This is a genomic window from Anaerolinea thermolimosa (genome assembly GCF_001050195.2).
Classification (GTDB): domain Bacteria; phylum Chloroflexota; class Anaerolineae; order Anaerolineales; family Anaerolineaceae; genus Anaerolinea; species Anaerolinea thermolimosa.
Genome location: NZ_DF967970.1, coordinates 57672 through 114996, shown reverse-complemented (window position 1 = coordinate 114996; position 57325 = coordinate 57672). Strand labels below are relative to the sequence as shown.

55 protein-coding genes and 1 tRNA gene (2 of these 56 only partly in view) are annotated in these 57325 nt (G+C 55.7%); 21 read left to right on the top strand and 35 right to left on the bottom strand.

Translation table 11 applies throughout. From position 1 onward, the window contains the following. From ATHL_RS19800 to ATHL_RS18625, 8 genes are all read left to right on the top strand, one after another. Window positions 1-134 carry the 3' portion of an RHS repeat-associated core domain-containing protein gene (locus ATHL_RS19800; protein WP_084001742.1) on the top strand. The gene continues 100 nt to the left of window position 1, outside the view, so only the last 134 of its 234 coding nucleotides appear in the window; the start codon falls outside the window, past its left edge; it ends in the stop codon at window positions 132-134. Further along, window positions 101-688 (top strand): hypothetical protein, encoded by a 588-nt coding sequence (locus tag ATHL_RS18660; protein ID WP_062196642.1) that lies wholly within the window; start codon window positions 101-103, stop codon window positions 686-688. The genes ATHL_RS19800 and ATHL_RS18660 overlap by 34 nt, the downstream gene beginning before the upstream one ends. Further along, complete coding sequence (locus ATHL_RS18655; protein WP_062196641.1) at window positions 685-987, top strand: hypothetical protein; 303 nt, start codon at window positions 685-687, stop codon at window positions 985-987. Before ATHL_RS18660 ends, ATHL_RS18655 begins: the two co-directional genes overlap by 4 nt. 74 nt (window positions 988-1061) lie before the next feature. After that, window positions 1062-1718, top strand: a complete 657-nt coding sequence (locus ATHL_RS18650; protein WP_062196639.1) for a GIY-YIG nuclease family protein — start codon at window positions 1062-1064, stop codon at window positions 1716-1718. Window positions 1719-1732: 14 nt separating this feature from the next. Further along, window positions 1733-2227 carry an Imm26 family immunity protein gene (locus ATHL_RS18645; protein ID WP_062196637.1) on the top strand — a complete coding sequence of 165 codons (495 nt, stop codon included), beginning with the start codon at window positions 1733-1735 and terminating at the stop codon, window positions 2225-2227. A gap of 721 nt (window positions 2228-2948) precedes the next feature. Further along, window positions 2949-3782 (top strand): trypsin-like peptidase domain-containing protein, encoded by an 834-nt coding sequence (locus tag ATHL_RS18635; RefSeq protein ID WP_062196633.1) that lies wholly within the window; start codon window positions 2949-2951, stop codon window positions 3780-3782. Window positions 3783-3937: 155 nt separating this feature from the next. Then, window positions 3938-4750, top strand: coding sequence for a CPBP family intramembrane glutamic endopeptidase (locus ATHL_RS18630; RefSeq protein WP_062196631.1), 813 nt, complete (start codon window positions 3938-3940; stop codon window positions 4748-4750). A gap of 157 nt (window positions 4751-4907) precedes the next feature. Next, a complete protein-coding gene (locus ATHL_RS18625; protein WP_062196630.1) occupies window positions 4908-5345 on the top strand; it encodes a VOC family protein in 438 nt (145 codons plus the stop codon). A gap of 267 nt (window positions 5346-5612) precedes the next feature. Here the strand turns inward: ATHL_RS18625 and ATHL_RS18620 are convergent, their stop codons facing one another. The 3 genes from ATHL_RS18620 to ATHL_RS18610 form a co-directional block, all read right to left on the bottom strand. After that, on the bottom strand, window positions 5613-5834 hold the full coding sequence (locus tag ATHL_RS18620) for a hypothetical protein (protein WP_162787815.1): 222 nt from the start codon (window positions 5832-5834) through the stop codon (window positions 5613-5615). A 268-nt stretch (window positions 5835-6102) separates the two neighbouring features. Further along, window positions 6103-6175: transfer RNA gene (locus ATHL_RS18615), tRNA-Asn, on the bottom strand. Between the two features lie 112 nt (window positions 6176-6287). Then, window positions 6288-6893, bottom strand: coding sequence for a bifunctional nuclease family protein (locus ATHL_RS18610; RefSeq protein WP_062196627.1), 606 nt, complete (start codon window positions 6891-6893; stop codon window positions 6288-6290). Between the two features lie 290 nt (window positions 6894-7183). Here ATHL_RS18610 and ATHL_RS18605 point away from each other — a divergent pair, with 290 nt between their 5' ends. Continuing rightward, complete coding sequence (locus tag ATHL_RS18605; protein ID WP_162787814.1) at window positions 7184-7858, top strand: response regulator transcription factor; 675 nt, start codon at window positions 7184-7186, stop codon at window positions 7856-7858. Between the two features lie 134 nt (window positions 7859-7992). Here the strand turns inward: ATHL_RS18605 and ATHL_RS18600 are convergent, their stop codons facing one another. Together ATHL_RS18600 and ATHL_RS18595 are read right to left on the bottom strand one after the other, a co-directional pair. Beyond that, window positions 7993-8223, bottom strand: coding sequence for a DUF2905 family protein (locus ATHL_RS18600; RefSeq protein ID WP_062196623.1), 231 nt, complete (start codon window positions 8221-8223; stop codon window positions 7993-7995). 12 nt (window positions 8224-8235) lie between these two features. Continuing rightward, a complete protein-coding gene (locus ATHL_RS18595) occupies window positions 8236-8550 on the bottom strand; it encodes a hypothetical protein (protein ID WP_162787813.1) in 315 nt (104 codons plus the stop codon). Window positions 8551-8916: 366 nt separating this feature from the next. On the opposite strand from ATHL_RS18595, the gene ATHL_RS18590 reads away from it, so the two are divergent. After that, complete coding sequence (locus ATHL_RS18590; RefSeq protein WP_062196619.1) at window positions 8917-9414, top strand: beta-class carbonic anhydrase; 498 nt, start codon at window positions 8917-8919, stop codon at window positions 9412-9414. Window positions 9415-9538: 124 nt separating this feature from the next. On the opposite strand, the gene ATHL_RS18585 is transcribed toward ATHL_RS18590, so the two are convergent. Then, on the bottom strand, window positions 9539-13249 hold the full coding sequence (locus ATHL_RS18585) for a 5'-nucleotidase C-terminal domain-containing protein (protein ID WP_062196617.1): 3711 nt from the start codon (window positions 13247-13249) through the stop codon (window positions 9539-9541). A 649-nt stretch (window positions 13250-13898) separates the two neighbouring features. Here ATHL_RS18585 and cysK point away from each other — a divergent pair. Both cysK and cysE read left to right on the top strand, forming a co-directional pair. After that, complete coding sequence (cysK, locus tag ATHL_RS18580; protein WP_062196615.1) at window positions 13899-14840, top strand: cysteine synthase A; 942 nt, start codon at window positions 13899-13901, stop codon at window positions 14838-14840. A 40-nt stretch (window positions 14841-14880) separates the two neighbouring features. Further along, a complete protein-coding gene (gene cysE / locus ATHL_RS19795; RefSeq protein WP_062196613.1) occupies window positions 14881-15729 on the top strand; it encodes a serine O-acetyltransferase in 849 nt (282 codons plus the stop codon). A 73-nt stretch (window positions 15730-15802) separates the two neighbouring features. Here the strand turns inward: cysE and lpdA are convergent, their stop codons facing one another. The 5 genes from lpdA to ATHL_RS18550 all read right to left on the bottom strand — a co-directional run bounded on the left by lpdA (window position 15803) and on the right by ATHL_RS18550 (window position 21227). Next, window positions 15803-17200, bottom strand: coding sequence for a dihydrolipoyl dehydrogenase (lpdA, locus tag ATHL_RS18570; protein WP_062196612.1), 1398 nt, complete (start codon window positions 17198-17200; stop codon window positions 15803-15805). A 47-nt stretch (window positions 17201-17247) separates the two neighbouring features. Continuing rightward, the gene (locus tag ATHL_RS18565) at window positions 17248-18477 is read right to left on the bottom strand and encodes a dihydrolipoamide acetyltransferase family protein (protein WP_062196610.1); all 1230 of its coding nucleotides are present in this window, start codon (window positions 18475-18477) and stop codon (window positions 17248-17250) included. Window positions 18478-18509: 32 nt separating this feature from the next. After that, complete coding sequence (locus ATHL_RS18560; protein WP_062196608.1) at window positions 18510-19493, bottom strand: alpha-ketoacid dehydrogenase subunit beta; 984 nt, start codon at window positions 19491-19493, stop codon at window positions 18510-18512. Continuing rightward, complete coding sequence (locus tag ATHL_RS18555) at window positions 19486-20469, bottom strand: thiamine pyrophosphate-dependent dehydrogenase E1 component subunit alpha (RefSeq protein WP_062196607.1); 984 nt, start codon at window positions 20467-20469, stop codon at window positions 19486-19488. Before ATHL_RS18555 ends, ATHL_RS18560 begins: the two co-directional genes overlap by 8 nt. Before the next feature lie 89 nt (window positions 20470-20558). Further along, a complete protein-coding gene (locus ATHL_RS18550) occupies window positions 20559-21227 on the bottom strand; it encodes an MgtC/SapB family protein (RefSeq protein WP_062196605.1) in 669 nt (222 codons plus the stop codon). Window positions 21228-21396: 169 nt separating this feature from the next. On the opposite strand from ATHL_RS18550, the gene ATHL_RS18545 reads away from it, so the two are divergent. Then, window positions 21397-21792, top strand: coding sequence for a hypothetical protein (locus ATHL_RS18545; RefSeq protein ID WP_062196603.1), 396 nt, complete (start codon window positions 21397-21399; stop codon window positions 21790-21792). Here the strand turns inward: ATHL_RS18545 and ATHL_RS18540 are convergent. The 3 genes from ATHL_RS18540 to ATHL_RS18530 are packed head-to-tail and all read right to left on the bottom strand — an operon-like array spanning window position 21773 to window position 25263. Beyond that, a complete protein-coding gene (locus tag ATHL_RS18540; RefSeq protein ID WP_062196601.1) occupies window positions 21773-23464 on the bottom strand; it encodes an ATP-binding protein in 1692 nt (563 codons plus the stop codon). The two genes, ATHL_RS18545 and ATHL_RS18540, sit on opposite strands and share 20 nt — an antisense overlap. Window positions 23465-23473: 9 nt before the next feature. Continuing rightward, window positions 23474-24085, bottom strand: a complete 612-nt coding sequence (locus tag ATHL_RS18535) for a hypothetical protein (protein WP_062196599.1) — start codon at window positions 24083-24085, stop codon at window positions 23474-23476. Further along, window positions 24082-25263 carry a DNA double-strand break repair nuclease NurA gene (locus ATHL_RS18530; RefSeq protein ID WP_062196598.1) on the bottom strand — a complete coding sequence of 394 codons (1182 nt, stop codon included), beginning with the start codon at window positions 25261-25263 and terminating at the stop codon, window positions 24082-24084. Before ATHL_RS18530 ends, ATHL_RS18535 begins: the two co-directional genes overlap by 4 nt. A gap of 140 nt (window positions 25264-25403) precedes the next feature. Here ATHL_RS18530 and ATHL_RS18525 point away from each other — a divergent pair, with 140 nt between their 5' ends. Beyond that, window positions 25404-26135, top strand: coding sequence for an SIMPL domain-containing protein (locus ATHL_RS18525; protein WP_062196593.1), 732 nt, complete (start codon window positions 25404-25406; stop codon window positions 26133-26135). A gap of 55 nt (window positions 26136-26190) precedes the next feature. On the opposite strand, the gene surE is transcribed toward ATHL_RS18525, so the two are convergent. Both surE and ATHL_RS18515 read right to left on the bottom strand, forming a co-directional pair. Continuing rightward, complete coding sequence (gene surE, locus ATHL_RS18520) at window positions 26191-27018, bottom strand: 5'/3'-nucleotidase SurE (RefSeq protein WP_084001733.1); 828 nt, start codon at window positions 27016-27018, stop codon at window positions 26191-26193. Next, window positions 27011-27838 (bottom strand): thermonuclease family protein, encoded by an 828-nt coding sequence (locus ATHL_RS18515; RefSeq protein ID WP_062196589.1) that lies wholly within the window; start codon window positions 27836-27838, stop codon window positions 27011-27013. The genes surE and ATHL_RS18515 overlap by 8 nt, the downstream gene beginning before the upstream one ends. A gap of 93 nt (window positions 27839-27931) precedes the next feature. On the opposite strand from ATHL_RS18515, the gene ATHL_RS18510 reads away from it, so the two are divergent. Beyond that, entirely contained in the window at window positions 27932-28588 is a 657-nt protein-coding gene (locus tag ATHL_RS18510) for a CBS and ACT domain-containing protein (RefSeq protein WP_062196587.1), read from the top strand. A gap of 73 nt (window positions 28589-28661) precedes the next feature. Here the strand turns inward: ATHL_RS18510 and ATHL_RS18505 are convergent, their stop codons facing one another. The 19 genes from ATHL_RS18505 to ATHL_RS18415 form a co-directional block, all read right to left on the bottom strand. Continuing rightward, window positions 28662-30254: a S1C family serine protease gene (locus ATHL_RS18505; protein ID WP_062196585.1), complete on the bottom strand. Its 1593-nt coding sequence runs from the start codon at window positions 30252-30254 to the stop codon at window positions 28662-28664. A 219-nt stretch (window positions 30255-30473) separates the two neighbouring features. Then, a complete protein-coding gene (locus ATHL_RS18500; protein WP_062196583.1) occupies window positions 30474-32093 on the bottom strand; it encodes a tyrosine-protein kinase domain-containing protein in 1620 nt (539 codons plus the stop codon). 5 nt (window positions 32094-32098) lie between these two features. Continuing rightward, window positions 32099-33232 (bottom strand): GAF domain-containing protein, encoded by a 1134-nt coding sequence (locus ATHL_RS18495; protein ID WP_062196582.1) that lies wholly within the window; start codon window positions 33230-33232, stop codon window positions 32099-32101. Window positions 33233-33251: 19 nt separating this feature from the next. Next, window positions 33252-34229, bottom strand: a complete 978-nt coding sequence (locus ATHL_RS18490; protein ID WP_062196580.1) for a GHMP family kinase ATP-binding protein — start codon at window positions 34227-34229, stop codon at window positions 33252-33254. 19 nt (window positions 34230-34248) lie between these two features. Further along, on the bottom strand, window positions 34249-35760 hold the full coding sequence (locus ATHL_RS18485; protein ID WP_084001731.1) for a sugar transferase: 1512 nt from the start codon (window positions 35758-35760) through the stop codon (window positions 34249-34251). Further along, window positions 35747-36973 carry a glycosyltransferase gene (locus ATHL_RS18480; RefSeq protein ID WP_062196578.1) on the bottom strand — a complete coding sequence of 409 codons (1227 nt, stop codon included), beginning with the start codon at window positions 36971-36973 and terminating at the stop codon, window positions 35747-35749. Before ATHL_RS18480 ends, ATHL_RS18485 begins: the two co-directional genes overlap by 14 nt. 29 nt (window positions 36974-37002) lie before the next feature. Continuing rightward, window positions 37003-38556, bottom strand: coding sequence for a sialidase family protein (locus tag ATHL_RS18475; RefSeq protein WP_062196576.1), 1554 nt, complete (start codon window positions 38554-38556; stop codon window positions 37003-37005). 7 nt (window positions 38557-38563) lie between these two features. After that, on the bottom strand, window positions 38564-40072 hold the full coding sequence (locus ATHL_RS18470; protein ID WP_062196574.1) for a glycosyltransferase family 39 protein: 1509 nt from the start codon (window positions 40070-40072) through the stop codon (window positions 38564-38566). Further along, window positions 40069-41772, bottom strand: a complete 1704-nt coding sequence (locus ATHL_RS18465; protein ID WP_162787812.1) for a hypothetical protein — start codon at window positions 41770-41772, stop codon at window positions 40069-40071. Before ATHL_RS18465 ends, ATHL_RS18470 begins: the two co-directional genes overlap by 4 nt. Window positions 41773-41784: 12 nt before the next feature. Next, the gene (locus ATHL_RS18460) at window positions 41785-43269 is read right to left on the bottom strand and encodes a hypothetical protein (protein ID WP_062196570.1); all 1485 of its coding nucleotides are present in this window, start codon (window positions 43267-43269) and stop codon (window positions 41785-41787) included. 33 nt (window positions 43270-43302) lie between these two features. Then, window positions 43303-44313, bottom strand: a complete 1011-nt coding sequence (locus tag ATHL_RS18455; RefSeq protein ID WP_062196568.1) for a glycosyltransferase family 4 protein — start codon at window positions 44311-44313, stop codon at window positions 43303-43305. 32 nt (window positions 44314-44345) lie between these two features. Further along, a complete protein-coding gene (locus ATHL_RS18450; RefSeq protein WP_062196567.1) occupies window positions 44346-45353 on the bottom strand; it encodes a glycosyltransferase family protein in 1008 nt (335 codons plus the stop codon). Continuing rightward, entirely contained in the window at window positions 45343-46467 is a 1125-nt protein-coding gene (locus tag ATHL_RS18445; RefSeq protein WP_062196565.1) for a DegT/DnrJ/EryC1/StrS family aminotransferase, read from the bottom strand. The genes ATHL_RS18450 and ATHL_RS18445 overlap by 11 nt, the downstream gene beginning before the upstream one ends. After that, complete coding sequence (locus tag ATHL_RS18440; protein WP_162787811.1) at window positions 46448-46906, bottom strand: sugar 3,4-ketoisomerase; 459 nt, start codon at window positions 46904-46906, stop codon at window positions 46448-46450. Before ATHL_RS18440 ends, ATHL_RS18445 begins: the two co-directional genes overlap by 20 nt. A 168-nt stretch (window positions 46907-47074) precedes the next feature. After that, window positions 47075-48874 (bottom strand): outer membrane protein assembly factor BamB family protein, encoded by a 1800-nt coding sequence (locus tag ATHL_RS18435; protein WP_062196562.1) that lies wholly within the window; start codon window positions 48872-48874, stop codon window positions 47075-47077. A 40-nt stretch (window positions 48875-48914) separates the two neighbouring features. Beyond that, window positions 48915-49841 (bottom strand): acyltransferase, encoded by a 927-nt coding sequence (locus ATHL_RS18430; RefSeq protein ID WP_236822422.1) that lies wholly within the window; start codon window positions 49839-49841, stop codon window positions 48915-48917. Between the two features lie 81 nt (window positions 49842-49922). Beyond that, window positions 49923-51128, bottom strand: a complete 1206-nt coding sequence (locus tag ATHL_RS18425) for an acyltransferase family protein (RefSeq protein ID WP_062196559.1) — start codon at window positions 51126-51128, stop codon at window positions 49923-49925. Then, window positions 51125-52621, bottom strand: coding sequence for a polysaccharide deacetylase family protein (locus tag ATHL_RS18420; RefSeq protein ID WP_062196557.1), 1497 nt, complete (start codon window positions 52619-52621; stop codon window positions 51125-51127). Before ATHL_RS18420 ends, ATHL_RS18425 begins: the two co-directional genes overlap by 4 nt. Before the next feature lie 14 nt (window positions 52622-52635). After that, the gene (locus ATHL_RS18415) at window positions 52636-54024 is read right to left on the bottom strand and encodes a PKD domain-containing protein (RefSeq protein ID WP_162787816.1); all 1389 of its coding nucleotides are present in this window, start codon (window positions 54022-54024) and stop codon (window positions 52636-52638) included. A gap of 2 nt (window positions 54025-54026) precedes the next feature. On the opposite strand from ATHL_RS18415, the gene ATHL_RS18410 reads away from it, so the two are divergent. The 6 genes from ATHL_RS18410 to ATHL_RS18385 form a co-directional block, all read left to right on the top strand. Next, window positions 54027-55286 (top strand): hypothetical protein, encoded by a 1260-nt coding sequence (locus tag ATHL_RS18410; protein ID WP_114679545.1) that lies wholly within the window; start codon window positions 54027-54029, stop codon window positions 55284-55286. A 321-nt stretch (window positions 55287-55607) separates the two neighbouring features. Next, window positions 55608-56042: an immunity 26/phosphotriesterase HocA family protein gene (locus ATHL_RS18405; protein ID WP_062196644.1), complete on the top strand. Its 435-nt coding sequence runs from the start codon at window positions 55608-55610 to the stop codon at window positions 56040-56042. A 109-nt stretch (window positions 56043-56151) separates the two neighbouring features. Continuing rightward, on the top strand, window positions 56152-56385 hold the full coding sequence (locus ATHL_RS19790; protein WP_084001742.1) for an RHS repeat-associated core domain-containing protein: 234 nt from the start codon (window positions 56152-56154) through the stop codon (window positions 56383-56385). Beyond that, window positions 56352-56939: a hypothetical protein gene (locus tag ATHL_RS18395; protein ID WP_062196642.1), complete on the top strand. Its 588-nt coding sequence runs from the start codon at window positions 56352-56354 to the stop codon at window positions 56937-56939. The genes ATHL_RS19790 and ATHL_RS18395 overlap by 34 nt, the downstream gene beginning before the upstream one ends. Continuing rightward, a complete protein-coding gene (locus tag ATHL_RS18390; RefSeq protein ID WP_062196641.1) occupies window positions 56936-57238 on the top strand; it encodes a hypothetical protein in 303 nt (100 codons plus the stop codon). The genes ATHL_RS18395 and ATHL_RS18390 overlap by 4 nt, the downstream gene beginning before the upstream one ends. Window positions 57239-57312: 74 nt before the next feature. Continuing rightward, a protein-coding gene (locus ATHL_RS18385; protein ID WP_062196639.1) for a GIY-YIG nuclease family protein crosses the window boundary here: on the top strand, window positions 57313-57325 show its start. 644 nt of this gene lie beyond the right edge of the window; 13 of the gene's 657 nt are visible here — the first part of the coding sequence; it begins with the start codon at window positions 57313-57315; its stop codon lies off the right edge, out of view.

The following is a 57325-nucleotide window of genomic DNA, read 5'->3' as shown; positions in this document are numbered from 1 at the left end:
CCGGCATCCTATCCCAGCCCGCCACCCTCAACCCTTACCCCTACGCCCTCAACAACCCCCTCCGCTTCACCGACCCCAGCGGGGAGTTTGTGGATGCCGTGTGGGATGGCATCACCCTGGGAATCGATATATAACCATTCTCAACAAGACCAGGCGCGGCTGTACCGTTGGCTGGCAAGATTGGGCTGCCCTGGGGCTGGATGCCCTCAGCCTGGCAGTGCCTTTCCTGCCCGCCGGGGGCATGGTCGTCCACTTTGCCGCCCACGCCGATGATGCCGGCGATGTGGCAAGACTGACAAGAGACATTAATTCCTTATATGACGGTGTTCGTTCTGCTTCCGCTTACCTTCAAAAAATGGGAGTTCCACATTCGCTAAGAAAGCAAATTATCGAGTCGTTTGAGATCCCCACCATTAGAGTTAGGGTATCTACTTTTGCTGAATATGGAATCAGGTACTATGACAACATCAATGCTTTTGAAAAAGGCCGCTTTCTCTTCGAGACATTTCCTGCCTCTCAACAAAGTTTGGCTATTAAGCGCGAATGGAATCAAATGACTCGCTTCAGACAATGGCAAATCCGCCCTGGCACAACAATCATTGAAGGTCGAGCCGCTCCTCAAGGACAGTTCTTACCAGGGGGTCAAATTCAAAAATTCGTGTTGAGCTTGGAGGATTTGATGCCATGAAAAAAGAGCAGGTGGTTACAACCATTCAACAAGCAGTTGATGCCCTTGATGATCATGTTGCATCCGTTTCAGTTCCTGAATCTGGGCCTATGTCAAGAAAGCAATTGGAATTCTTTCGCGAACAGTTATTGGATATGCTCAAATGCATTCAGGAAAATCGTCAGAGCCTGAGCACAAGGAGGATGATGGGAAAGATAATTATAGACTCTTGGCCATTAAATTCTATTCTTGGAGAGATGATCATCAAAGCAGAACAAAACTTTTGGGATTATAACCAGTTATCCAAGAGGAAATCTTAATGCCGAAAATCTTCCCCAACATAGCCGACATAGATTTGCTCCTAAGGTATCCAGATTAGTAATTTTTCCCATTTTTGCTGCACCTTAACAACACGAGCTTTCCTTGCCCCCTCCGCTTTACCGACCCCAGCGGGGAAAACCCCTTCCTGCTGTTAGACGGTTTCGGCGGTTTGCTGGGTGGGGTGGCCTATGGGTATGGCGTTCAGGTCATCCGCAACCTCAACCAGGGGTTGTGCTTCTGGGATGCTCTCTCGTTCAACATTGACGCCGGGCAGGTGGCGCTCTATGCTGTGGTAGGCACGCTGCTCGGAGCCGGCTTGGGGGCAGGAGCCGCTGGCGTTTACCCCCTGCTTGTCCATCTGGGTACAGCAACCACCCTCACCACCACCCTCTCCGCAGATGGAGACCCAACCAATGAAGTGCGAACTGGCGTTAATGTGGTATATAGATTAGTGGAAAATGGTACTACCCGTTATGTCGGAATAACCAATGATTTTATGCGTCGAGCTACTCAACATCTAAGTGAGAGAGGGTGGATTATTCGCCCAATCCAGGGACTTGAGTATCTAAGTCGATTTGATGCCAGGGCTGTAGAACAGGTGCTCATAGAACATTATGGACTTCAAAACTTGTATAACAAAATCAACAGCATTTCCTCTACAAACCCTATTTACAATGCCGCAATACAAAGAGGTAAAGATATTTTGAATACCGTTGGTTTTTTCAAATAATCCTTAGGAGTTCCATGGTTAAGGTCGGCTCGATTTTCGAGATTCCTCTTTCCGGGCAACGCTTTGCGTATGGGCAGTACCTCTGTCGAGATAAAATGGGCCCCATCATTCAAGTTTTCAAGATCATTTCACCACAAAGACCTGGTTTAGAAGAAATTCTCTCTTCTGGTTTAATGTTCCCGCCTATCATTACTGGTTTATCTGCGGCAATAAAATCTGGTTTATGGACTGTTATCGGCTTCAAGAAAATAACCTCTTTTGAGTACCCAGGTTTTATTTCAACCTTTGAGAATGAACAAACTGGGGAAGCCACCATCTGGTATTACTGGGATGGAAAGCAATCCATCCGCCTTGGTCCCGTCTTGCCCGATGAATACAAAACCAAAGAATACCTGATGGTTTGGAGCCCTTATGATGTGGTGCATCGCATTGAAACCGGGGAATATCCTTTCCCTTACAAAGACCTGATCCTTTACAACAGGTTTACTCCCCGAAGTGCCAGGTCATAACTTGCTCCTTGAACAGCTGAAAGAGATGCACGATATGGACGCCATCGTGGACAACGATCCGGAAATATACAAGCACGTTGCCACAAACTGGAGAGAGGGCATCAGGGCTGTCCGTTTCATGTACGGCGCTGGGTAAAGAATCCCTTGAAGGGTTTGCAGGCAGAACAGACTGAAGCATGACAAGGAATGTTTGAAACAACACAAAAAATATCTTTTAGACTAATAGATGCACGAAACGAATAATCGGCAGACTCAAGATGGAAGCCCAGTGGACCAAGGGACACAAAACTACCGCCGGGTTGCTCCGCGGAAGCACGATTGCCTGTCAGTTCTGGGCATGAGCCCTCCTATAATCCCCTCTTCTACCCCGTCTTCTCTCTTCATTCCTTTTTTTGAAAATTCGCCCGCCAATTTTGTTACAGTCTCCAGTCTCAATACGACTTGTACGGCAAATTTTGTTGTTCTATAATCAAAAATGACAATATTTGGGGAATGCAATTTGATTATTGGTGTCAACGTATTTTCCACGCTTGTCATCATAATCATACTGTTACCTTTCCAGTCAAGCAGTTGTGTTGCTTGCGCAAAGTGTTTGCGTATATCAAATTTTGCGAGAGAGCATGCTTTTTTCGGTCAGTTATACGGTAAGAATGCTGTGTATCAGGAATCCGTATAATTATTAGTTGGCCAGCCCGTAAAAAGATAGTCTATGTGAGGATCTATGCAAGTCAATACTATTGCAGAGCAGTTGTTATTTACGACAGTAAGAATCGAGACTACAAACCCTGATGGAACAGGCACGGGGACAGCCTTTATTTTCAATTACCAACAAGAAGAAAAGCAATATCTATTTTTAGTGACGAACAAACACGTTATTCGGGGCGCAATAGATGGACGTTTCTTTTTTACCCTGAGTGATGGACAATCGCCTCAAATTGGTCAACGATTCGATATTCAGATGAACAAATTTGAACAACAGTGGTTCGGACATCCCGACCCAGAAATTGACGTTGCAGTTATGCCACTTGTCCCTGTCTTACAACAAATTCAAAAAAAGGGCAAAACGGTTTTTTACAAGTCAATAACTCACAATCTCATCCCTACCCCCGAGCAAATGAATGATTTAGACGCAATCGAGGAAGTAGTATTTATTGGTTATCCAAACGGGATTTTTGACTCAAAAAATCTAATGCCAGTTGTAAGGAGAGGTACGACAGCAACTCACCTCCAGCTTGACTATGAAGGAAAACCGTTATTTCTAATAGACGCATCCGTATTCCCAGGCTTAAGTGGAAGCCCTGTGCTTATTGTCAATACTGGCGGTTATTCACATAAAGGTGTATTTGAAGTCGGAAATCGAGTTTTATTTTTAGGCATAATTTCTAGCGTTGCGATTAGAGAAGAGCAAGGACAGATTGCATTTATATCTTCCCCTGTTTTCCAAGTCCCAATTGTCAGAACCCAACAAATGATTGATTTGGGAATTGTATATAAAGCATCAACCATCCTAGAGACAGTTAAAATACTGGTAGATAAATGGAGTAAATCTCAATAGCCAAGAGCGGGCTAACACAGCGTGCAGCGGACAGGGCTTCGCCCTGCGGGTACGGGGCGTGTCGCTGGCAGTGGTCCTGGTTTGCAAAGGGCTCTTGCCCGCCCACCCGCAAGTAACATAAACCTTTAGCCCACTTTCAGAAACCAGGAGGAATCTTGGTTAGAATCGAATCGCCCTGGCGCAAAGTCATCGTCTTTATCCTTTTGACATTCGCAATTAGCTCAATCTTCTATACTGCCATGTACCTTACAGGATCAGCGCGTGATGTTGGAGCCTTATGGATGTGGAGTCCAGCTATCGGTGCAATCCTAACGCTATGGTTATCCCGTGGAAGTATTCGCAATTTGGGCTGGGGTTTGGGCGAAAAGAAATATCTCATTTGGGGGCTGATTATCCCTCTAGTCTATACTGGCATCATTTACAGTTTTGCCTGGGCAACGAGCTTGGCTGGATTTCGCGCGCCTACCTTGGCATATATTCTGTTCCTGCCTGTTGGATTGGTTGCGGCTTGCCTTGCAGCATTAGGTGAAGAAATCGGTTGGCGTGGATTCCTGGTTCCAGAATTGTCCAGGGTGACGACATTTACGAAAACTGCGTTATTGACCTGGGCTGTTTGGTCCGTTTGGCATTACCCAGCCATAATCTTTGCCGATTATCATAGCCAAGCACCACGTTGGTTTGATTTAACGAGCTTGACAATTTCTGTTCTTGGCTTGAGTTTTTTTACCGCATGGTTGCGACTCAAATCAGGTAGTCTTTGGCCTGCGGTATTATGGCACGGCGCCCATAATCTGTTTATGCAAGGAGTGTTCATACACATGTCTACTGATACACCCCTTTCCAAATTCATCATTGATGATTTCGGGATCGGGCTGATGCTGTCAGCGCTTATATTAGGGTTTATTTGCTGGAAAAAGCGTTTCGAGTTGCCGAAATCCTTTCGCCCGCATTTGAAAGAAGTGGGCTAACACAGCGTGCACCAGACTGGTGGGAGTCTACGCGTTTTCAGGCAGTTTCTGTGGCTTGAAGTTGGTTCCGGTAAGATGGCGTTACCTCGTCCCACCCACCAGCCGGTAACGCAAGCTGTTAGTCGGGCTACTGACTCAAGTTGTGCAAGAGGAGAGTATGTTTGATTACATTCACCACGTGGCATATGTCGTCAGTGATATGGATGACGCTTTGCGTATCTTCCGTGACATCTTTGAACTTGAATTGAGTGACCGCCGCATGATTGAAGGCGAAACCAGTGTCGAAATGGCTGCATTCCGTTGTGGACCTACCATCATCGAGATACTACGCCCAATCAACCATCCAGCACTTACACAATTTCTAGAGGAGCATGGACCAGGCTTGCACCATGTTGGTTTTGCCATGAAGGATCTTCCAAGACGAGTTGAAGAATTGAAAGAAAAAGGAGTTTTTGTCAACGGTCCTTTTGTGGCGGGAACTGGTTGGAGAATTGCCTATTTTGACTTCGAAAAGAGTGATCTTGACTTGCTCAAGAGTTGCTACCACGGCGACCATCTTGCAGAGGCAGAATCTCGAGAAGAAAGCAAAGCATAAGTGAGCGCCCGCCTAACTGGCGGTTGCAGCCGACATGCTCCGCTCGATTCGTTCGCTCCGCGTGCGGTTGAACCGCAGACCGTTAAGCAAGAAACTTGTGTAGTAAAGATTTGGTTGAAACCAGTACTTTCCCCTTAAAAGTAATCGCGGCTTTTAATCGGTAACGGAGAAGGCATCCACTGGCCAGACCTGGGTGAAGACGTGAGCATCGGGCATCTTCTATTGGGCGTTCCATCCGGCGAATGCGCGACCTCGCTTCAACGCTGGTTAGAACAACGCCAGGCGCGCTAGCCACCACCCCACCGCCCCCACCACAAACCCCACAGACCCCGGCATTCTCCGTTCACCGTGCACGATCCGCCAGACCAGATACACCGCCCCTGCCCCCAGCCACGCCAGCAGATACAGGCGCGGATCAAAAAGTGCCATGGCTACCAGCCCCTTCATGTCCCCGCCGGGGAGCACTCCCGCCAGTGCCAAGGACGTCACAACTTCAATCAAATGGCTTCTGAAGCAGGCTGAAATAAAAAGTCCTCTCGTCGAGGGCTTGAATACCATCCCCTCAATGGGGGCCGCAGAACCTTTTTGGGGAGGTTAAATAAAAAGGCTCCTCGTCGAGGACTCGAATAGCATCCCCTCAATGGGGACCGCAGAACCTTTTTGGGGAGGTTAAATAAAAAGGCTCCTCGTCGAGGACTCGAATACCATCCCCTCAATGGGGGCCGCAGAACCTTTTGGGGGAGGTTAAATAAAAAGGCTCCTCGTCGAGGACTCGAACCTCGAACCTAGCGGTTAACAGCCGCCCGCTCTGCCGATTGAGCTAACGAGGAATGCGTTCCTATTATAGCCGGCTCGGGAAGTTTGTCAAGGTTGCGTGGATGAAAAAGATGGCCAGTATATCTCATCTGGCTGGTTTCGGCCCGTCCAAACTACCCGGCGACCTCACTTTTCAGGTTTATCTTCGTCGTCTTCGTCCTCTTCGGTGTCATCAATATGATCCAGGTCGAGATTCGCCAGAAAATCCTCGAACACCGAAAGGCGTTCCTCAGAGGCGCTTTCCACTTCCGGTTCTACCGGTTGAGCTGGACGTGGTGTGGGCGCCAGTGGGCCGCTCGCAGGCCGCTGCGAACGAAGATCATCCTCCGGTGTTACCCCGGCTTCATCCAGCACTTCCCGCGCCACCAGAATGGGCACCCTTGCGCGCACGGCCAGCGCCAGCGCATCCGAAGGACGTGAGTCAATATTGATCACCTGTCCATTCACTTCCACAACCAGGTTGCCGTAGAACACTTCCTCACGCAGGGCCACCACTTCTACCCGAAGCAACCGCCCGTTGAGCGCCGTCAGCACATTTTTAAGCAGATCATGGGTTTGCGGGCGGGCCAGTTCCACTTCCTGCAGCGCAATGGTGATCGATTCCGCTTCAAATGGCCCAATCCAGATCGTCAGATAGCGTTCGGCATTGACCTCACGCAGCACGACAATGCGCTGCTGATTGGTCAGGCTGACGCGCACACTGTCGATGACCATCTCCACCATTCGCGACATAGCCAACCTCCCCTCGGATTGTACTCATTTTTTAAACACACTCTTACCAATCCGAGGTTCAACTATTCTAACACGCAGCAAGACGAGATGCAACCAATCAGAGCAGCTGTTTTTCAGGGATCTCTCGCCGATGAATTGCAATGTTAAATCTTGAAGCGCCTCAGGTTTTTTTAAGGTATAATTTCCCCACCTCCACATTCCCTGTTTCGAGCAGTCCTCAAGAGCCAACCAACGTGGGGGCGAGGGATGGCCGGATAGCCCTTCCCAGGGCAGCGAACTGCGGTGAGGTCATGAAAGCAAGAATTTTAGTCGTTGAAGGCAAGCGTGCAGACCGCCCGTCTTTTGTCGCCGGTCTGATGCGAAAAGGATATCAGGTCGAAAGCGTTCCCAATGGCAGTGCTGCTCTGGGGCGTCTTGATTCTTACCAGCCCCACCTGGTGGTCATCGATGCCGCCTCCATGCGCACCAGCGGGAAACGCATCTGCCAGTCCATGCGTGCTCACGCTCCCAACATTCCCATCGCTCTCATTCTTTCTCCCGAACAGGTCAGCCTTTACCAGAACGAATCTCTGGCTGAAGTGATGCTGGTTTTACCCTTCACACTCCAGAAACTCATCAACCGCATTCGATCGCTTCTCCCCACCGAGACCAAAGACATCATCCGCGTCGGCGTTATTCAACTCGACCCCGTACAGCGCTGGGTGCGTGTGGGCTCTCGCCAGACCAGCCTCACCCCCCGCCTCGTTACCCTCCTGCGCATCCTCATGGAACACCCCGGAGAGGTCATCGAGCGCGAAACCCTCTTTCGCCAGGCCTGGGATACGGCCTACACTGAAGACACCCGCACGCTTGACGTACATATCAGCTGGCTCCGCCGCGCCCTCGAGCACGATTACCGCCACCCCAGGCTGATTAAAACCATTCGCGGGGTGGGCTACCGGCTCGATCCCGAGGAAGAACGCTGATCCGCTGATTCTCCCCTCAACTCTAAAATTTCTTAATTTTAGCCTGCAGATTCCCGCAGTCTAAAAACAGACACGCCAGGGGTTTCCCCCCTGGCGGTATACTTCTTTGAAAGAGGAAAGAGGCGTCCCGTGAGCTATTTCATCCAGCGGGCGATCACGTTCAGGAGAATGGTAAGCAACACACTGAGCAAAAGGGAAGCCAGGAGAGGAATCACACAGGTAAAACCGCTTCCCTGAATGCGTATGGTCCCGGGGAAATCTCCCCCCTGTGGGAGAAACCGCCCCATCAACCAGAGCAACCCTCCCATCAGCGCAATCCCGGCCCCCAGAAACAACAACCACCGACCAAGAACTTCCAGGTTCATCTCGCGGCGTCTCTACTTCATCCAGTCCCCGATTTCCACCCAGGCATATTCAAGGTGCTCCGCCAGGGTGCGCCCCAGCTTTCCGGCCTTGCGCCGCACGTAGCGCTGTGCGTATTCCATCATGGCCAGCCCACCAATTTCATTCAGGCGTGTGCCAATCTGCCTCGCGCGGATATTCCGGCATTGCATATTAAACCCAGAGCCGGGCCGCTCCGAAAGATAGTCGTCACGCAGGCCAATGGAAACCAGTTCGTCGAGTAACTTCTCTACCTCGACTTTATGATGAGAAGAATATGGTTTATTCAGTAGATCTGCCAGCCAGCTCATCGTCAAATACCTCTGAAAAAATTGTATCATAATTGCTCTTTCTCTTGAAATGCAGGTCCTCTGTACTTCTCTCTCGCTTCCCTTGACGAAACAGATATTACTAGTAAAATTGTCCAAATTTTCCGCCAGAGAAAAGGAGGATCTGCCATGAACACCTGCATGTGTACACGGTAAGGGTCGCTTCATCACCTCCGCGTCCTCCCACCTTTTTAATGTCCCCAAACAGCTTTCACGAGGTTCACGAAGCGCCCCATACAAGGTATCCACCCGGGCAGTGCCCGGCGTATGCTTCACTAACCCGGTAGCTGTTTTTTGTTTTTTAGAATCCAGCGTCCGTTATTCTATAATTTCTTCAGGAGAACTCCCATGTCTGTTACGGATGATGTCTTAAAGAACAACCAGCAGTACGCCCGCTCATTTAATCTGGGGAACCTTCCCACTCCACCGGCACGCAAGCTCGCCATCGTAGCCTGCATGGACGCCCGCCTCACAATTGAGGCACTCCTCGGCCTGAAAACCGGCGATGCTCATATCATCCGCAACGCTGGCGGCGTCGTCACCGAAGATGCACTGCGTTCTCTGATCATCTCTCACCACCTGTTGGGAACGCAGGAATTCATGATCATCAACCACACCGAATGTGGAATGCTGACCTTTCAGGACGCAGATCTGAAGGAAAAACTCCGTCACGCAACCCACACCAGTGTCGTAGCCCCGGAAACCTTCCATGCCTTCAGCGACCTGGAAACCAATGTGCGGGAGCAGATCGAAAAAGTGAAATCACACCCCTGGATTCCTTCCAGTATCCCCGTGCGCGGGTTCATTTATGACGTAAAAACAGGCTCTCTCACTGAAGTGCGTTAATCTCATTCCCCCCCAACCAGAATCATTCGGCGGAGCCTCCATCACATGGCTCCGCCGAATCGTTCCTGTTCCCTGGCAGGGTCAGGTTTTATTCCACCCCTGCTCGAGACGAGACCCCCTCCCCTCAGGGATTTCTGACGATACGCCCTTCGACCACCGGGGCAACCGGCGAATTGGCCGCCACATAATCAATGGAAATCTCCAGCAACCCATCTCCCGGGTTGAGAACATTGGCGCCCTGCCCCAGAATGGTATACCCATCCCCACCGCCAAACATAAAGTCGTTCGTCACCAGACGGACGGTATCCGTTGGGCCGACCGGGGTGAGCGGGCCCGATGGTCCGGCAGGCGCCTTCCAGATGCCATCGACCACCGGGGTCAACCCTTCGCAATGGAAGGCCACCTTAAGCCCCGAAACCTGCGGGAAGCGCCCCGTGGCAATCGCCGAATTGCAAACCGGCGAGAACCCGTTCAGGAAAGCCGTCTTCAGCTGTTCGCCTGTGTAGGTGGCTATGATGGTGCGGTTTCCAAAGGGAAGCACCGCAAACATCTCGCCCCAGGTGATCTCACAGGGGGCTTCACCCGCACTGGGCGGAGAACACACCAGGTCGGCACGCAATCCACCCGAATTGGTCAACGCCGCATCCACTGCCGGGTATTTGACCCGCATCGCATCGGCAATCAAATTCCCCATGGCCGATTCGTTCAGCCGGGTGGGGTCACGCCGGATATCGAAAGCCTGCCTGCCGATCACTTTATTGCGCAAAACAGCTGTCTCCGCGTTGGCGGCATCCACAATGGCCTGCACATCAGAGCGGGGTGTCACCCCCAGCGTGGTCGCCACGCGTGTAGCGCCCCCTGCCCAGAGAACATCTTCGCCCTGAATCAGCATCTGGAGGACAGAATAGGTTGCCCCGGCATTGAGCCCTTCAGCAACCAGAATATCTCCCACCATCAGGTTCGAGATCCGATGCGTATGCCCCGCCAGAATCACATCCACCGTCGTATCCTGAAGCAGGCTGGCAATATCTACAACCGGCCCTTCCCATAGGACGGCCGGAATGCCATCCACCGCATTGGAACCAAGCGCGGTACCTTCATGAATCACCACAATTTGTACCTTCACGCCTTTCTTGCGCAGGCGCTCCGATTCGGCCCGAATGCGCTCTGCCGCTGGCAGGAAGGTGAGCCCCCTGGTAGCATCTTTCGACACCAGCTCGGGGGTGTTTTCCAGCGCCGCACCGATCACCCCAACTTTGACCCCGTCGACCGTAAACACCTGGCTGGTCTTCACCCAGGAAGGGGCTTTACCGGTGGCTGTCTCAATAATATTGACGCCCAGGAAGGGGAACACCGCCCGCGCTTGATGTTGAAGCAGACGCGCCACCCCGTAATCGAACTCATGGTTTCCGTAAGCGGTGGCATCCAATCCCCAGGCATTCTCCACATCAATGGCAGGCATATCATCCAGCAGCCCTGAATTGGGCGGAGAAGCTCCCACATTGTCGCCTGCGGCGAGTAAAAGTGTATCTCCGGGTAAAGCCGCCGCTTCTTCATCAAAGCGGGTAGCCAGATAAGCCGCCCCACCGACCGAAATATTGCGCCCATCGATGGCCAGCGTGGTTGGATCAAGCTGGCCGTGAAAATCGTTCAGGCCAATCACCGAAACCTTCCTGTAGCGGCTGGCCCCATCCAGAATTTCCGTCAACACCCGCCCCTGCGCATGTTGCGGCATGGGAATATCCATCAGGAAGGCAATCGTCGGCGCCAGATCAATCGTGCGCAATCCGGCAAAGGTTCCTTTGCCAATCGCCTTGCCTCCTGCCAGGAAAGTTGCCCGCATATTCACATTCGCGTCCGGCACCTGAACATCGGGCACGTACCCATGCTGGCCAAAGAATGCTGAAAGCGCCACCAGGCTCCCCGGAGTGGCAGCGTCAAACTGGTATGGCGGATAAGCAAAGGCCACCACATCGCCCGTCCGGGTAGGATGAGCCATGTCGGCAAAAGTCCCCGGCCCATTGTGAATAAAACGCGCCTCAGCCCGGGTATATACCCGGTCGATGACCTTCCAGCCTTCCGGTGCGCCATCGCCTGTCCAATCGTTGGGATCGCTCAGGCTGGCAAAGGCCGCCTTAATGGCGGCTACCGTAGCCGCTTCATCGGTTGCGGCTACCTGTTGCAACCCTCCACCTGCAGGATCACGCCCGGCCAGATTGAGGTAAATTTGCACCGTTCCCCCGGCCCAGCAGGCTTTGGCCTTGCCGATCGTCTCACCTGAGGCTGGCCGGCAGTTCGAGGTCTGCGGTTTCGATAACAGGCCCAGATCCACCAGCACCTTACTGGCATCCACCGCCAGGAATTGAGGCGCAAAGCCATGGTCCGATGAGACAAAAACCGTGGTCTGTTTGGGCATCAGAGAGCGCACCAGTTTCAGAGTGGCATCAGCCCCCTGATACGCACGCTTCAGGAAGCCCTCCCGCTCGTTCACCCGCCCGTCAGGCGTCCCATTGACCTGAACATCATCATAGGCAGGGTTGGGCTGGCCATCAGGCAGTGCAGGTGTGACCAGCGAAAGGAACTGATGTTGAAATTCATCGGTGGTTGGATACCCTACCAGCACCAGGTCTGGTGCGTAATTGGTGAGAATGTACTCAATCAATGGGTGATAGGCGGTTTCCCAGTACAGGCCCTGCTCCACATAGGTTTCTTCAGAGACAATGCCTGCCTCCAGAACAGCATAATCGGCGGCAGTAGAGGTAGGGAACTTCTGAGCCACGAACTCGGCAAAATCGCCGCTAAAGCCGGGGTCTCCGGGCCAGTCGGGCCAGGAGGCAATGGCGCGCGTCACCGAGGTATGGAAGAGCCTCACCCTGCTCAAATCGGCGCTTAATTCTTCCACCTTGACGAGCATGCCCGCCGTCAGACCATCCAGCGCACCGCCCACCACTTTTACCTTGATATCTCCCCATTCTCCACAGGTGAGGTCGGCCACCGCAACAGCCCCATCCTTGCCAGGGCTGAAAAGAACCCGATCATAATTCGTAACCCCATCATCGGTAGCATCGTAAATATAGGCGTTCAGGCCATATTTATCCACCCCGAAATCCAGCACACGCATGTGCATCTCCATGGCGGGGCTGTACGAAACCGGCACGTTCACCCAGCCATCGGCAGGCGCGGGCGCGGCCCCGGCAAAGGGGGCCTGCCCGGCAAAGCCAGAAGGATGATCAAATTGCAAGCCGAAGGACGCCACAAAGGCCGCATTGTCGGTATCTGAGATGTAATTGGTTGCCACCCCTCTCCCGGAGAGAAAAACGCGATAATCCAGCGTGGGGCCGCGGATGACCGCATTGCGCCCTCCTGCCCACTCAATCTGGGCCACACGCTTCCCGCCGCGTTCGGCCGCCTGGGCAATCGTTTCTGCCTGAAGCACGCCATCATCGAAGGCCGCCGTGCGACTGCTGAAAGAAGCCCCATTTTTATGAAAGGTATTGTTCGTCGAGCCGGTGACACTCGCCCACGCGCCGGTAGCAAGGCTGTACCACCCGGCCCCCGTGTTGGACGGCGCCTGCGTCAAAAGTCCGCCATCTGCCGCTGAGGCACCCTTCCTGAGCAACTCACCCATCACCGGTAATAGCTTTTGCCCGGCATACTTCGCAACCAGATCCTGACGCAGTCCATCGGCGGCAAAAAAGATCAGGGTATCTGTGGCAGGCTGATGAAGCCTGGCCACGGGCACAGCCGGCCCCGCCGCCACCGAGAGCATTGAGGCGACCACTGCCAGAATCAACACCAGCCTGACCGCGAAACGAGTTCGAGGATAGAACTTCATACAACACTCCTTCATTTTCTGATTCTCTCCGCAGGAGAGTGGATCAATACCCGGAATTGAACGATTGAGCACCTCCCTTCGTGATAGATTTCACACCCTTAAACAAAAAAACCGGCCCCTGTGGCCGGTTTCGCTACTGGCTCCCCGCAGACACCCCCTTCCGGGTGAAGCGACCGAGATCTCATCTGCGGATCACTGCCTCCACGAAATCAATATAACATAAATCAACATTAAAAACAATTAATATCCCGCTTGGCTCTATTAACGCTTTTTGAAACCACAGAAGAACACCCCCATTTTATTCTTCACCTCCGTCTGGCGATTCATCCCCCGCCTCGTGCTTTTAAAGCCAGATTTGACTCATAAAATGCCCTTGACAGGGACTTAAATCATCATATAATCGATCTCGATGAAACTGGTAAATTTTGGTGTATTGAGAAGCATTGCGTGCATGTGTCCGTGGCGGGGCCCGGTGACCCTGCCTCGTTAAGCCATCGCACGTAAAGCAAGCAGTTTACCAGCAGGACGAAGGCAGCGGAACACGGCCCCGCAACATCTTTTGCGAGCGGCCTCAAAGGCTCCGCTGTTTTGTTTTCCTGCTGGTTTTCTTTTTAATCGGTTCAACTATTTACAAAGGAGATTTTCAACCATGCGTATCGCCAACGATGCCACCGAATTAATCGGCAACACCCCCCTGGTGCGCCTGAACCGCATCGCCCGCGAAGCCGGAGCGCGCGCTACCGTTGTCGCCAAACTGGAATATTACAACCCGGCCCATTCCGTCAAAGACCGCATTGGCGTTTCGATGATTAACGCCGCCGAAAAAGCCGGGCTGATCGGCCCGGATACCATCATTGTAGAGCCAACCAGTGGTAACACCGGTATCGCCCTGGCCTTTGTCTGCGCGGCTCGCGGTTACAAATGCGTCCTGGTGATGCCCGAAACCATGAGCAAAGAACGCCGCATGTTGCTTCGTGCCTACGGTGCCGAACTGATCCTCACCCCCGGCAGCGGCGGCATGGCGGCGGCCATTGCCAAAGCCGAAGAGCTGGTCGCCAGCGACCCCAAACGCTACTTCATGCCCCAGCAATTCAAAAACCCTGCCAACCCCGAAATTCACCGGAAGACTACCGCCGAAGAAATCTGGCGCGATACCGATGGCCAGGTAGATATCGTGGTTGCCGGGATCGGCACCGGCGGAACGATCACCGGCGTCGGTGAGGTGCTGAAGAGCCGTAAACCCTCCGTCAGGATGGTGGCCGTTGAACCCGACGCCTCACCCGTGCTCTCAGGCGGGCAGAAAGGCCCCCACCCCATCCAGGGTATCGGCGCGGGCTTCATCCCCGATGTGCTTAACACCCAGATTTATGATGAGATCGTGCGTGTCAAAGCTGAAGACGCCTTCTCGACCGCTCGCAGGATGGCCACGATGGAGGGGCTGCTGGTGGGAATCTCCTCAGGTGCCGCCACCTGGGCGGCTCTCCAGGTTGCCTCTCGCCCCGAAAATGAAGGGAAGCTCATCATCGTGATCATTCCCTCCTTCGGCGAACGTTACCTCTCCACCCAGCTCTTCGCCGATCTGGCCGATTGACCGCGCCGGTTACGGAGAACGACAACCTCAGGGAAAGGGAATGAAGATGAAATTCTTTTCTCTCATGAAAGAAGATATCCGCTCGGTCTTCGAGCGCGACCCCGCCGCGCGCAGCACCCTGGAAATCCTGCTCAGTTATCCGGGCCTTCACGCCGTCTGGGGGCACCGCATTGCCCACGGGCTGTGGAATCATGGCTTTAAATTGCTGGCGCGCTGGCTCTCTCATCTCATGCGCTTTTTAACCGGCATCGAGATTCACCCCGGCGCAAAAATCGGACGGCGCTTCTTCATTGACCACGGCATGGGCGTGGTGATCGGCGAAACCGCAGAGATCGGCGACGACGTCACCCTTTATCATGGCGTGACTCTGGGAGGCACCAGCCTGCAAAAAGGGAAGCGCCACCCCACTCTGGAAGACAACGTGGTGGTCGGAGCAGGGGCGAAAATCCTGGGGGCCATCACCGTGGGGGCTGGCAGCCGCATCGGTGCTAATGCGGTGGTGGTCAAACCCGTCCCGCCCAATTCTGTGGTGGTTGGAGTTCCCGGTCAGGTGGTGGTGCGCAGTCAACCTCGCCCGGCCAGCCCTGACCTCAACCACAATGTCATGCCCGATGCCATCGGCAACACGGTAGCCGCCCTGGTCGAGCGTGTGGAACAGCTGGAAACCCTGCTGAATGACCTGGTGCGCACCCCCATGCCCGCCGGATCCAGTGACCGCCTGGCCAGGCTCGAATCTGACCTGCGCATCCACATCCTCCAGCACCCGCACCTGCCCGGCAACGGCGGGCAAAAGAAGCCCCCACCCGAAGCGCATACCGATTCAACCCACGGCCACCTGCCGCATCAGATTCGTGAGGGGGTGTGGAGCGGCGAGGACTTCTCTATTTGACGCCAAAAACTTAAGGGCTGCCCGGCCGGGCAGCCCTTATCTTCTCTGCACACACCACACCCGGGCGCACTGGCTAGATGTGAATGGCGTGTCCCTCGGCCATTTCGGCGGCTTCCATGATCACCTCGCTCAGCGTCGGGTGGGCATGGATGTTGCGGGCGATCTCCGCAGTGGTCAATTCCATGCGCTGTGCCAGGGTCAGTTCTGGAAGCAATTCGGTTACCTCCGGGCCAATCATGTGCGCGCCGAGGATCTCGCCGTATCGGGCATCGGCGATAATCTTGACAAACCCCGCGTAATCTCCCAGGCCCAGCGCCTTACCGTTGGGCTGGAACGGGAACCGCCCCACCTTGATTTCATACCCGGCCTCCCTGGCCTGGGCTTCGGTATACCCGAAGGAAGCAATCTGCGGCTGGCAGTAGGTAGCGCGCGGCACCATGCGGTAATCAATGGTGGTGGTTTCAACCCCGGCGATGTTTTCGGCACAGATCACCCCCATCGCCGAGGCCACATGCGCCAGCAAGGTTTTGCCGGTCACATCGCCAATCGCCCAGATGCCCGGCACGTTCGTCGCCATACGCTCGTCCACCTGAACGAACCCCCGGCCATCCACCTGAACACCCACCTCTTCCAGACCCAGGTCTTTCGAATTGGGTTTGAACCCGATGGCCATGAGCGCCTGCTCAGCTTCAAGCACCTGCTCGCCCCCCTCTCCAGAAACGCGCACGCGCACACCATTCTCGGTGGTTTCCACCGCCATCACCCGGTGCCCCGCCAGCACCTGAATTTTCCGATCGCGGAAGGCTTTGCTCAATTCGGCGCTGATCTCTTCATCTTCCAGCGGCACAATGCGTGGGAGCATTTCGACAATGGTCACCGCCGATCCATACGCGCTCCAGATGGTGGCAAACTCAACCCCGATCGCCCCACCGCCAATGATGATGGCCGAGCGGGGGCACTTCTCCTGCAGGATGGCCTCGCGGTAGGTGAGCACCTTCTCTCCATCTACCGCCACACCGGGGATCGCCGCCGCCGAAGCCCCCGTGGCAAGGATGATGTTTTTCGCTTCAATGGTCGAAACCTTCCCCTCTCCATCGGTCACCTGAACGGTATTTGCCGTCATCAGGCGCGCAGTGCCCATAACCACGTCTATTTTGTTCTTCTTCATCAAAAAACCCACCCCGCGTGTGAGGCGGTCCGAAACCTGCCGGCTGCGCTTCACCGCCTTTGCATAATCCAGGGTAAGGTTCTCAAAAGAAAAGCCAAAATCCTTGCCGCGTTCGCGCAGAAGGTGCGCCACTTCGGCGTTGCGCAGCAACGCCTTGGAAGGGATGCACCCTACATTCAGGCAAACCCCTCCCAGCCACTGTTTATCAATAATTGCGGTCTTCAGACCCAGTTGAGCCGACCGGATGGCTGCAACATACCCTCCTGGCCCGGCCCCGATGACAACAACATCGTATGTGCTCATGGTGTCCTTCCTTTGACAGGCAATATAACTTTAGAGCAGCCGGAAAATCACCAGCTCTCCAGCGCTTCCACCACCTTCGCCAGAAAACCATCCGCGGTAAATCCATCTACCACCCGATGGTCGAAGGTGAGCGAGAGGTAAACCATCGGACGGACTGCGATCATGTCCTCGATCACCACCACCCGCTTCTTGATTGCGCCAACCCCTAGGATACCACACTGCGGCTGATTAATCACCGGTGTTGCAAAAAGACTGCCACTGGTGCCATGGTTGGTAAGTGTAAACGTGCCGCCGTGTACTTCATCAGGCTGAAGCCGCCGCAGACGGGTACGCTCGGCCAGGTCGTTAATGGTGCGCGCCAGCCCCAGCAGTGACAGACCATCAGCATTCTTGATCACCGGCACGATCAACCCCTGATCGCCCAGCGAAACCGCCATCCCGATATTAATCTGAGAATGAACCAGAATGCCCTCCTCCGTCCACGAAGAATTGACCACAGGGTAGGCTTTAAGCGCGGTGACGATCGCCGAAACAAAGTAAGCCGTAAAGGTCAGGCGCACTCCATCGCGGGCAAAGAGCTCCCGGTGCGCCGCGCGATGCGCCGTGGCACGCGTCATATCGGCCTCCATCATCGTCGTCACATGCGGAGCGTTACGCATACTGGCGGCCAGGTTTTCAGCGATAGCCTTACGCAACGGGTCAAGACGGATCAGCCGCCCCCTGGCGGGTTGCGGAGAGCTTTCCGCCGCTGTAACCGGCAACTCCACCGGCCGGAAGAGATCCCCATCAGCGGGGGTTTCCCAGGGAGCGGTCGGAGTTGCCGGGGCGGCCCGGTTCCGCTCCTCGATGTAAGACAACACATCTTTCTTGGTAATGCGCCCGCCTTCCCCTGTCCCCCGAACTTCGCGCAAATCCACCTGATGTTCACGCGCCAGGCGCGCCACCACCGGAGAAATAAAACCCAGTTTCCGCTTTTCCTTCGAGGTTGTGCCCTCCCGCGCGGGAGACAGAGCGGGTTTTTCTTCTCCAATGGCTTCACCCGGCTGACCAATCCAGGCCAGCACTGTGCCCGCCCGCACAGTCTCCCCCTCTGGCACCAGAATGCGCAGCAGAGTCCCCGCCGCCGGGCTTGGAATTTCAGTATCCACCTTATCGGTATTCACCGCCAGTAACGGCTCAAAACGCTCCACCGCTGAGCCTTCAGCTTTGAGCCACTGCATCACTGTCCCCTCGACCACCGATTCACCAAGTTGAGGCATGATCACCTGAACAGGCATACGCAACTCCACAGTTAAAATCTTTCACACCATCAATAAGCGGCCAGAGAGCGAATCTCGCGTAAAATTCGCTCCGGATTAAGCATGAACCACTCCTGCATGGAAGGGCTGAAAGGCACTGCGGGAACATCCGGCCCGCACAGCCGTCGCACAGGGGCATCCAGATCGGTAAAAGCCTCGCTGGCGATAATCGCGGCAATTTCTGCCCCGTAGCCACCGGTAAGGGTGTCTTCGTGAACGATCAGGGCCTTGCCGGTCTTCCTGACCGAGGCCAGAATCGTCTCGCGATCCACCGGTAAAAGCGTGCGCAGGTCAACCACTTCCACCGAAATTCCCTCAGCGGCGGCCTGCACTGCGGCCTCCAGGGCATAATGGTGCATCATCCCGTAAGCAAACAGGCTCAGGTCGTGCCCTTCACGGCTGACCTGCGCCGGGCCGATGGGCACAGTGTAATCACCGGGGGGCACCTCACCCCGGATGAGCCGGTAACCTTTCTTCGGCTCGAAAAAAAGCACCGGGTTGGGGTCGCGCACCGCCGATTTAAGCAGCCCTTTAGCGTCATAAGGATTGGATGGAATGACCACTTTCAACCCCGGAACGTGGGTAAAAAAAGCCTCCACACTCTGCGAATGATACAACCCTCCCCCTACTCCGCCTCCGTAAGGCGCTCTGATCACCATGGGAACCGTCCATTCGCCGTTGGTACGGTAGCACATGCGCGCAACTTCACTGATCAGCTGGTTGAATGCCGGGTAGATAAAGTCGGCGAACTGGATTTCGCACACGGGGCGTAACCCGTAGAGGGCGGCCCCCACCCCTACACCGACAATAGAAGCCTCAGCCAGGGGAGAATCGAACACCCGCAACGCCCCATATTTTTCATACAGCCCCTGAGTGGCCCGGAACACCCCCCCGCGCTTGCCCACATCTTCTCCAATCACCAGCACGCGGTCGTCACGCGCCAGTTCCTCATCCAGCGCCTGCCGGATCGCTTCGATGAGGGTGATTTCAGGCATGACGCACCTCCTCAGCATACACCGGGAAGGCTCCTTCTTCGCCAGGCGGGTAGGGCGTAGCCTCAGCCTGAGCCGCGGCCTCATCAATGATCTGCCGGGCGCGTTCTTCCATGGCATCCACGGCCTGCGGGGTAAGCACCCCCTCTCGTTCCAGCGTGTTCCGCGTTCGGAGCAGTCCGTCATCCTTCTTGTGAGCTTCCACTTCCTCACGCGAGCGATAAGTGCGGTCGTCATCATCTGAAGAGTGCGGGGTGATCCGGTACACACACGTTTCAATCAGAACAGGCCCATGCCCGGCACGGGCGTCTTCCACGGCCTTTTGAAAAGCCGTCAGGCAGGCAAAGGCATCCATGCCATCCACACTGACCCCGGGCAAACCCAGGCCGCGCGCCTTCTCAGCCACACTGTTCACCGCCATTTGCAGGGATACCGGCTCAGAAATGGCATACTGGTTGTTTTGCACATTAAAAACGACTGGCAGGCGGTGAATGGCCGCCCAGTTTACCGCCTCATACCATTCACCCTGCGATGTTCCCCCTTCGCCCACCGTGGTCAGCACCACTTTATCTTCTTTCCGCATCTTGATTCCCATCGCAATCCCTACGGCATGCAGTGTTTGCGTGGAAACCGGCGATGACAAACTGACCACATTCATGGAACGCATACTCCAGTGATTGGGCATCTGCCGTGCGCCGGAGCCTGGCTCTCCGCGCCGGCCCATCAACCCGAGGAAGAAATCCAGAGGGGTGTATCCCAGCGCCAGCATCAACGCCAGATCACGGTAATAAGGCACCACCCAGTCGTATCCGCGCCGAATGGCAAAAGCCGCCCCAACCTGGGCGGCTTCATGCCCGATACCGGAGACGTGAAAGGTGATCTTTCCCTGCCGATGAAGCATCCAGGCACGCTCATCCAGGCGGCGTGCAAGCAACATCGTCCAGAACATCTCCCGCTTGATCTCGGCAGTAACCTCCATGGCAACCTCCCGAATGGTTTTCGAGCTACCCTATCCAGAGCGGTAAGCTCCGATTAAGCAACACCGGAAGCTGCCCATGGGTGCACTTTTTATTCGTATTTGACGACCTTCACCCCCTCAATTTCACTGATCTTTGCCGAAAGCTGTTCCAGCGCCTCACTGCCGTGCACTTTGACCACTGCATCTATCCGCACCCGCTGCCGGCTGACGTTGCGCCGCAAACGGAAGTGATCTACCTCCAGTGAGTTCTGCCGGATCAAATCGCGCACCTGCTGTACCACCCCCGCGCGGTCGATTGCATAGACCGAAAACTGAGCCGAGATGTTCGGAATGATCATTCGGTTTTCCACACGTGTGAGCACGATGAGCACCACCAGCAAAAGGGCCGTCACCCCGGCGGCCGCCAGAAGATAACCCGCCCCCACCGCCAGCCCCACCACGGCCATCGTCCATAAAGAAGCCGCCGTGGTCAGCCCTTTGACGGTCGGGCCGAAACGCAAAATCGCCCCAGCCCCCAGGAAGCCGATCCCCGAAAGCACCTGAGCCGCCAGGCGGGCAGGGTCTCCATTGGGCACCAGTCCCCGAAATTGCATCGCCAGGTTAATGGAAAGCACCATCGCCAGGGTGGAGCCGCACACCAGCACAATATGCGTGCGTAACCCCGCCGGTTGACTCTGCCGTTCACGCTCGAGTCCCACCAGCATCCCCAGCCCGGCGGCAATGAGAATGCGAAGGAGGATCTCACCATCCGTAATCATGCTGCACCTCCAGAGCTCTTGTAAATGAAAGATCAAGATAATGACCGCGCCCTCAAAAAACACCCATCCCAAAATAGACAATGGATGTATGATAAATATACCTTACCCTGCAATCCTGCGCGGGGTTCTTAGGGTAGAGGGATATCCTGGCCTTTTTCTGGAGGAATGAATGGAAAAGCGTTACCGTGCGTTGCGTATCATCGGCTCAGCGTACAAGATCCTTGGAGCCATCGTTCTGGTGATCACCATCGTGGGTGCATTGGGCATCTGCCTGGCCGGCATTGTGGGCGGCACCGCCCTGCGCGATTTTTCCCGCGAGTTTGGCCCCGGCATGCGTAGCATGGGGGTTCTCGGCGGTGCCATCGGGGGCATCCTTTCTGCCCTGATCACCCTGGTCTTCGGCGGGGTCGGCGGCCTGACGGTCTACGCCACCGGTGAAGCGATTTACCTGCTGATTGATATTGAGGAAAATACCCGCGCCACCCGGCTGGCCCACCAGCAGCCACCTTACCAGCCCGCAGTGCCTCCCGCGACTCCACCGGAGGTCAAAAACCCAGTTCCTTGAGGATTTCGGCTTCCGATTTTTTACCCGGGGCGCGCTGACCGAACAATTCTACCCAGAATTGCTCATCGTAACGGCGCGAACGCACCGGGATAGGCATGGGCACACCCCACCCCAGCAGAAGCACCTCTTCTTTGGGTTGCAGGCGTGCCAGCATACCCCGCAGGGCATCTTTTCCGGCCAGGCCGGAGAGAACCGCCTGAATATCCAGATCGTCACCCAGCCAGCCCGAAATCCGCGTGCCGAGCTGTGACATGACCTCATCGTAAATCTGCGATGGCCGCTGATCGATGATCAACAGGGTGACGTAATATTTGCGCATCTCACGGGCAATGGTGCTGAAGGCCGTCTGCGCCGCCACTTCACGGTTGAGAAGTTTGTGCGCTTCTTCAACCACGATCACAAGAGGGCGGGGCTTCAGCTCGGGTTTTCCCTCGCGCAGGTAGTCACCGGTCTTCTTCTCCCAGGCAGCACGAATACGCCGGGTGAGGATATTGGCCACCAGCAGATAGTCCAGATCGGTTTCGAACCGCCCAAAAGAAAGCACCACGTGCTGGCCGGCTTCCAGGGCTTTGATAATTTCACCCACGGTGTCGGCGGCAGGGCGCTCAACGATATACTCCCGTTCGAACACCCGCCCCAGCTTGCCATACAGGCCCTCAGCCGCGGCGGGGTGCACCCCTGCCCGCTGAGCCCAGGCGGCCACACTGTCGGACGCATCCACAAGTTTGCCCTCCTCGTTCTCCACCTTGGCGCCGTAACGCATCTTTTTAAACTCATGGAACCAGCGGGGGCCAAACTCTCGTTCCAGGGCCGCCAGAGTGGCGGGGGTGGTTTCTTTAAGGTTAAGTTCGCGGGTGAGCATTTCAATATCGGCGGGGTCAATGTCGTTCTCGGCAATTTCCAGGTTGAAATCTGGCTGTACCCCGCGAAAATCACTCGTCCGCCCCAGCCCCACCAGCCGCACCCGCGAACGGAATTTCGACTTAAGCCCCGGCAGAGTCACATTCCGATCCGAGTCGTGCACATCGGGGCCATACTCGTTGTGCATATCAAAAATCAACGCTCCGGCCACGTTATGGTAGATCAGCCCTGCCAGTACAATCCGGGTAAGGAAAGACTTTCCCGTGCCGGTAGCGCCAAAAATACCCGCCGAGCGCTGCACCAGCTTGTCCAGATCAATACACACGGGGTGCCCCTGTTCACGGGTGTAGCCGATGACGTAATTTCCCTTTTCCCTGGGGTCACCAAAAATTTGCGCCACATCGCCCAGATCTGCCAGGCGCACACGGGCATGGTGCGCAGGGATGGTTTTGATGGGCACCGGATGTTCAAAGAGAGGCTCCCCCACCTGCGGACTGTGCACCATCAGTGCCGGGAGCACCTCCAGGTTGGTATACAGGGTTTGCCCGTGCAGGAGCGCGGCCATACCGGCGGGCAGGCGTTCTTCGCTTTGCTCGTCGGCAAAACGCGGGTCGGTGGCACCCAGCTGTAAATCGGTCACCAGGCCGTAAAAGAGCCAGTCACCGCTCTCGGTAACGACAAACGCGCCTTCCTGAACCGTATGCGCTGGCACCGTGAGACGCACCCGCAGGTTTTCCTTGAGCCCGCCGCCGACGATATACCCGATCACCTGCCCATTTTGGAGATTACCACTCAATTGGACTCGTTCCATGCTTCCCTCTCATTCCTCCATGACTTCAGAAAGCGCTCCCAGCACGCTCATCAGCGTGGGGTAATCGTCCCGTAACAGGGTGATCAGTTCCTGCACGGCCTGATTGCGCCACTCGGGACGCCCCGCGGCAGATTGTGCCCGCTGGGCCTGGTTTACATGGGCGGCCAGCAGTTCGCCCACGGGGACTTCTCCGGCCATGGCAAGAATATGCCTGAAGTACCCAAAACGCCCCACTGCGGTAAACGCGGCCACCTCCGCCTCGGTGCACGGGTATATTGCATCCAGACTGAGCGGTGGACGCGGCGGAAGGAGATGCCAGATGCGCCTGTTCTCCTGATACCCCACATGCAACACCGAAAACTCCACCGGCACATTCCGGTTCAGGCGGTTATCGGCCAGCACTTCCGGAGATACCTGTTCAGCAGTCACCAGTTGCCTCACCAGGCCGTCATCATCGATATGGATGTCATAGACCATCCCGAAAATCTGATATTCCTCCCCCGTGAAGGGAATACGCACCAGGCTCCCAAAAGCCGGTGCCCCTGCCTGAGAGACCCGGCAACCCACCACACAGAACCGGGTGCTGGCGCGCAGTAATCGACCCATCTCGTATGCGTTCATGCGTTGATCCGTGTCCTTCCCTGCAATTCTTTGGCCCACTGCTTGTTCGATGGATTCTCCGGCTCCACTCCCTGACGTCGGAGTTCGGCCTGGATCATGCGTTCGATCTCCTCAATTTCATCCGGGTGCACCACGGCCACCTCATGCGCCCGATGCAAAAGATACGGGTAGGGGCGCGCCCCCAGTTGAGCCGATTGCTCCACCAGCACCTCCTGAAGCAGGTTGAGCAGCACGGGTTCCTCCGCCACCCAGCGGGGAACTTCAACCCGGGCAATTTGCGCATGTCCCGCGCGCCCCACATTGAGATAAAAACAGTAGAGCGCCAGCTTATCGGTGAAAGGGTTGGGTTCTGGCAGGCGCATGGCCAGCACTGCCGAACGCTCCCCCGGCCCCAGCAGGCGAGCGAATAAATCGCGGTCGCGCACCGGCCAGAGCGGGCGTTCACGCCCGGCTTCACCCAGCTTATTTTCGCGCGCCAGCAACGCCAGCTCTAACAACCCCACCAGATAATCACTGCGCGGTTTATCCACATAACCGGCGGCGGCCGTTCGTGGCGCGGCCAGTTCCCGCAACACCCCCAGGTATTCCTTTAGTTTTTCTTCGAAAAACTTGCTTTCCTGCCCCTGCCCGAACAACTGCAGGGGGCCATCGGTCAGGGTAACCACCAGCTGTCCTGCCTGGCTGTGGGGATGCGCCAGCTCCATTAAGAGCCTTCGCTCTTCCAGGTCGCGCCAGATCGCCACATCCGCATCCGACATCGGTCGCCGGTCAATGGTGCAATCCTCGCCAAAACGCAGGCTGGTATGGATTTGCTCCCGCGGTGGCTCGCCTGGTCGAAAGCAAACCGCCCCCACATTGATGGCAATAAACTCCACTGCGCCATGCCGCCCCGGGTTGATCTGAGACCCATCCGCGGCCAGCAGGACACGTGGTTGCCCCGATACCGTCAGCGGGGCCGCCGTGTCCAACGGCTCAGCACCGGCCAGTGCACACCGCAGGCCAGGGTTGAAGCGCCCCCCGCGTTCGGCCAGAGTGTTCAGGTACTCACCCTCTCCGGCCAGCTCATGGAGCAATTGCCAGGCCTGCTCACGGAGTGCCTCTAACCACGCCTGGCGCAACCGCGCCTTTTGCCCCATGTTCCGAATCTGTTCCAACGCCTGCTGATAATGGATGGGCATATCTCACCTAGAACATTTGTTTCTTCCATTATACTGTAATTCTATTCTGTTATTCGTTCAAAATAATCGTCTCAATGGGAACTTTTAGCCATTGGGTGCGTCTTACCTGCAGAATAACCTACTACCACAGGAGACCTGTTATGAAACACAACCGTTTATCCGTACTTCTCTTCCTCGGACTGATCCTGGTTCTGGCCCTCTCGGCCTGCCAGGCGGCGCCTATCACAACCTCCAGGGATTCCAGCATTCCTTACCCCCGGCAACTCAATGTTTCTGGCAACGGGAAGGTCTACCTCGCCCCTGATGTGGCGTATGTGAATGTCGGTGTACACAGCCAGGCCGAGAACGTGACCGACGCTCTGAATCAGAACAACGCCAAAGCCCAGGCCATCGCCAATACCCTGAAAGAACTGGGCATCGACGAAAAAGACATTCAGACCTCTGCCTTCAATATCTTCCCTCAACAGCAATTCGATAACGAAGGCAAGCTCACCGGCACGATCTACATGGTCGATAACGTGGTCAATGTGACCGTGCGTGACCTGAGCATCCTGGGCAAGTTACTCGACGCCGCCGTCCGTTCAGGCGCCAACACCATCAACAGCATCAACTTTGATGTGCTCGATAAAACCGCCGCCATTACCGAAGCGCGCAAGCTGGCCGTAGAAGACGCCCAGCGGCAGGCGCAGGAACTGGCCGCTGCCGCCGGGGTGCAACTGGGCGATCTGATCTCGATGAATAGCTATGCCAGCTCTGGCCCGGCTGTCATGTACGACATGAAAGGCGGGGTTGGGGCCAGCGGGCAGGTGCCCGTCAGCGCCGGGCAGTTACAGATCAGCGTGGATGTCAACCTCAGCTACGAGATTAAGTAACCACTCCCTTCTCGGCTCACCCACTCCCCCGGGCATATCGGCCCGGGGGGTTTTTTTACGTCCCTTCGAAGAGCATCTCCAGGGTGGTGAAGTCTGTCCGCGAAGTCAGGTCAATGCTGATCGGTGTGACCGAAATCACCCGGTCAAACACCAGCGCATAAATATCCGAATCGGGCTCCAGCGAGGTTTCATCCACCTGCACCCTGGCCGAGACGAACCCTCGTTCCTGCCAGCCTCCCTCACGGATCAGGTAGGGCATGTAATACCGCTGGCGTGACTGCCTTGTCACCCGCCAGGGAGTCTGCGGGGTAGCATCTGCGGGAATATCCACCTTAAGCAGATCCACATCGGCAGGCAGGGAGCGTGAGAGCATCGCGCGGGCAAAACGCGCGGTAAAATCCGCCGCTACACTGAAGTCCAGGTCGTGATAGGCGTACCAGTCTTCGCTGAAGATCTGCAAAGAAACCGCCAGCGCCGGCACACCCAGCGCAGCAGCCTCCATTGCCGCCCCCACCGTCCCCGAAATTGTCACGCCACTGCCCACATTCTCACCGTAATTAATCCCCGACACCACCAGGTCAGGCCGGCGCGGCAGAATCTCCAGAAGAGCGTGTAATACTGCCTGAGCAGGGGTGCCGCCCACCGCGTAGGCCTCCACGTCCTCCAGCGAGTCGAGCGTCACCCGTTCGATCTTCCCGTCTGTCGTCACCGGCAGGCTGCGCCCGGCACTGGTTTGCTGTTCGCGGGGAGCAGCCACCACCAACCGGCCCAGTTCCCGCAGAGAACGGGCGGCGGCGGCAATTCCCGGAGATTGAATGCCATCATCATTGGTAAGAAGGATCAACTTTTCCTGTTCCGTCATCGTTTCTAAAACCTCATTCATCGCAGGCCAGCCCGTTATGATCGGGGTCAAGCCCGGTATTCCGGTAATCTCCACAGGCGTTGTAACAGGCCTGTGCCGCCGATTGACTGGAAAAATCAGCACAGGTATAGCGCACGGTGCAATCGCACCCCGACTCAGAGAGGGTGCCCCCCGGAAGCATCGGGGTGCCCTCGGCCAGCCCCCAGTAGCCAAGCTTCTCCTGCCGTGCCAGGGCCTCTGCGGCTAACAACACCGCCTGGCAGGTCTGCGCTGGCGGAGAAAACCCCGGCAGGGCCAGCCCTCGCCGAATCAGCTCAAAATTGACCAGCACATCTCCCACCAGCACATAACGCAGGCGGTTCCCCCGCTCGTCCAGATCTACAAGATCAGAGACCAGTGTCACCCTTTGCCCTTCAACCAGCTGGCGGTTGAAGGCCGCGGAAGCCTGGCCATCGCCCACCGGGTCTACCCCCAGATAGCGCACAAAATACCGCCGTCCACCTTCCTTGACCTCAATGACAGACCCGCTCACCACCGCGCTCACCTGTCCCTCAGTACGCGGCGCATCAGGCGCCAGGCAACTTAACGGATTGAGAGGAGTGGGCGAAGGCGTAACCGTCGGCCAGGGACTGGGGGTGGGCGTTTCGGAAGGTGTCAGGGTTGGCCATGGCGTGACCGAAGGGGGCAGGGAGGCTGATGGCGTCGGGGAAGCCCCTTCGGTTGAAGCGCCTACCCCTGATTGTATCCAGAAGAACACCCCTCCCAGGCCGCCAAGCGCCAGCAAAAACACCAGCAGAAGCAATGCGTCTTGCGCTCCATGCACTTTTGGATGAGAAGACATAGGCGCATTATACCAAGCTGCTGCATCCGCGCGCATTCCGGTTTACAATAGAAGGCAGACCATCCGCATGTACTTCAGAAGGAGGATTCCACCATGTTTGTTGGAGAACGCATGTCTCACCCTGTGCTGACCATCACCCCGGACGTGCCGGTGCAGGATGCGCTCGCCCGGATGCGGAAAGATAAAGTGCGCCGCTATCCTGTGCTCGATAAACGCGGCAAATTGATCGGCATTGTGACCGACTCAGACCTGATGAACGCCTCACCCTCAGAAGCCACCACGCTCAGCGTCTGGGAGATCAATTATCTTCTTTCAAAAATCACCGTGGAACGGGTCATGACCCGCGAAGTGATCACCACCACCGAAGACACCACCGTCGAAGAAGCCGCCAGCCTGATGGCCGATAAAAAAATCGGCGGGTTGCCGGTGATGCGCGGAGAACGCCTGGTAGGGATGATCACCGAAACCGACATCTTCAAAATCTTCCTGGAAATGCTCGGCGCCCGCTCTGCAGGTGTGCGCATCACGGTAGAAGTGCCCGACACTCCCGGCAAGCTCTATGAACTGGCGGGCGCCATTTACCGGCTGGGCGGCAATATTCACGGCATGGGAGCCATCCAGGGAGAGAGCAGCCAGACGCGCACCCTCACCTTCAAAGTGGCCGACGTGCCCCTGGATGAACTCAAACAGGCCTTCGAGCCCCTTGTAGAAAAAATCATCGATATTCGCCAGGAAACAGGCACCGTCTGAATCACACCGGAGTAAAAAAGGCGGGCAGGGGTTTCCCTGCCCGCCTTAGGTTCAGCGCCGTTCAGCCCTCGTATCAGGGCAGAGGGCCAATGACATCAAAGGTGCGCCGAATTTCATCCAGAGCGGCCAGATCGGCATCGCTCATGATATTCACCATAAGGGTGACCAGGAAGGCCGTCTTATTTTGCTGGGGGCGAGCCGAAAGCAACACTACCGTATTGGTAGTCCCCGCGCACTTTTCAAAGACATCATACGCACCCTCAAAAGCACTGTCTTTGTAATCATAGCGACCGGCATAGTCACAATCGGCCCTGAGGCCGTCACGATACAGGTCAAGAATCTGAATATACCCCCCCAGTTTGGCCAGGTCATCCGAAACAGCAAAGAAGACACCCGGTTCATCCCAGGCGTTATTGAAGTTGTACAGACTTGCCGCCGCGGTAATGCTGGCGCCGATAATTTCACCATCCAGCACCCACGCACTGCCATCCACCTCACTCCACGTCGCCGGAATGTTCACCTGGATCGAATTGTAATCATCCTGCACGGTAACAAACCCGCTGTAGTTCTCTGTAGTACTCTCCGTCTGGCCGCCCAGTTCACCGGCGAAGGAAAAACTTGTCTCCAGGGGCTTGCCGTTCAGCTGGCCCGCCAGATACTCACTGGAGGCAAAACGCAGCACCTCGATGGAAATGGTGTCGGTTTCATTGCGGGTACGTAGAATGCCACAGTAATCTTTCATCGAGCCATCCGTGGCCAGGATCAACCCTTCCATGGTGGTGATAATGTCGCCGCCTTTGACCCCCGCCTTATCCGCCGGAGAACCCGATTTCACCGAAGACACCCAGATTCCGGAGAGGGAACCATCTTCCGAGGTCACCGCCTGGCCGTTAACCCCGATGGATTCAAAATCGCCTTCTTTGAGCTTCTCGACGACCGACATGGCTTCCTGAGCGCGGATGGCAAAGTTCTGGTCGTATCGATCGTTGCCAGCATAATTGATTCCCACCACCTTCCCGGTGGCATCGACCAGCGGGCCGCCTGAATTTCCTCCGCGAATGCGCGCGTCATGCTCGATCACTGCCGGAACCGAAGCCCAGTAGCTCTCGCCATTGGCCCTGGCTTTGGAGACAATCCCCTTGGTGAGGGTGTATTCCGGGTCGCCCAGGGGGAATCCCGCCGCATAAACCTCAAGGCCGGGCTCCACCGAGCCGGTATATATCTCCAGATAAGGATACCCCTCACCCTCAATGTCGATCAACGCCAGATCCCAGCATTCCGAAACGCCAAGCACCTTTGCCGAACGCGGCTCACGCTCACCGCCTACCCAGACCTTTAACAGCGCGGCGCCTGTGACCACATGGTTATTGGTCACCGCCAGCCCCGAGGGGTCGATGATAAAGCCCGTTCCCCGCCCGGCGGCATTGTAAACGGTGCCCACCTGAGGGTCTACAAAAGTTCCCTGAGCTTCGATCTGAACCGTGGCCTTTTTAACCTGCTCAAGGCTCGAAACCACATTAGAAACCGTAGCTGTGGGCTCCGGGGTGCTGGTCGCAACCGGGGCCGGGGTCTCCGTAGGCTGAGAACCTCCGCCCCCTGTAAACGCACAGGCCATGCTCACCATCGCCAGAATCAGCAGTCCAACTATCCATGGATGGCGTTTCATAAATCAAGCTCTCCTTTTTATAAAATAATAAGAGGAAAATCACCCGCTGATCTGACTGTGAGGGACGGCTTTCGGCAGAGAAACCCGACCTTTTCAGCATATCAGCCTGACCCTTTTAATGATTTTATCATAATGGAGATTGCTAAACTCCATAATTACCTTGCTTTTGCCTTACAATCGCCGGTAAAAAAGCGCCCTTCAGGAAGGATACTCCCCCTCTTACTTGCCTGAAAAAGTCAACTCGCTTTTCTTGGGCACTTTTTTATCTTCGTCTTCTTCGCGCTTCTTTTTCTTCTCATAATACCCGTAAGGCAGGTAATAACGATACCCGCCATAATACCCGATGCGCTTTAATGGAATGCGGTTCAGCACCACACCGATGATCTTTCCACCCGCCATGGCAATCCGCTCTTTCATCACCCGCGCCATTTCCCGGCTGGTATAGCCAGGACGGATAACAGTAATCACGCCATCCACTTTGGCGGCAAAGATCATCGCATCTGAGACCAGGAAGGGCGAGCTATCGATCAAAATAATATCCGCCAGGGGTTTTAATTCACACAGAAGATTTTCCACCTTCTCGGCCGTGAGCAGCAGATCGGGGAGCACGGCTTCATCGCCTACGGTGATCAGCCGCAGACCGCCGCCGTCCCAGGTGCGAAGCGCCTTCTCCACACTGAGCTTGCCTTGCAGAACATCGGTCAACCCACGACGGTCTGAAATGTCAAAGAACTCATGCAACGAAGGCTTCCGCAAATCGCCATCCACCAGAATGACCCTTTTCCCGCCCTGTGAGAAGCTCACCGCGAGGTTGGCCGCCACCGAGGTTTTCCCGTCTCCGGTATCAGGACTGGTGATCAGCAACGCCAGGGGGCCGTTATCCAGGTTTTGCAGTTCAATGTTCGCGCGCAGGGTTCGGAAGGCTTCTGCCATGAGTGAACGGGGATGCCTGGCCACATAGAGGCTGGCATTGGCTTTGCGCCCCAGGTCAGAGATATACCCCACGATAGGAGCGTCTATCAACCGGGCCAGCTCTTCCGGGTTCTGAATGGCTTCATCGAGATACTCCAGCAAATAGGCACAGCCTGCTCCCAGAACCAGCCCCGCCATGCCACACAGAGCGATGATCAGATAACGATTGGGACCGGTCGGTCTGACGGGCAGCGAAGCTGGCTCAATGACCTGCAAGATATTGGTGATGTTCTCCTTACTGCTGGAAAGCAGATTAGCGTAGTTGGTGCGCAACAGGCTGAGCTTATCCTCCAGGGTACGCAACTCGGCCTTGGCCTGTTCTATCTCGTGGGCACTGGTCAGCCCTCCCAGAGAATCCTGCCTGGCAACCAGTTCTTTCTCGGTCGCCACGATCTGCTCCTGAAGCTTCTGGAGCTGCTCCTGTATGAAAGCCTCATTATTCGAATTTACTTCCTTACTGCCCGGACTGACCAGAATCAACTGGTTGGCCAGCTCAGACGCCACATGCATGGCGCGCTCCGGGCTGGTATCAATCACGTCAATCTCGATGAACTGGCCATTTCCAAACGTCTTGACCACATACTTGGGCAACCAGGTCATTCCCAGAGCTTTTTTCACTCCCTCCTGCACTGGCTCGCGATAGGCCATATCGGAATACAAACTGCTCAACTGCTGATTGAGCCAGAAATCGTTGCTCGAGGGGTTGGCTTCCAAAAGTGTCCGCCCGATCATCAGCGTGGTACGTGCCGTGTATACCGCGGGTTGATCACGCAGGATGAAATAGGCTGTGCCGGTTGCCAGCGCCGCAGCTGCCAGGAGGAGCCACCACCATTTAAAGATCGGAGCCAGGTAGGGACGAATATCCATAGGAATTACCTTTGCCGGTTGAAAATCTGGAATGTGAGAAACACCGCCACCGTTGTGAGCAGAGAAAGATCATCCTCAGTGAACTGGCTGGTATCGTTTCGCGCCAGAGTCAACACACCGGTCACCCGGTTGCGCGCAATGAGAGGAACACTGATCACCGAACGTGATCCATGCCGGCCAATTTCCCAGGCTCGCGGCAGCCAGCGCGGGTCATTCTGCGTATCAGGAACCAGCGCCGATGCCTGATTTTTGATCACCCAGCCAGCCAGGCCCTCTTTGAATACATCCACCAGTTGTTGTTTGATGCCAGGCTGTACCTTGCCCGCATATGCCAGAATGCCATCGGTAATATTGCCATTTTCATCCACCACCAGGAAACTCCCACTTGTAGCCCCGATGCTTTCCACCGTCAGTTGAAGGATACGTTGCAACAGATCATAAACTTCGGTGTAGTTGTTCATTTCCTGACTGATGGCATTCAAGAGATCGTAAGTATTGCGGATGGGCCTGCTATCCACCCTGGAAGCAGCCAAGCGGTTAGAGGCGCCAAACAGAGCCGCCAGCTGTTCAATGAACGGTTTGGATTGAGTCATCTCCCGAATGGTGGAAATGACCATGTGCTCAATCATCAGATGAATATCCTCCACCTGTTCAATACGGTTGGAAGGCACATGTACATGGAGTTTCACCATTCCGCCCAGCTTACCACCGTTGAACCCTGTTAACCCGATTGTAAAGGCATTGGCCATGTTGGCAAGCTCTACTGCTTTGAGCACATTGGGCGAGTTCCCGCTGGCCGAAATGGCAATCACCACATCGTCTTCCCGCACCAGCCCGGCCAGCTGTTGAGAAAAGATCATCTCATAGCCTTCATCATTGGCATAGGCTGTAATCGAAGCCACATTGTCGGTCAGGCCGATCACCCGAAAATGAGGCAATCCCGAAACGCGTGTGTTTTTAGCCAGGTCACACACAAAATGAGAAGCCGTGGTGGCACTCCCGCCATTGCCCATCACAAAAACCTGGTGGTCATGCAATCGCGCTCTGACGAGCACGTCTACCATCTCCTGAATAGCCGTCATGGGGATGAGGTCGAGGGTCTGATGCAAATCATTAATATATTTCCGGATGTTGTCCATATGACTCCTCCCTTAAACATCAACGTCGATAATTAAAGATGACTTTCACGCCATCCCGCTCCAGGCGGAATGGCAATTCCTGAAGATGGCCCATAGCGTGGCGCACAGCATCCTGGCGCTCTCGCGGGCAATACAACAAAAGAAAACCCCCGCCCCCTGCTCCAGTGATTTTACCACCCAGGGCGCCGGCCTTTCTGGCCGTGTCGTACAGGGCATCAATCTCACCATTGCTGATGCGGCTGGCCAGTTTCTTTTTTAATTTCCAGGCCTGGTCAAGCATACTCCCGATGGCGTCCAGATTACCATGTTCCAGTTCTTTTCTTGCCAGACAGGCCATTTCTCTCATTTCACGTAACACCTGAAGCCGGTCCTGGATGTTCGCCTTCTGCTCGGTGAGGATCGAATCGGCCTGCCGCCCCACACCGGTGTAGAACAGAAGGAAGTTTTCGTCCAGTTGCCGTTTCAGGTCTGCCGAGATAGGAATCCTCGTTCCAATCACCTGTCCATCGGGGCGGAATTCAAAGAAACGCAACCCGCCATAAGCAATCGCGTACTGATCCTGCACCCCGATGGGCTTCTGTAGACGTTCAATTTCAATCTGACAGGCCTCACGCGCCAGCTGTTCGGCAGTTACCGTCTCACCCAGGTAGGTGTACATGGCCAGCAACGCTCCAGCCGTGACGGCGCTCGAAGACCCCAGCCCCGAGCCCGCTGAAGGAATGTCTCCCATGGTGGTAATCTCCACCCCCTGGCTGATCCCTGTGAGGCGCAATGCCTCGCGGATCAACTCATGTTTGAGTTCATCCACCGTGTCCACCATTTCGGTCTGGGTATACCCCACGCGTAGCTTGGCATCGAACCGGTTCTTGATCGTCACAAAAATGTACTTATCAATCGTCGAGGTCAGCACACATCCCCCCTCCTGCCGGTAAAAATCAGGGAAGTCGGTACCGCCTCCGAAGAAACTAATGCGCAAGGGCGCCTGTACGATGATCATAAGCCTCTTTTCACAAAACTCAGTAAGCCCCTCTCCCTTTGATGACCGCCGGGATGGTGCGTAAAAGCAATTGCAGATCAAGCCAGACCGTCCAGTTGCGGATGTAATACATATCCAGCCTGACGCGCTCATCGTAACTGACGTCTGACCGCCCGCTCACCTGCCACAGGCCGGTAATGCCCGGGCGCACAGTCAGCAGGTTGATGCCATACTTTCGATACTCGTTGATCTCCGCCGGAGAGATCATCCGCGGCCCAACGATGGACATTTCGTGCCGCAGTACGTTGAATAACTGAGGAAGCTCGTCCAAGCTGAACTTCCGCAGGAATTTACCCACCCGCGTGACCCGCGGATCATCCTTGAGCTTATGCGTGCGCGCCAGTTCTTCCTTGAGCTCAGGATATTGTTCCAGAATTTCGTCCCCGTTGACGTACATGGTGCGGAACTTGAAGGCATCGAAGGTTTTACCATTGACCCCCATCACCCGTCGGCGGTGGATCACCGGGCCGGGAGAATCGAGCTTAATCAACAGGGCAATGATCCCCATCACTGGAAGCAATGGGATCATCAGCAACAGCGCGATACTGTAATCCATGAGGTTCTTAAGCACCCTGTCGACCCCGGTTAGCCTTACCTTATTCACCTTTACCAGAGGTACACTGGCAATTTCGGTCACATCCAGCCCGGTTGTAATAATTTCATACAGACCGGAAGAAAGGCGCAGGTTCACTCCGCTTCCCACTCCGTATTTCTTGAACAGGTCGAGCAGGTCTTCCCTCGAAATGGCACTGGTGGCCACCACCAGCTCTTCGATGCCAAAGCGGCGTACCAGTTCATCCAGGGCGGGCGTCCCGCCAAGGTAAGGCAGAGGATGAGCCCCCATAGACCCTTCGGCAGGGGGATGGTTATCTACATACCCCAGCACATTCAGGCCAGAATACTTCCAATCCGAAAGCTGCTCGGCCAGCAACTGCCCCTCTTCGTTCGCCCCGATGATCAGCGCCGGAGCAATGAAGAACCCTTTTTCACGAAAGATGCGGATAAGCCGCCGCACCAGGAAACGCCCACCGCTGGTGAAGAGGAACGCCAGAAGCCATGAGGCCACCAGCCAGCCGCGCGCCACCACGAAATCTGGCCCTAAAAACCCCACCACAATCACCAGCAGCATTCCCGTCAACGTGGCAGAAAAGATGCGTGCGTACTCGCGCGTGCCCGAGAGCAGATATTGCCGGTTATAAAGCCCGAAAAAGGCGTAGAGAAGCAGCCAGCCCGGGATCAAAACATAGACAAGGTGGATGTAAAACTCATAATTCGGAACGACCTCCAGCCGAAAGAGCGGGAAGCCCAGATTGAACCGGACAAAATAAGCCACTCTGAACGCCAGGCCGACCGACAGAAAATCCAGCAGAATCAGAGCCAGCACAAAAAGCTTCCACTGGTGGGCATGCACCAGCGATTGCTTGGCCTGTGAGATGCGACTCTGCACCGTTTCATACTCAAAAGGGAAAGCCCTTGTATTAGACAATCTCATCGTAGACCTCCTCCAGCCGCTCAATCACCTTCGGCCAGGGATGATTCTCTTCAACATAGCAACGGCCGGTCCGGGCAATCTGTTCGCGATAGGCCGGATCCTCGAGAAGACGGATCACCAACGCAGCGAACTCCTGCGGCGTATCGGCGATGAGCACCTCTCTACCGGCTTCCACCGCCAGGGCTGAAACCGCCCTGGATGTGGTGACCACCGGCAATCCGCAGGCCATGGCCTCCAGCACTTTATTTTGAATTCCTGCCCCATATTGAATGGGCGCAACAGCCACCGTAGCCCGATGTAAATACGGGCGAATATCAGCCACCGTACCCGTTACTTCCACTGCAGGATGGCGTGCCAGTGCCCGCACTTCGGCAGTGGGGTCTTTTCCGACGATCACCAGGCGCACTTCAGGGTGACGCTGCCAGATCAGCGGCAGGACTTCTTCAACAAAGGTTACCGCCATGGTGACATTAGCGTGGTAACTCATCTTGCCGCTGATCACCAGCGTGGCAGGGTCTCTGGGAACATCGCCGTTCTGCGGCGTGTAATACTCCAGATCCACCCCGTTGGGAATTACCCGCACATGAGACGATAGCGCCCCTCCGCGCATAAGCCCCACCAGTGCCTCGCGGTCATGCGAAGAGGTGACCAGCACCCGGTCAAACTGGCCCGTCAGCCAGCCCTCATATCGGGGGGTGCGCCCGAGTTCAAAATGAGTGAGCCAGCGGCTCAGCAGGCGCCGACTCTGGCCCGCCGCCTGCCTGAAGAGCAGGGTGATGCAATCCACGCTATCCCAGACCACCGGCAGGCGCCGGGAGGATGCCGAAGAGGCCGCTTTGATGTTCATCAGATCAAGCCCGTAACGCGCACCGCGCAGGTGCTCAACATGCACCAGATCGAACCCCCCATCTTTTTGAATTAGCTCTCGCGCCAGCTGGCTCAACGCAGGTTGCCAGCAATACATCGCCTGAAGAGGCGTGCTGGTCGGCAGTGCCAGAAGGCTGTTGGCCATGGATCGCCACCGGGGCAGCGGCAGGGCATAAACCTCGCGGCAAAACGAGCGCAGGGCTTTCACATCGTCCCTCTCCGCCAGTGAGGTGTACAGCGTCAGCAGGGTGATCTCATGACCGCGCGCCGCCAGATAACGGATGAGGTTATAGGGGCGAACCCTGATCAGGCTGGGGACGTAAGGAACGATGAATAAAATCTTCATGGTCAACTCATCTTCACTTTCACCGGGCCTTACCGCTTACGCAGGAAGGCAATCAACACCACCCCGGCCAGGAAAAGAACCGAAGGAATCACTGCTTTAACCACCACCGCCAGATAATCCTGCTCTGCATAAAGCACATTTCCCCCCGGTGCATTCTCGGTAGCACGCAGGGTTGGGTTCAACGGGAAATTAACCTCCGAAGGCGTGACCTCTGGCGAGGGCGGCGGAGGAGAAACCTCCAGTGTAGGCGTGGGAGAAACCGGAGTAAAGGTCGGAATTATCTGAGCGGGTTCACTGGCCGCAGCAGACACTCCCCGCGCATACCACACCCGATAACGCCCCTTATCCGATTCCCAGATATGGGCTTCATCCCGTACAAACCACACCACATTAATCTGATTGCCCTGACTGATCGCCACCCGCGGCCATTCGGGCACATCCTTCTCATATTCCGCAATCGTGGTTGGCGAAGACCAGGTTTGACCATCCCAGACCACATCAAGGACATCTACCGTCTTTGAATCGATGGCCTTTCGGCCTACAAAGATGAGGTGAAGGTTACCCGCGCTATCGCTGGCCATCGAATAGGTATCGAGATTGGATTTATAAACCGCCGCCGCCCCCCATACGCCGGAAATCTGTGCCGGGGCCGACCAGGTTCTTCCGGCATCCTCTGAGACGGAATACATCAGCCAGTCATACGGCAACGCCCAGAACACCACCACCAGACGCTTCTCGCGATCAATGCCCAGGGTGATATTTTTTAAATTGGGATTTTCGATGACCGAAAAGGCTGTAGCTTTTGTCCAGGTCACCCCACCATCGTAGGAAGCGGCGTACTTAACCGTGGTTGGGTCAGGAAGCTGCCCCAGGCCACCTCCCTGCCCGCCTTCCCATACCACATGGAGCTGGTCTTTGGAGTCAATGATCAAGGTGGGCTTGGCCACCCCATCCTGTTCCAGCGAGATATCCACCGCCGGAGACCAGGTTTCTCCGGCATCTGCCGACTGGCGATAATACAGATGATAACAACCCATGCAGGCCACACTGGAAGCATTCTCGGTATACACCAGGTGAATAACCCCCTTGCTGTCTATGGCCATACGAGAAAAATAAGCCACCTGCTGCCCGCTAAGCACCTGACGATCTGTCCATGCTGCTGCTGAACCGGCATTCCAGATGGGTGCGCGCGAATAATACAGGGTTTTCGTGTCCACAAAAGTAAGGTGCAGATACCCACGCGGGTCTACCAGCATGGCCGGGCGGGTGGCGGCACTGCCGCTCTCCTGTGCCACAGCCGCTACATCATTGGGCGGACTCCACACCTCGCCATTGACCGAGCTGGTATAGACCACCGCATCGAAACCGGGCACCCCGGAGGCCCAGGCCACATGAACCCTGCCGGAGCGGTCTGCGGTAATATCCGGAAACCAGGAAAACGAGCCGGCTGGCGAGAGGGGAATGGCCGTTCCCCAGCTGACAGTTTGCCCCATCGAACGGCCAGATACACTTCCCAGCAGCAACACCCCAAGCAAAAAGGCCAGACAGACCAGCCCAACCCGGAAGATTCTGAAATGCTTCATCGAATGCTTACCTTCCTGTAACACCAAAGCCATCGACCCCAATCCATAACTTCTCCCCGTTGTACAAAGGCAGAACCGCCAGTTGATCCCCACCGCTCAGTTCAACCCACGCTACCCGTTCAGGGGTGCGGTTGAAGGGTTCAAGTTCTGCATCGAAGAGAATAACCTTCTCCCCTGCGTCCGAGATTCCCACGAGCTGTCTCGTTTGATTTTCAGACAGGCCTTCATCGACTTCCCATTTCGCCCCCACATCGAAATGAAAGACCCGATACTCCGGCAGGTAAAACTCCACATGGTGCCAGTTCGTGGCCAGAATGGATGAACTTTCGGGCGGGAAACTCTGCCGGATAGCCCGAAAACGTTCCAGAAAATAGCGGTCGTTGTTCTGCAAAGTTTGCCGGGTGAGTAATCGCTGGGTGCCTGCCCCGAGCGGATATTCAGGCAATAGAGCAAAGATCGAACCGCTGATCGCCACCAGTAAAACGACTCCTGCCCAAAAAAAGGGGGGCTGGCGGCACAACCATCTGTCCAGTGCCGCCGCGCTGAGCAGCAAAAGCGCTGGAAGAAAAACAAACACCAGCCCCTGTTGCCCCATGTGAACCACCAGATAAAACAAACCGGCGGGCAAAACCCAGAGGGCCAGAAAAACAGACCTTTCACCCGGGCGGGGCAACCTCCTGGCTCGCAAGGTACGAACCAGCACGGCCAGCACCGGTATACATAATATATTCCATCCGTAGCCAGAATAGAGTATCAATTTGATTGCATTTCTCCGCACTCCTCCCCAGCCTGCTCCCATAAAAATAGAGGTCGTCTTCTGAAAGCGATCTGTAAACGCTCCTACAATCCGCAGATATTCCTGCAGCCCACCACTGAGTTGAATGAGTGGAACAAACCAGGCCAGGCACAGCACCGCCCCCAGCGCAGCCGCCACCGCCAGCCGCTTCAGACCGAGTTTCCGCACGGCAAAAAGCGCCAGCGGCCCCAGAAAAACCAGCGTCTGCTGCCGCACCCCTCCGGCGATCGCCATCCCGATCACCACCGGAAAAATCAACCCGCGCTCTCCCCGCATCACTCGCAACAACCCCAGGCTGATCCAGATGACGAACATGGCATCCAGGGTGTGTGGCAGGGCAATCTCTCCATAAAACCAGAAGAGCGGAGAAGCCGCCAGAAACAGGGCAGCCGCCCATCCCGTCCGCGAGTTATACAGCTCCTTACCCAGAAAGTACATTCCCAGCACCGCAAACACACTCGCCAGAATACTGAGGCTGACCATGGTGGTTTGGGCATCGTGAAATACCCCATCTACCAAGCGGCACAGCCACACATAGACAATGTAACCGGGCGGCTGGGGCTGTTCTCTGGCCAGGTTAAATTCCTTCATCGCGTATGCAAAATTCACCGAATCCCAGTGATAAAGCACCTCACTGCGGAAGGGCAGCCGGGTGGCAAGCACCAGCAGTACCAGCCCGGCCAGGCCCAGGCCCTGGCGAAGCCGCATCGAGGGGTTCATGGCTGCACCTCAAAGATCGTAACCAGCGGGTTCTCATAAACAATAATTAATTCTTCTCCCCCTGGCGGCACCTGCCCCACCTCCCGTTCCGCCGGGCCCCAGAAGATGTAATCCACGCTGGCCGATTCGAAGACACTCCTTTGCTCCGCGGGAGATAACTTTCCTGCGAAAAACTGCTCGACCTGCCGTGAACGGGTATAAAAATCAACCGTTTGCGCCCAGTGCGCCAGGAAAGCGTGTGCCCCGGTCAGCGCCGGCACATACTGACCGATGGTGAGAGAGCTCAAGACCACATCCTCCGCTCTTGTGTTCTGTTCAAGCCAATGCAGTGCGGCCAGCTCCTCGTTGTAAAGGTAATACGGATAGGTGTGGCGATTTAAGTCGATAAAGCGCCAGGCCCACAGATACAGGTTGGTCGGCAACACCAGAGCGATCAACCCGGCAGCCGCCCAGCGGCTGATCCTGCCCGGATCGATTTTTACACCCCGGCGGCGTTGTGCCAGCACTTTCTCAAGCCAGGGAACAACATACCGGAACAACCCGGTCGTCGCCAGGATAGAAAAAGGCACCTGCCAGCCGTTGAGCAGATGAATCTGGTAATCTACTGGCAGATAAACCAGAAGAAAACTCACCCAAAACCAGCCGCGCAGGAAAAGGTCAGGGTCGCTAAGCCCTCTCAACTTCAAGGGGTTTTCCCGCAAGACCGTATACAACGCCAGCAAGAAGCCTGCCCCTAACAGAATGGGCAGATGAAGCAGGTTGGGGGTATACACCCCGGCATTGGCAAACTGCCGGAGCACTTCTTTCCAGATCGGATCGAGTGAGGTCAGCGCCACCGAATACAACGCCGGCCAGACCGAAAGCAGCCCGATGATCAGCCCGCTGGTGATTAAATACTTCGGCAACCGCCGGTCGCGCAGGGTGAGGAGCACGGCATAGGCAAAAAGCACCCCGTAAATCGAGACCAGATCGTAGGCGTGTTGCCAGCCCAGGAACTGGGCAAAAAGCCCCGCACCTACGGCATAGCGCAGCTGACCGCGCGCCTGACCACGTAAAACCAGCTCAAAAACGAAGATATACCAGAGCGCGGCAATAAAGTGAGGGTACCCCAGCATGCCCAGAAAAGTATTGGATTCGGCCACATAGACATCGAGCGGGTAAAGCAGATCACCGCCGTTCAGGTATTTAATCACCACCCACACCCACCCCAGGCCTGAGGTGAACGTGATCAGCAGAAAGGCCGTGCGGCGGTGCAAATCCTCCTTCAGAAAGAAGCGGCACAGGCGGTAAGCCAGGATGAGGAAGACAACGGTCGATACAACCCGCAGCACCTGAAACATGGCCGCATACCCCAACCCGAAGAGCTTCCCCAGCCTGCCCATGACCCACCAGAGCAGGTTGAAGAACAACGGACGATTCACTTCGGGGGTCATTTTGTTGGCCGCAAGGTTGGCGTGGGTCAGTTCACGCATCCACGAGAAATACTGGGCGTGGTCGGGCACATCCAGCATGATTCCCATATAAGTCTTTCCGGGCGGGGTGCTCAGGAAAGCAAACAGATAGGGAATACTCGTTACCACCAGAACCAGAACAATCACCATACTCACAAAGCCGACTTCGGTACGCGCCCAGGCCAATGCCCTGCGCGCCATCCAGGGCTTCCTTTCAGAAGGGACGGCGATATTCTTTTCGATGTTCATCCTTGTTCTCGTTTATTCTGAAGATTCAGGAGCAACCTTTCGAGATTGCCACCACCAGATTCCCCCCAGCACCACCAGAAGGCCCATCCACGGTAACAGACTGGCCGCCCCCTGCCATCCAAGCACCGTGCCCACATTACGGGCAATGTTCCCTGCCTGCCAGTTGGGCCAGGCATATTCCAGCAAAGGATTGTGAAGCGTATCCGATGGAAAAGCCTGCCCCGCCAGAGTTAACCCCCAGGTTGCCGCCAGCGATCCCAGCCCCAGCACCATGACCACACCCCGAAACCATCTATGCCGCCAGCCAGCCGCCAGCCCAAACCCCAGCCCCAGCCCCAGGAAAGGAACTGCAGGCAAAATGTACCGCGGTCCGACGGCAAAACCTCCCCACCACATGATCGAAGAGGCATTGAACAGAAACATCAGCCCCACACTCGCCAGGCTCACCCACCATTCAGCCCGATACTGCCTGCTCCGCCACCAGGAGACAAAGCCTGGCAGACTGAGCAGAAGGAGTGGCGAGAAAAAGAACAGCCCGCGAAACGGACTGAAGGTGATTCCCCAGAGAGCCTCAGGGTGAGGCATCGTCAGACTCATAAAACCAGTCTGGTGCTGGGTTTCCCATAACTCAGAGTAACCATAACCGAGCCTGAAAGGCCCCCCAAAAACTGCCTGGTTATAGGCCATCAACCCCCCGCCGATCAGCAGGGCCGGCAAAGCCGCCCAGATCAGCCGCGGCCATACCCGCCTCTGAACAAGCCGCCAGCCAAGATACACTGCCAGAACGCCCGCAATGAGGATGACCGGGTACTCGGTGATCACCGCATAACCGAGCAGAAAGCCAGTCCCGAGCAGATTCCGTAATCGTTCGGGGTGCTCACCCCGAATGAGAAAGAAGGCACCCAGGAGCAAAGCGGCGCTTAAAACATGCCCGTAGAAGGCATTGCCGTAGGCAAACATCGGAGAAAGCAGCCCTACCCCAAGTACAGCCCCCAGACTGAACCCCCGTTTAATCTTCATCGAGAGCAGAACCCGGTAGAGTAAGACTCCCAGAGTTACTGCCGCCAGCGTTGAAATGCACAGGGTAAGTACCACCTGAGCAAGAGCAAAACGCACTTTTGCGGCGTAAACGCCCGAGCCACCCTCACGCAAGGTTGCCTGAAACGCCTCACTCGCGGCCAGTCTTTCGACCAGGCGATTAACGATCGGCGTATCGAGCACAGACTTCAGGGCTGCATATACCGGAATGCCCAGAAAGGCCGTGCCGGGGGGCTTGTCACTGTAATAATGTTCGCCTACCCGTGCATAATCCACAGTGTTGGCCACATAAGGATCAATGGCAAAGGTGCCATCTTCCACAACCGCCACCACCATGTCAAGACGGGAATTCTGGTTGGGGTCAGCCCAGCGCGGAAAAAAGTAGGCATAGCTGACGAACAAAATCAGAGCCAGGAAAAGCGAATCCAGGCGAAGGTAAACAGAGGGCCGTTGGTACATTAAAAAGTTCCTTCCAGGATTTATCGCGGCCTGCTAAAGATTTTCCAGAAGGCTGTGAATCCGCGCCGAGAAGGCTTCCATCGTATAAAAACGCTCATACTGCCTGCGGGCATTACGCCCCAGCCGGGCTCTTTCTTCGGGGTTGTTCAGCAAAAAGGCGATGGCCTCATGAAGCTCAGAGACATTCCCCGGGCTGACCAGCAAACCGGTCTGGCCATCTTCAATGTAATCCTCTGAACCCGGAAGACGGGTAACAATGATCGCCTTCCCGGCGGCCATTGCATTCAGAATAGCGATAAGTCCGGCAGCAAAAGGGACGTCTTTCAGCGGAATAACCGTAAAAAGCGACCCCTTGATAAGGTTCCAGTACTCATCCAGAGGCACCATTCCCAGCCGATGGACATTTTGCCGTGCAGGTAGCCCCACAGTATCTTTTAACGAAGCATTGATTATAAGCGAACATTCTATCCCATCCATGGCCTGAACCAGCGTGGGATAATCGCGGTATGAACGGCCGCCCGAATAAATATACTCATTAGGGAAACGCTCCGAAGAGCTTTTGACCTGCTGAATATCATAGGCACCCAGAGGGCAAAATACCACTCGCTCCGGGTTCATTTTCAACGTACCAGGCAGATATTCTGCCTCCCGGTGTGTGAAGACAACCATCCGGTCAACAAAGCGCATGGCAAAGCGGATTAATCCCGGGACAACCGTGGCCAGGCCACGATGGCTGTACCCTACAACAACCATTTTGGGCACCTGCCGGTGAAAAAGGCCGCGTAAACAGGCCAGCGCCAGCCCATTTTTTCCTTCCCAGGCCAGAATTCTGTCACAGGGGTGATTCCGCATCCATGCCCATGCCCGCACTCCCAGCCAGACAAAAGCCGGATAGTAACCAAGCACCTTCCCCGGGCCCGGGAGCCAGTTCAGCGCGGGCTGCGCCACGATAAAGTCAACCCGATCGTTGCATTCGGGCAGGTCGTTCCATAACCAGTGGTCCCCCAACCCCGGTTTGAAATCCACCAGGCAAAGTATGTTCATTGGTTGTCTCGCGATTCGAATGAGGAAAAAAATCAAAATAATTCAGACAGGGTAAAAATTTTCTCAACGCTTCGGCTCATGGTCATGCTTGTGGTCACCAGCTGATAGGCATTTTCAGCAATCGCCCGGCGCTCTTCTTCGTGCTCACAGTAATAACAGATGGTTTCCACAAGCTGATCCACCTCTGCACAAACGTAGTTCTGACCGGCTACATACTCAGGATTATGTGGCAAAAAAGGTTCCGAGATCACCAGCGAGCGATTCCCTGCCGCCAGATGGAACTTCCAGATGAAATTGTAATCATCCCAGTAAGGTTTTAAATTGAGAGTTACTTTTGAGCGATTGAGATACTCGATTCTCTGCCTGCCGAACACATACGGGTGTTCCACCCCATCCACCACCACCATCTTCTTCCCGTACCGCTCCAGCCGGGTGCGAATGGTCTGTACCAGCTCGTTTCGTCTCCTGTTCCGGGGTTTTCCCATCCAGAACACATCAATATCCCGTTCTACTTTCAAATCATCATAATCACTTCGGCAGGTGCCCCAGGGCACATACGCCGCAGGCAACCCCAGGCGCTTTTCTTTTTCGACATAAATCGTTGAGCAATCAAACAGGTGTTTCAACAGCCCTTTCTGATAGGCGTGTAAATAATCACCAATATAGCGGAAGCGATGGAAACGGCGATCGAACAGTCTGAGCACCCCTGATCGGTACCGCTTGGCCGCTTTCCCGATCATAGATCGCACCATTCCTCCCCACTTCATCACCCAGAGCGGAAAGCGCAAGTCGGGGATACCCTCTGTATTCCAGTGAATGAAGAGGGGCCGTTTTCGGGGTGGAAGCGCCTCAAGCGATTCGAGAAGCTGATGAAAGTCATGGAAAAATCCCAGGGAGAAGATCATCCTCGCCTGTTCCGGAACAGGATCTCCCGGGTGAAAGAAAACACAGCGGCACCCGTGCTCCTCAATGTGTTCTTTCATCCACCCCCGGGAACCCCCTTCCCAGTCTATGACCGCAACAACATGATCAGTGTGCATGATCCCCCTTTGGCCGCACAAAACAAAGAAGCGCGTCAATTACCTGTTCCTGCTCAGGCTTGCTCAAATGAGGGCCTATGGGAAGGCTCAACACGGTATCTGCCAGCGCTTCACTGATCGGGAAACTGCCCCGCGTGAACGGTGCATCCTGATAGGCCCCTGAGCGATGCGGTGGAATGGGATAATGGATAAGAGTATCCACCTGATGTTCCCGGAGATGCGCCTGCAGAGCATCACGCCTGGGATGACGAATGACAAACAGATGCCAGCAGGGAACCGCCCATACAGGGACGTATGGGAGCTCCAGATCCGGGATCTCTTTCAACCGTTCAAGGTACTCGCTGACCCGAGAAGCCCTGCGGGCATTCCACGCATCCAGGTATTTCAACTTTACCCGCAAAAAAGCCGCCTGAAGCGGATCGAGCCGCGAATTGAACCCCTTAACCTCATTGAAGTATTTCACCCGTGAGCCATAATTGCGCAGGGTGCGCACGCGATCCGCCAGCTCATCCTCGTTGGTGGTAACCGCTCCACCGTCTCCAAACGCACCCAGGTTCTTCCCCGGGTAGAAACTCCATCCGGCAGCATCTCCAAGAGCGCCCGTTTTGCGCCCCTTATACAGCGCGCCATGCGCCTGAGCCGCGTCTTCAATCACCTTTAAGTGATACCGGGAGGCAATCTCCCGGATAGGGTCCATATCCGCGGGCATCCCGTATAAATGCACCGGCAGAATGGCGCGCGTCCTGGGCGAAATGGCCGCTTCGATTTTGCCAGGATCCAGATTGCGGTTAAGCGGGTCTGGTTCTACAGGCACCGGGGTTGCCCCGGCATAAGAGACCGCCAGCCAGGTGGCAATGTACGTGTTGGCCGGGACAATCACCTCATCGCCAGCCCCAATGCCATACCCCCGTAAGATCAAATGGAGCGCTTCCAGCCCGTTGCCCACCCCTATACAATGCTTCACCCCTAAATAAGCCGCAAACTCTGCCTCAAACGCTGCAAGTTCCTCACTCAAAATGTACCAGCCCGAATCCATCACCCGACGGTAAGCGGCATCCAGTTCATCCTTGAGCTCCACATAGGTTGCTTTCAAATCAAGGAAAGGTACTCTCATATTCAGTGACCAGCCGGAGAAATTCCCTGTAATCGCGAATGTATTCCGCAGGATCGTATCTTTCAGAGGCAAGCACCATCAACACTGCATCATCGGTAAACCGATGCATCGTATCCCAGATCAGCGGGGGAAGGTATAATCCCCGATTCGGACGGTCCAGCACCACATCGGCACGGTTTCGGCCATCATCTACCGTGATCACGCAGGCTCCCTTCACACACACCAGAAATTGTTCCAGCCTGCGATGAGAATGTTCCCCACGAACGTTTTGCCCGGGCACATCATAAATCCAGAAACAACGCGCCGGGACGAACGGAAGGTCTTTTTCGAATTCCACTACCGAAAGATTCCCCCGCGGGTCTTCAATCCGTGGCAGTTCTACCAAACGCACCCCCCGAACCCCAACCTCCACAGATGAAAGGAACTTTTCCTCGAGCATCCTTTCTCCTTTGGTCGTATACAGCTCAAATCCGGCCATGGTTATCCCCCAGCTCGATTTTCAATTAACTATTCTTTAATGATGGTCACTTTGTAACATTAAATGAGTAATGTTGTCAATAAAAGCAGAACAAACCTCGCTTTTTTTAAGATTTCCGGGATGAAAAAATCAGGGTCCGGCCGGGGTGAGCGCTATTACCGCCCCATCCACACTTTTCCAGTAGATATTTCCCCCGCTGATCACCACACTCCGCACCGGGGTCGTCCAGTATTGATCGTAAATTCTCTTCTCCGAAACATAAATATAAAAACCCGGGTCAACTGCAAACCCCTCTCCCGGCGAACTCATTCCCCCCGGGCAAAAATGAGCCGAGCGCCCGGCACACACCCCCGGCGCCAGAGTGTTCAACACCGGGGTTAACTCGCGGGTGATGATGGGGTTAGCGTAACTTTCTCCCAACCCCGCAGACCGGTCGATCACCTTCAAGGCTCCCAGCAACTGCCAGTGGGCGTAGAAGATCATATCTCCCGCCATGGCCAGCGGGCTTTGTTCATCGGTCGGCAGACGCATGTTCCCCTGATCTTTATGATCCTGCACGAACCGGATGACTCCCGTGGTTAAATCCATCTCGCCCAGGGTAGTATCGGAGCGACTGTCGCAGTAAGAAGGCGGGCAAGACTGTCGATTCCGCCAGAGCAGGATGGCCACTTCTGTTCCATCCGCCAGCGGCCTGAGCACCACCTGCGGCGGGGTCGATTCCAGATCACCCCCGTTGCCGATGGCTCCGAGCATCACCGGTGCCACAAACCGCGGCGTGCCATCTGCCAGGTTGAGCACAAAAAGGGACTGGTATTCCGGGTTCTGCGTGAGGAATTCACGGATTCCCTCTACGGTTGAAGGCGCCCCGCCATCAGGCTGCCAGATTTTCTCCCAGTTCAGATAAGAACGCACGATCACCACGTCATTTCGATCCGACACCACGGGAAACGTATCGGCAAAGACCGTCTTACGGATCGGGTCTACATCGGCGTTGACGGTTACCCGCCACAGCCGTTTTCCAGTGTCCGCACTGAGGGCATGCACCGTGCGGTCCTCCGCCAGGACGAGCACCATCCCCCCGTGATTCTCAGAGAAAGCTGGCGAAGCGATCAGTGCTGCCCCGGCATCGTAAGCCCAGCGCTGTGCCAGCGTGGATGAGTCGAGAGCATACATCACCCCGCTCTGCGAACCCACAAACACGCTGTCACCTGCCAGCAAGGGGGCCATATCTATCGCCCCATGCAAATCAACCATCCGCTTGAGTTCCCCCGTACGGGCATCCAGCAGGGTGAACTTCCCGTTCTGTGCCCCAAAATACACACACCCCGTGCTGGCGCTGTAAGCCCCGGCGTTGACGATCGCCCCTCCCAGGCTCTCCGAAGTCCACACGGTTTGCCCCGTTTCTTCAGAAATGGCCCTCACCCGTCCGTCGGTGTGCCCCACATAAAGCCTGCCATCACCGCTCACCGGCTGTACCCCCTGTGGGAGGCTGAGATGATCTGGCGCCGGTTCGCCATCTCCGCTGTCGGCGGGCCCATTCCAGATCCAGCGCACCTTCCAGGGCCAGGTCACTTCGGCAGGATAAAATGAAGTACGCCGGGGATCATGTCCAAGCTGGGGCCATCCCTGCAAGGCATCCTCTTCCGCCCTTTCGGGAGGCGAGCAGGACGGAGTGCCGCTCAACGCTTCCGGGGTGAGCGCAGGCCGGGCATCGGCAGTCACCTCGGGGGTAAGAGAAGGCCCGGCAGAGACGCCAGACGTCGCCGTGAGCGTGGGCTCTAAAGAGGCCGTGGGAGATTCCATCCCGCCGACAGTTTCCGCAGTTGCGCCTGGCTGTGGAGGCGCCTGAGAAGGGATGCCCCCCGTGCAGGCGGCCATCCACAGCACCCCGACCGCCAGAATCACCCCCCTGGAAAACCAGCGAGTCATCCTCAAAAGCAAGGCTCCTTCCTCATCGGCTGCATTGCGCTCACTCCTCTTCGGTAAAACGCATGCCGTAATACCGCAGCATAAAGAGGCGCAATGCCGTATGCACCCGGTCGGACAGGTATTTCGTCCGCATGGTTGAAAGGTCGAAACTCATTCCCTCATCCGGGGGAACCCAGCCAGGTCGGTTGACCAGATAAATGCGCTTCTCTCCGCCTTCCGCCAGAGCCAGCGGTGCAGGCTCCCCGGCGGCAGAGATCAGCACAACCCGGTAAGGAATACCCCGCCAGCGAAAGCGAAGTTCGTCTTTCCCCTGTTCGATAGCCTGGAGGGGAAGGCCCATTTCTCGGTGAAGGCCCACCTCAACAAAATCACTCAGCACCCGCCGTAACGCCTGGTCAACGTATCCTGGCGTGGGCTTTCGCAGGGTGCGCTCCAGCGGATAGGTTACCCGTGCCGGGTTCCCTTCAACCACCGACCCCTCTGGAATGGACGTGGAAACCACAGAACGAGAGTTGACGAATGAATGATCGCCGATTTCCACTCCCGGGTGGATAAAAACTCCCGCCGCGCACCACACCCGCCGCCCAAGGTGTACCCCTGCCCGCCTCACCCAGTACCCTTCGGTGTAGGGGAAGAAAGAGGCATGGGTGAAGATCATACTGCGTGGCCCCAGTGCTGATTCATCGCCAATTTCCACATCTTCATCCACATTGATCAAAGACTGCGGGCCAATGTAGCATCCTCTGCCAGCGCGCAGTGACGCTGAGCCATACACCAGGCTGAAACTGCTCACCTCTGTATACGGCCCAAGACGCACATCTCCGAGCACGTGAATCAGCGTCAGCGGGCGGATTGCGGCATGGTCACCCAGCTCAATGTGTTTCCCGCTGACCGCAGAAAACCAGCCAATCTCCACCCTGCGCCCAATTTTTGCCCCATAAAGCCAGCGCAACAGCCACTTTTTCATGAAAGGCGGAGCCATGAAAACCAGGCCTAATCGCAGCATGTTCCACATTGTCTAAAACCTGCCCGGGGGATCTCCCCCTGTTTAGAGATATCGAAGAATACGGTAGCGCTTCCGCAGGGAGCGATAGGCCGAAGCAATCGGGAGCATGAGCGCCAGCCCCAGCCCCCAGAAGAGAAACACCTGCACTATCCCCGGCAGCGGAAGAGCCGCCGCCAGGGCCGCTTTGCTGAGAAGGCTGTACACGACGATGTGCACAACAAAGAAAAACAGCGAAACCTGCCCGAACAGCACCAGCCACTTCAGTGGCGGCTTCTCCAGCCAGGCCGGGCGGGCTGAAAAGAACGCAAAGATCATCGCCGCCAGCCCCAGGTTGAACGCGAGATAGGTCAGGCTGGGCGGGGTTTTACTCATGATCAGAAAGAAATACCAGGGTTGAGCGCTCGAATAGGGGGTCAGGTCGCCAAAATGGCCCATCAACCGCAAAATCAGCCAGAGCCCCCACAACCCGGCCCCTCCCCACAGCAAAGTGCGTCCCTTCGCCGCCCCCGGGTTAAGGATACTTTTGGCCAGAGCATACCCCAGGCCCATCAGGCTGCCCCAGCCCAGCAGTGAAAACTCCACCGCCGGCCAGGTTCTGGTGCTGTAAGAGAAAACCAGCGCCAGCCAGAAATGATCCGTCTGGCTGTATTGAGCGGCGAGAAAAGGCAGGGCCAACTGGTAACCCACAAGCATCAACAGTGAAACTCCCCCCACCACACCCACCGGCAAAAGGCGAAGGAGACTTAAACCGATCAGGCTGAGGCCGATGCTGAGCAAGACATGCGTGTATGGGCCCTTCCCATTCCAGAAAACCTGGCAGATTGTTAAATCCAGGATCAGGATCAACACCGCACGGATCAGCAAAAAACGGCTGATCTGCCAGTCTGTTTCACCTTTTTTCTTGCGGCTGGTTTCCAGCAGCATCACACTCACCCCGCTCAAAAGCCAGAAGACAGGCGCGGCAATGTTGGTAAACAACCCGGCCACCCAGTGAGGCCAGCTTTCCAGAATGGCTGGCTGACCGCCGTACGTCTCGGCCTGCAGTCCCACGCGCAGGAACGAGGCAATATGGTCGAGGGCCATGGCGATCATCGCCACGCCGCGCAGCGCGTCAATGGGCAAAACCCGCTGTGCCGAGGCTGTGAGGGTTGCCGCCTGCCGGAAGCGTTCCAGAGTCAGGGTATTCACACCGGGTTCCATGGTGGCTTCAAGATTTTGTTTTTCCACCTGAAGCGGAGAAGAATTCATCCTGTCAGGCCTTCCTTCAGCCCCTGGCTGATCTGTAAAATCTGCCGATAACGCCCCGCCCAGTGCCGGGCAATCTCCAGCGGAGTGGCAAACCAGTAATCCCCCCGTTCCCGAAGGTAATACAACAAATCCTGGTACGTCTGCCGCCAGCCGGGGAATAAGTGGTCGTCATAGACATAGTCGTGCACGTCTACGGTCAGGCAGCCACCCTGCCGGGCCACTTGCTCGGCGAGCAATTTCAAAGTGTCAAGGCGGGTGGGCCGCACCTGATTATACGCGTGAAACTGGAAGAGCTGATCATCCATCCAGGCTGGCGGCAGTTGTAAAGTGGCCAGTTCACGCCGCAGACGCGGGTGGAACGGGAAAAAGGGATGCAAAAGTCCGCGCCGCCAGCCCAGGAAGTGATCAAAGATCAGAGAGGAATCGTACACCAGCCCGATTTGCTCGTGCATCCAGAGGGTTTCTTCGGGCATCTGGGGATCAAGATGCCAGTAATGGTGCCGGTTGCCATAAACCGGCCCTCCGCTTACCTCTTCGAGATACTGCTTTTCCTGTCTGAAGTGCTCCAGGCTCTGATAGGCCCGGTAACTGGCGTGCAGGCCGATCTCCACCCCCGCCTGCCGCAAAAAGCGAAAGAGCTGGCGGAACTTGCCCGCCGAGATGTCATAAAAAGGGTCAGGCAGGCCCGCCGCATACTGGAGCAGTGAGCCTTTGTGCGGCACAAAGTAGAATGCCGAACGCAGGCCCAGGTTTTTCTCCATAGACACCCAGTCCTCAAAATGCCAGTGATGATGCTGACCCGAAAAAACTTCAAAGGCTGGCTTCATCCCTTGAGCACCCCAGCGGGCCAGTTTACGGGCCGGCTCCAGCAGGCGGTTGACCTCGGGGTAATCCACATCGTGCCCGGCCACCACGGCGGCCTTCCGGCCTTCAGGCCAGCGGGGAACCGGCGGCCGAAAACCAAGACCGATCAGGGTTTCCTCCAGCCACACAGCGATCTGGCTGGCCAGAGCCATCAGCAACACGCCTTCCCGAAAGAACGCCGCCTCCTCCAGGTGATGAAACCCGTGGCGATCTCTGGGGAAAAAACGTTCTTCCTGCCCGGTGGCCAGCCAGAAGATATCAAACACCACGTCCCGTCGGCAGATCAACCGGCCGTCAACGAACTCTTTCCACGGCCCCTGTGGGTCTTCTCCTGCATACCGCGGAAAGGCCACACCGTTTTCCCGGCTCACCCCTCTCAGGTGGAGCACCTCTGGCCTGAGCCAGGCAGAAGGGTTCGCCAGAATGACCAGCCTGGCTGAAGGAACATCTTCGGCCCGGCAAACCCAGGCAATGTCGCAGGGTGCGCCGGGGGGCACCTCCTCCCAGGCCCAGCCGCAGGTACTCAACAGCCACCGCCAGGCCCAGTGAACCTCAGGGGCATGAGACCGCCCAAGCTGAGAGTCTATGAAAATCCGTAAAACAGGGGGTGCATCAGAGAAGTTATTCAATCGCTATGCCCCTTTCATGGGTTCCTGACCACCAGCGGAAGGAAAAGCAGGTAAGACTTCACCTCAACCTCGGTTGTACCGGTGTCTGAGGCGCCGTCATCGTCGCTCACACGCACCCCCACCGTGTACGTGCCCTTCTGGCTGAAGGTGCAAACCCCGGTGTTCCCGCTCTGAGGCCCCACCTCGTAAACCCCATTGTTGTCACAATCAAATTCGTAGCTCAGCGTATCACCTGCATAGCTCGAAACCGTGACCACAATTTGAACCGGCTGATAGGTTAAGACCGGGCCATTGTTGGAGATTTCCGTGATCTCCGGCGCAATATTGTTCACCGTCACGCTGTTCGAATAACTCGTTTCTCCTCCGTCTTTGTCGATGATCTTTCCGCGAACAGTGAGGTTGCCAGCATCCCCCATGGTACAGGAGACACTGCTTGCCGAACCGGGCGTGCCGAACGTCCCCGTCCCGCAGTCGAAGGCATACGTGAACCCCGCCGTCATGTCGGCACTCGAAGGGTCAGACGGCGAGGTGAGCGATAGCGTCACTGAACCCCCTTCATCCACCGTCGTGGCCGAAACGCCAAAGCTCGCCGTCGGCGCCACGTTCACCACCGTCACCGTGGCCGAGTAGGTGTTCACCCCCCCATCCTTGTCCCGAATCCTCCCACGCACCGTGAACGTGCCGTTGTCCGTCGTCCCACAGCTCGTGCTGTTCGAGCCGCTGTACGACCCGAACGTCCCCGTCCCGCAGTCGAAGGCATACGTGAACCCCGCCGTCATGTCGGCACTCGAAGGGTCATACGGCGAGGTAAGCGAAAGCGTCACCGAACCCCCTTCATCCACCGTCGTGGCCGAAACGCCAAAGCTCGCCGTCGGCGCCACGTTCACCACCGTCACCGTGGCCGAGTAGGTGTTCACCCCCCCATCCTTGTCTCGAATCCTCCCACGCACCGTGAACGTGCCGTTGTCCGTCGTCCCACAGCTCGTGCTGTTCGAGCCGCTGTACGACCCGAACGTCCCCGTCCCACAGTCGAAGGCATACGTGAACCCCGCCGTCATGTCGGCACTCGAAGGGTCAGACGGCGAGGTAAGCGAAAGCGTTACCGAGCCCCCTTCATCCACCGTCGTGGCCGAAACGCCAAAGCTCGCCGTCGGCGCCACGTTCACCACCGTCACCGTGGCCGAGTAGGTGTTCACCCCCCCATCCTTGTCTCGAATCCTCCCACGCACCGTGAACGTGCCGTTGTCCGTCGTCCCACAGCTCGTGCTGTTCGAGCCGCTGTACGACCCGAACGTCCCCGTCCCACAGTCGAAGGCATACGTGAACCCCGCCGTCATGTCGGCACTCGAAGGGTCAGACGGCGAGGTAAGCGAAAGCGTTACCGAGCCCCCAGTCGAAGGCATACGTGAACCCCGCCGTCATGTCGGCACTCGAAGGGTCAGACGGCGAGGTAAGCGAAAGCGTTACCGAGCCCCCTTCATCCACCGTCGTGGCCGAAACGCCAAAGCTCGCCGTCGGCGCCACGTTCACCACCGTCACCGTGGCCTATCCGAAGTGTTGCGCGCGGAAAGGATGTCCGGGAGTGAGGTTTATCCCCCGGCAGGAAGTGAGCAAAAAGATCGTGGATACGGAGCATCGACAAGTGACTGCCTGGCGGTATGAGTGCATGAGTTGTGGGCATGTTTTCAGGGTATACCCCAGGGGAGTGGATCACAAGCAAATCTCAAAGCGGGTGAATGGCATGGCGGTGATGATGTACCTGTTAGGGTTGAGCTACGGGGCGGTGGAAATCGTGCTAGGTAGTCTTGGGATAGGGATAGGCAAAACGAGTGTCTATCGGGCAGTTCAGGAAGCAGCCAGGCGGGTACCGGGCATGAGACAAGGGAAGCAGTTGGAAGGGTACAGGGCCAAAGCAGTTGGGGCAGATGTGACCAGCGTGCGATGCCATGGGCGGTGGGTAACGGTAGGCATCGCCGTCGACGCAATCAATGGGATGGTATTGAGTATCGATGAATTACCCGGGGAGGACGCAGAACAGTTGAAGGCATGGCTTGAGCCCATTCTGAATGCGGTGGATGCGGAGGTGGTGGTGAGCGATGACGCGGATGCCTTCAAGAAGGTGAGTGATGAGACGGGACGTTCCCAACAGGTATGCAAGAGCCACGTTGGAAGAAACACAGAAGACCTGGTAGAAGAACTCTCAGCCATCATCCGGGAAGGCCAGGATCATTCGCTGGAAGCCATTCAAGTGTCCCCTGAACGAGCGTTGGAGGACCTGGCTTGTCTCAAAGCCATGATCCATTCCCGGCGTCCAGAGGATCAAGCATGCCTGGAAGGAATCTATTTGCGCTATGCCCAGGCTCGCAAGCCGGGCAAGGGCAAGAAACATGACGTGGCCTTTCGTATCCGCAACCTGTTTATGGATCGCTGGAACCTCTGGCCGCGCCTGACTTTCTACCGGAATTGGAAAGATGAGGATGGAAATGAGATCATAGACGGCACCAACAACCATTGCGAGCGCGCCATCGGCTGGTGGATCAAAGAGCGCTATCGCTCGATGCGCGGCTACAAACAAGAGCAATCTGCTCTTGGCATAAGCCGCCTGATCGCCTTAGCTGGAAACCATCTGGCCCGTGGTTTGCACCTGGCTGACTTGATGGCGTAACCCTGGTAATTCGCCAGGGGGTAGCCCTCATTCCTGTTCCTTCACCATTGTTTTACCAATACTGGAACGATCACATATTTTCAAATCCTCTGGGAGTCATTCTGACTTTCATTATATTTCCAAATGAGTCTCTTATTCCCGAACATTCTCTCTGCAATATTTCCCGGCAGATGCTATCCATGACCTCAATCTGAAACATTCACCCCACCTCTAAATCGTGTCCGTCTGATAAGTTTGCGCAACCCACGCCTTGAAGAATATCTGAATGCAGCTCGACAATATGGAGAAGATTGATTACGCAGGTAATATCAGGGAAGTATCATGAAGACAAATAAGATGCAAACAGAACACATTAAATACTCCGAAGGACAATGGTTTGCCATACCTCTGAATAATGGCGGTTACGCTTTAGGTATTATCGTTCGAGGAAGTTATAAAACAAAAGGTGGTTTGGGCTACTTTTTTGGCCCACGCTATGAAGATATTCCTGATGGGAATGAAACCTGGCATAAAAAACCTTCAGATGCAATACTGATGGCCTGGTTTGGTGATTTAGGGATCATTACAGGAAGATGGCCCTTGATTTCCACAACACGTTCTTTCAATCGTCATGAATGGAGTGTGCCTGGGTTTCGAAGCATAGATCCGGTTTATCCTGCTAAAGGTTGGTTGATAGAATACAACACACAAAGTAATAAAATGGAAATGATCAGGCGAACTTATCGTGATGCAGTTGAATTACCTGGATTGCCTTAAGATGGAGTTTATGGATATCAGACCATTGAAAATATATTAACCGAGCTCATAAATCAAACAGAGTCCAAAACGAAGTAATTCTTTGCTAATCATTGCACCTTAAAAACCTATCTTTACCGGCGAGTGGCACGACCCCACTGACCTGATTTATCTCAGAGCGCGCTACTATGCACCGCAGTGGGGGCGCTTCCTCACCCGTGATCCCTTCCCCGGCATCCTATCCCAGCCCGCCACCCTCAACCCTTACCCCTACGCCCTCAACAACCCCCTCCGCTTCACCGACCCCAGCGGGGAGTTTGTGGATGCCGTGTGGGATGGCATCACCCTGGGAATCGATATATAACCATTCTCAACAAGACCAGGCGCGGCTGTACCGTTGGCTGGCAAGATTGGGCTGCCCTGGGGCTGGATGCCCTCAGCCTGGCAGTGCCTTTCCTGCCCGCCGGGGGCATGGTCGTCCACTTTGCCGCCCACGCCGATGATGCCGGCGATGTGGCAAGACTGACAAGAGACATTAATTCCTTATATGACGGTGTTCGTTCTGCTTCCGCTTACCTTCAAAAAATGGGAGTTCCACATTCGCTAAGAAAGCAAATTATCGAGTCGTTTGAGATCCCCACCATTAGAGTTAGGGTATCTACTTTTGCTGAATATGGAATCAGGTACTATGACAACATCAATGCTTTTGAAAAAGGCCGCTTTCTCTTCGAGACATTTCCTGCCTCTCAACAAAGTTTGGCTATTAAGCGCGAATGGAATCAAATGACTCGCTTCAGACAATGGCAAATCCGCCCTGGCACAACAATCATTGAAGGTCGAGCCGCTCCTCAAGGACAGTTCTTACCAGGGGGTCAAATTCAAAAATTCGTGTTGAGCTTGGAGGATTTGATGCCATGAAAAAAGAGCAGGTGGTTACAACCATTCAACAAGCAGTTGATGCCCTTGATGATCATGTTGCATCCGTTTCAGTTCCTGAATCTGGGCCTATGTCAAGAAAGCAATTGGAATTCTTTCGCGAACAGTTATTGGATATGCTCAAATGCATTCAGGAAAATCGTCAGAGCCTGAGCACAAGGAGGATGATGGGAAAGATAATTATAGACTCTTGGCCATTAAATTCTATTCTTGGAGAGATGATCATCAAAGCAGAACAAAACTTTTGGGATTATAACCAGTTATCCAAGAGGAAATCTTAATGCCGAAAATCTTCCCCAACATAGCCGACATAGATTTGCTCCTAAGGTATCCAGATTAGTAATTTTTCCCATTTTTGCTGCACCTTA

Excerpts from the sequence above, each read along its gene's own strand:
- ATHL_RS18625 (WP_062196630.1), top strand. The coding sequence starts at position 4,908 with ATGTTTGATTACATTCACCACGTGGCATATGTCGTCAGTGATATGGAT.
- ATHL_RS18610 (WP_062196627.1), bottom strand. The coding sequence starts at position 6,893 with ATGTCGCGAATGGTGGAGATGGTCATCGACAGTGTGCGCGTCAGCCTG.
- ATHL_RS18535 (WP_062196599.1), bottom strand. The coding sequence starts at position 24,085 with ATGAACGCATACGAGATGGGTCGATTACTGCGCGCCAGCACCCGGTTC.
- ATHL_RS18595 (WP_162787813.1), bottom strand. The coding sequence starts at position 8,550 with ATGAGCTGGCTGGCAGATCTACTGAATAAACCATATTCTTCTCATCAT.
- ATHL_RS18470 (WP_062196574.1), bottom strand. The coding sequence starts at position 40,072 with ATGAACCCCTCGATGCGGCTTCGCCAGGGCCTGGGCCTGGCCGGGCTG.
- ATHL_RS18525 (WP_062196593.1), top strand. The coding sequence starts at position 25,404 with ATGAAACACAACCGTTTATCCGTACTTCTCTTCCTCGGACTGATCCTG.
- ATHL_RS18540 (WP_062196601.1), bottom strand. The coding sequence starts at position 23,464 with ATGGAACGAGTCCAATTGAGTGGTAATCTCCAAAATGGGCAGGTGATC.
- ATHL_RS18565 (WP_062196610.1), bottom strand. The coding sequence starts at position 18,477 with ATGCCTGTTCAGGTGATCATGCCTCAACTTGGTGAATCGGTGGTCGAG.
- ATHL_RS18510 (WP_062196587.1), top strand. The coding sequence starts at position 27,932 with ATGTTTGTTGGAGAACGCATGTCTCACCCTGTGCTGACCATCACCCCG.
- ATHL_RS18475 (WP_062196576.1), bottom strand. The coding sequence starts at position 38,556 with ATGAAGCATTTCAGAATCTTCCGGGTTGGGCTGGTCTGTCTGGCCTTT.
- ATHL_RS18440 (WP_162787811.1), bottom strand. The coding sequence starts at position 46,906 with ATGCTCGAGGAAAAGTTCCTTTCATCTGTGGAGGTTGGGGTTCGGGGG.
- lpdA (WP_062196612.1), bottom strand. The coding sequence starts at position 17,200 with ATGAGCACATACGATGTTGTTGTCATCGGGGCCGGGCCAGGAGGGTAT.
- ATHL_RS18590 (WP_062196619.1), top strand. The coding sequence starts at position 8,917 with ATGTCTGTTACGGATGATGTCTTAAAGAACAACCAGCAGTACGCCCGC.
- ATHL_RS18435 (WP_062196562.1), bottom strand. The coding sequence starts at position 48,874 with ATGACTCGCTGGTTTTCCAGGGGGGTGATTCTGGCGGTCGGGGTGCTG.
- ATHL_RS18655 (WP_062196641.1), top strand. The coding sequence starts at position 685 with ATGAAAAAAGAGCAGGTGGTTACAACCATTCAACAAGCAGTTGATGCC.
- ATHL_RS18515 (WP_062196589.1), bottom strand. The coding sequence starts at position 27,838 with ATGTCTTCTCATCCAAAAGTGCATGGAGCGCAAGACGCATTGCTTCTG.
- cysK (WP_062196615.1), top strand. The coding sequence starts at position 13,899 with ATGCGTATCGCCAACGATGCCACCGAATTAATCGGCAACACCCCCCTG.
- ATHL_RS18545 (WP_062196603.1), top strand. The coding sequence starts at position 21,397 with ATGGAAAAGCGTTACCGTGCGTTGCGTATCATCGGCTCAGCGTACAAG.
- ATHL_RS18495 (WP_062196582.1), bottom strand. The coding sequence starts at position 33,232 with ATGGACAACATCCGGAAATATATTAATGATTTGCATCAGACCCTCGAC.
- ATHL_RS18390 (WP_062196641.1), top strand. The coding sequence starts at position 56,936 with ATGAAAAAAGAGCAGGTGGTTACAACCATTCAACAAGCAGTTGATGCC.
- ATHL_RS18465 (WP_162787812.1), bottom strand. The coding sequence starts at position 41,772 with ATGAACATCGAAAAGAATATCGCCGTCCCTTCTGAAAGGAAGCCCTGG.
- surE (WP_084001733.1), bottom strand. The coding sequence starts at position 27,018 with ATGAATGAGGTTTTAGAAACGATGACGGAACAGGAAAAGTTGATCCTT.
- ATHL_RS18550 (WP_062196605.1), bottom strand. The coding sequence starts at position 21,227 with ATGATTACGGATGGTGAGATCCTCCTTCGCATTCTCATTGCCGCCGGG.
- ATHL_RS18585 (WP_062196617.1), bottom strand. The coding sequence starts at position 13,249 with ATGAAGTTCTATCCTCGAACTCGTTTCGCGGTCAGGCTGGTGTTGATT.
- ATHL_RS18500 (WP_062196583.1), bottom strand. The coding sequence starts at position 32,093 with ATGGATATTCGTCCCTACCTGGCTCCGATCTTTAAATGGTGGTGGCTC.
- ATHL_RS18430 (WP_236822422.1), bottom strand. The coding sequence starts at position 49,841 with ATGAAAAAGTGGCTGTTGCGCTGGCTTTATGGGGCAAAAATTGGGCGC.
- ATHL_RS18490 (WP_062196580.1), bottom strand. The coding sequence starts at position 34,229 with ATGATCATCGTACAGGCGCCCTTGCGCATTAGTTTCTTCGGAGGCGGT.
- ATHL_RS18485 (WP_084001731.1), bottom strand. The coding sequence starts at position 35,760 with ATGAGATTGTCTAATACAAGGGCTTTCCCTTTTGAGTATGAAACGGTG.
- ATHL_RS18445 (WP_062196565.1), bottom strand. The coding sequence starts at position 46,467 with ATGAGAGTACCTTTCCTTGATTTGAAAGCAACCTATGTGGAGCTCAAG.
- ATHL_RS18600 (WP_062196623.1), bottom strand. The coding sequence starts at position 8,223 with ATGAACCTGGAAGTTCTTGGTCGGTGGTTGTTGTTTCTGGGGGCCGGG.
- ATHL_RS18605 (WP_162787814.1), top strand. The coding sequence starts at position 7,184 with ATGAAAGCAAGAATTTTAGTCGTTGAAGGCAAGCGTGCAGACCGCCCG.
- ATHL_RS18505 (WP_062196585.1), bottom strand. The coding sequence starts at position 30,254 with ATGAAACGCCATCCATGGATAGTTGGACTGCTGATTCTGGCGATGGTG.
- ATHL_RS18645 (WP_062196637.1), top strand. The coding sequence starts at position 1,733 with ATGGTTAAGGTCGGCTCGATTTTCGAGATTCCTCTTTCCGGGCAACGC.
- cysE (WP_062196613.1), top strand. The coding sequence starts at position 14,881 with ATGAAGATGAAATTCTTTTCTCTCATGAAAGAAGATATCCGCTCGGTC.
- ATHL_RS18480 (WP_062196578.1), bottom strand. The coding sequence starts at position 36,973 with ATGAAGATTTTATTCATCGTTCCTTACGTCCCCAGCCTGATCAGGGTT.
- ATHL_RS18425 (WP_062196559.1), bottom strand. The coding sequence starts at position 51,128 with ATGAATTCTTCTCCGCTTCAGGTGGAAAAACAAAATCTTGAAGCCACC.
- ATHL_RS18460 (WP_062196570.1), bottom strand. The coding sequence starts at position 43,269 with ATGTACCAACGGCCCTCTGTTTACCTTCGCCTGGATTCGCTTTTCCTG.
- ATHL_RS18455 (WP_062196568.1), bottom strand. The coding sequence starts at position 44,313 with ATGAACATACTTTGCCTGGTGGATTTCAAACCGGGGTTGGGGGACCAC.
- ATHL_RS18555 (WP_062196607.1), bottom strand. The coding sequence starts at position 20,469 with ATGGAGGTTACTGCCGAGATCAAGCGGGAGATGTTCTGGACGATGTTG.
- ATHL_RS18450 (WP_062196567.1), bottom strand. The coding sequence starts at position 45,353 with ATGCACACTGATCATGTTGTTGCGGTCATAGACTGGGAAGGGGGTTCC.
- ATHL_RS18405 (WP_062196644.1), top strand. The coding sequence starts at position 55,608 with ATGAAGACAAATAAGATGCAAACAGAACACATTAAATACTCCGAAGGA.
- ATHL_RS18530 (WP_062196598.1), bottom strand. The coding sequence starts at position 25,263 with ATGCCCATCCATTATCAGCAGGCGTTGGAACAGATTCGGAACATGGGG.
- ATHL_RS18635 (WP_062196633.1), top strand. The coding sequence starts at position 2,949 with ATGCAAGTCAATACTATTGCAGAGCAGTTGTTATTTACGACAGTAAGA.
- ATHL_RS18415 (WP_162787816.1), bottom strand. The coding sequence starts at position 54,024 with ATGCCTTCGACTGGGGGCTCGGTAACGCTTTCGCTTACCTCGCCGTCT.
- ATHL_RS18560 (WP_062196608.1), bottom strand. The coding sequence starts at position 19,493 with ATGCCTGAAATCACCCTCATCGAAGCGATCCGGCAGGCGCTGGATGAG.